This is a genomic window from Isoptericola halotolerans (assembly GCF_003003075.1).
Classification (GTDB): domain Bacteria; phylum Actinomycetota; class Actinomycetes; order Actinomycetales; family Cellulomonadaceae; genus Isoptericola; species Isoptericola halotolerans_A.
In genome coordinates this window covers 1-55,809 of the sequence record NZ_PVTX01000015.1, presented here as the reverse complement: position 1 = coordinate 55,809, position 55,809 = coordinate 1, and the positions used below count along the sequence as shown (strand labels likewise).

Below are 55,809 nucleotides of genomic sequence, written 5' to 3'. Positions count from 1 at the left end.
AACCTCTCCTTGAGCGCCCCACGCCCGTCCCGAAACGACACGGTCCCCGCAACCCCCAGAAAATCAGGGTGTTGCGGGGACCGTTAGAACCTGCCCAACCCGGGAGGCCTTCGTCGTCGCTGTCTCAACGAGTGCCCGGAGGGGGACTTGAAATCCGTCCGGGTGTACGCATGACCATGAGCAATGCCCGATGACTTGCGTACACCCGGTCGCCGACGGCTTTCACTGGGCTCGGGGTGGTTCATCGCTGTTCCCTACGGGAACAGCGCCCACAAGATCAGAGCCCGGACGGCACACACCCTGTCAAAGAACTCTGGACGCTTCAGGCTCCTCACCCCGGTGAAGCGGGACGCACGGCCCGCCACAGCGTCTTCCACGCGACCACCCGTTGCGGAACCTGTTCGACGAAAGTCTCGCGCGGGCACGCCGCCTCCGCGCATCGCAAGACGCGTCGGTGCCATACGACCTGGACCGAGCATCACCGCCGAGACGAACCTGCCCAAGCCCGGGTCGTAGTAGCGCGCCCCGATCGCCTCCAGCCCCGTAAGTTCTGCACGCCTATCCAAGCAACGACGACCGCGCGATCCGCGGCACCGGCTACCAAGTCGACGGATTCGGCAGCGCAACAGAAAGCGCGACCGAGATGATGCCCGCCAGCACAAGGCCGGCAATTGAGGACCCGATCATAAAATTAGGATCGCCTTCGAGATCAACGGATCTAGTCGGAGATCCGCTTGCCGCATGAAGCTTCCTCAACCGATAGTAAATTACCGCTGAAGAGGTGAGTGCGACAACCACTGGGGCAAGCACCACCCAATACTGCAGCGGCTCTAGATACCAAGGGAAGTCGAGAACTCGAACCGCGAAACCGACTACTAGCAGCCCCGACGCCCCAATCATCACCATCCCAAAGGCGGCAAGATCAAGCATTGTTCGGTATGCCTGTTCGGGATCGCGCGCTATCGAGGACCAAGCGAAGGGCGTCTCGCCATCTGCATGGGCGTGGCGCCAAGATGGGACAAGACGTTTAGCGATCAATCTGAGCGTCCATAGACTGATGAGCACTTCCATTCGAAATACGTTGATGAACCGCACCATTACTCCCTCAATGCCGAGGAGGATACCGTTTGGGTAGCCGTCATGTGCGCGGCCGCAAACGCCCCGTGCGGATGGAAGGCTACCTGGTCCACATACCGCCATGCTCGCCTCAGAGAAACCGAAGCGCGCTCGTAACGTCCAGAGGAAGCTGTCGCATCACGCACCCCCAAGTGTGGCCGGCCCGCAGCCTGCGCTGCTTTCCGAGTCGCCCATACGGGCTTACCCGCCGACATCGTCAATCTCGATCCGCGCGTCAACAGTCCTCCTGCTCCGAAAGTCGCGGCGGAAACCAGGTTCAATGCAGCACCCCCACTATCGCCCTGATAGTAGTCGACCGCGGCAAGACTAAGGGATATCCCTGCTCCCGAGATCCCGCAGATCTAGACAGATCGGTGTGAGTAGCGCCAACCCGGTAGCAGCAAGACCTGCATAGCTCTCGATCCTATCCCACGTCAACCATCCCGCGTTGGCATCTTCTTCAGCTTGCTGTCGCCCGCGTCGCTTCTCGTCGCCTCGCGCTTTGGCTGCGGCACGCTCGCCTCAGCCCTTGTATGTCCGGTCGACATTGACGTCGGCGCAAGTATTCTTCGGATTCGAGAAGAACCAGACCGCTCGGTCGGTGTAGTTGTGCCGGACCTTGACCGTCTTGCCCGTCCGTTCCTCACGGACCGTCTTGACGCACGGACTCGCCTTGGCGCATTGGTCGCCGACATCGATCTCGGCCTGCTGGACCCAGCCGCGCAGCGTCTCGGAATTGAACCCGAGCTGCTCACCGACCCGCGCCAACGCGCCCTTGCGGGTCACCGGGTCACCCCGCGGATCGACCGCCATCCGGATCGCCCACTCCCGAAGCTCGTCCGGGTACTTTCTCGGTGCTGCCATGACTCTCATCCTTCCCGGGGAATGAAAGCCTCCAACCGACCCGTCACGAGACAGAGGCTCTCGGCAAGCTCCCACTGGTCAGGGAGTGTTCCCGACGGGAACAGCGGACCGAGGCGCAGAGGACCTCGCACGGCTCGGTGGCTTCGCGGGGCCGAACCCGCTCGTCCGAGGCCATGCACAGGCTGGCCGACTAGGGCTCGGGCCGTGCGCACGCGAGCCCGGGTGGGTACTACTCGTACACCTCGCGTCTGTGGGCGACTCGCACGACGCGGACCAACACGACGTCGTCCTCGATCTCGTAGATGACGCGATGGTCGCCCACCCGGATGCGCCACGCGTCTCGGCCGACGAGCTTCTTGCATCCGCTCGGACGCGGATCGCCGGCAAGCTGGTCGATGGCGGCTGAGATGCGTCGGCGGACCTGCGCGTCAAGCTTGCCGAGCTCCTTCAGAGCACGCCGCTGGATCTCGAGGCGGTACGCGCCGGTCACAGGCCGAGCTCGGCCTTCGCCTGCTCCCACGGCACGTTCTCGCTGTCGTCCTCGGCCTTGGCCTTGGCCTTGGCCTCGTCGTACTGCAAGCGGTCGTTCAGATCCTCCAGGCGTTCGAGCAGCTCAAGATCCTCCATCCCGATAATGGCACCGGCCGGCTTCCCGTTCTTCGTCACGACGATGCGCTCATGCGCATACCGCGCGCGAGCCAGCAGCTCCGCCAGACCTTCGCGCAACTCTCGGGTCGAGACGCTTGCCGTGGCCGACTCGGGGGCCCACTCCGCCGGGCGTTCCATCGTGTCCATGCACATAATGTACCACTTAGACATGATGACTTTTGTGTACACCGCGTACTAGGTTTGGCCCCGCGAGCGGCAACACCTATTCCATGAGGCCGGCCGCAGTGAGCCAGTCGTCGAGTTGCGCGCCGGCGTCAGCGACGGTTTCGCCGCGGACTGCGAGGCCTGTGCCGACGGGCGAGTCCGGCAGGGCGTCGCGGTAGTCCGCGTCGATGCCGGACATGCCGGAGACGGCGTAGGTGACGAACGGCAGCACCACCTTCTGCCGCAGGTCGACGCCCTCGACGAAGGTGGACATGATCATCGGTGCACGCACGTTCCACACCGGGCTGCCGAGCAGTACCACGTCGTATCCTGCGGCGTCCGGGAGCGTGCCCGCGATCGCGGATCCCGCATCGTCGAGCTGCTCCTGCTGGTTGCGCTCGACCGTGGGGTCGTAGGCATGCGGGTACGGGTCATCCTCTCGGATCTCATAGAGGTCGCACTCGATCCGGTCGGCGATCACGCCGACGAGGACTGCGGTGTTCCCGACCTCGAGGTCTCTGCGTCCCCCGTAGTAGTAGTTCTCGCCAGCGCGGGAGAAGTACACCAGCAGCACGTTCGTGGGGGCCCGGGACGTCTCGGGGTTCGCTGCGGTGGGCGATCGAGTGTCGGGCCGGTCGTGCTCGGCGCCGGGTCGGGGGCCGCGGTGCACGCCGCGGCCAGGGCTGCGGCACCGGACAGGCCGGCTCTCAGCAGGGCCCTGCGGGTCGGTTCACGCGTCGTCGTCATGCCTTCAGGCTCGTGCTACCTGGCGCGATGTGGGAGTGGCGGCCGTGCCGGGTACCGGCAGGGCCTCCCAGTCAGCGGGCGCCGTACTCGGCGTCGGTGACGTGCTCCAGCCAGGTCGTGGTGTCGGCGGGGTCGTCGGCGCTCTCGAGCATCGCGAGGTGCTCCATGAAAGCGTCCGGGGCGGCGCCGTGCCAGTAGTTCGCGGGCAACCTGTGCGGACACAGGGTGCGGACACGGGTAGATGCCAGTGACACGAACAGGGCCACCGACCGGCATATGCCCTGGTCGGTGGCCCTGTTCGTCGCTGTCTCAACGAGTGACCGGAGGGGGACTTGAAACCCGCACGGTTTCATGCGTGACCAGTAGCGATGCCCGCTGACCAGCGCACAACCGAGCGCCAATGGCTCTCACCGGGCGCTGGGTGGCCATCCCGTGTTCCCGACGGGAGCGTCGAAACCGACTCAGGGGCGCCCACGATGGCCGCGTCGGTGTACGGATCACGGCACACTCGCGGGACCCGTCGACAATCTGGTACCACTATTGATACCATGGTCTCGTGACGAAGCACGACAAACGGTTGACCCAGATGCGGTACAGCCCGACCAACGTCAGCTTCGACGACCTCGCCAGCGTATGCGAGCACTACTTCGGAGAGCCGAGACAGAGCGGCTCGTCCCACCACGTCTACAAGACACCTGGCCGGGCGACCCCCGGGTCAACATTCAGAACAGCAAGGGCCAGGCCAAGGCGCACCAGGTCCGACAGGTCCTCGAGGCGATCAACAAGCTCGAAGACATGAACTCCACGGAGGAGGAACAGTGAGCGTCGCAGAGCACTACACCTACCGCGTCGCGTGGTCGCCAGAGGACCAGGAGTACGTCGGCACCGTGCTCGAGCTGCCCTCGCTCTCCTGGCTCGAGCCAGAATCGGGCTCAGCCTTCTCCGGCATCCAGCAGCTGGCGCGCGACGTCGTCGCCGACCTTGAAGAGTCGGGCGAGCCCGTCCCCCAGCCGCTGTCCGAGCGCCACTACTCCGGCGAGTTCCGCGTGCGGATCCCACCGCGGACCCACCGCCGCCTGGTCGAGCAGGCAGCCGAGGAGAACATCTCACTCAACCGACTCGTCTCCGACCGTCTCGCCTCAGCCTGAGACACGACAGAGCCCCCGGCCCCGAGACCCCACCTCGGGCCCAAGGCTTCGCGCTGTCTGGGATCGAGCTCGCGCACGGCGGCATCCCTACCGGCCACCCGTGGGCAAGCCAGGTCAGCTGACACCCATCCGTGCAGCAGTCCCTAGGAGTGACGGCCGAGGCCCGCGTGAAGACCGATGAAGTCGCGTGTCGCAATGACAGAAACGGACCTCTGGGGGCACGCTCGGCCAGATGATGGAGCCATCGCCTCAGGCCTCAGCCTCGGAACTGCCAACCTGGATCGAGTACGGCGAGCCGATCGCCGTGATCGTGGCCGCGGTGGCGACCGTAGCGGCGGCCGTGTACGCGTACTTTCAGTACCGCGCGGCCCGCCAAACACGCCGAGACGCGCTGGATGCACAGAAGGATGCCGCCAGAGCCCATGAGGCGACCGAGAAGGCGCGGAAGCAAGCCACGTGGCCCTACGTGGTCGCTAGTCCCGTCCCCGAACTCACTGACGAACAGCACCTTGCGCTGTTGTTCAAGAACTACGGTCAGACGATGGCGCACGACGTCAGGTTTACCGTGGTCAGCGAGTGGGTGCTAGTCCCTCCGAGACGCAACGAGGTCCTCGCGGGGGCAGAGGCCAGAATGAGGTCCCTTTGCCGACCACACTGCTGGCTCCTGGACAGTCGTTTGTCGAAACGGTCCTCCTCACGGGAGGACACGAAACTGGCACACTCAGGTCGCTCGTCGTTCGCGTCGAGTACAAGCGGTCGGACGGCGACGCCCACATCCATGAGTACGAGATGACCTTCGGCGAAGCGGACATCAGCGGACTTCAGCGGCCGATCGTCGACGCGCTCACAGGCATCGAGAAGACGCTCAGTTCGTGGACCGCGTCGGGGCCACGATCCCTGCGGGTCACGCCGACGCCCGACCCCATGGACGAACTGCGCCGCCGGCTGTCCGAGTAGCCCGACGGGTGGCAGCGGACCCTCGGAAGCGTGAGAAGCTCGCCCGGGGTGCGGCGGAGACCCGAAACCGACGCTTCGAACATGGTCGGAGCGGCGTCGTGACGGTAGTAGGAGTCCTCGATAGTGCGTCCCGATCGTCACCCGCAAGGGTGTCCACCAGAGCAGGAGCTTCGGGTATGCCAGGCGGGGACACCGGTCCGCGGTAGACGCCCAAAGCGGTCATATGCCCGTCGTCGAGCTGGTTCTGTTCGATGCGACGGATCAGGTGCGGGCGTCTGCGCCAGACATCCGCACCGGGGCGCTTGTCCCCCTCCGATCACGGCTCCCACCTGGGAGGACGCCGCCGCCTAGGGCACCTGGGAACACCCGTGGGAGCACGGAGCCCATCCCGTGGGAATATTCATGGGAACATCTCGAACAGAGGAAGCACCCGGATACGACAGAAGGCCTCCCGGTTGTGGACCCGGGAGGCCTTCGTCGTCGCTGTCTCAACGAGTGTCCGGAGGGGGACTTGAACCCCCACGCCCGATAAAGGGCACTAGCACCTCAAGCTAGCGCGTCTGCCATTCCGCCACCCGGACAGGTGGACCTCTGCGGGCTGCACGGCCCGTTTCGGTGCGGTGAAAAACATAGCACGGCAGGTGCCCCGACCTGCAAACCGGGCCGCCGTGGCGCAGGTCACGTGGCAGCCTGCGCCCCGGTCGACGGCGGCCTCCGGACGTCGTTGACGTCCCGGCGCCGCAGCGGTCGAACAGCGTCGGCGGGTCCGTGTAGCGTTCCTCCGGACCCGGACCAAACGGTCATGGGGAGCAGACCGGACGAAGGAGCACGCACACCATGATGGGTGGGCACCACGCCGCCTCGGGCGCGGCCGCCTGGGTGGCCGTCACCGCGTCGACGCCGATCGCGTTCGGCTGGTACCCGGTCTCGGACGTCGGGGTCATGACCGGCGCGCTCGTGTGCGCGGGCGCTGCTCTGCTGCCGGACGCCGACCACCACAACGGCACCATCTCGCACTCCCTGCCGCCGGTCTCGGAGGGCGTCACCAAGCTGGTGTCCACCGTTGCGGGCGGGCACCGCAACGCGACGCACTCGATCGTCGGCGTCGCCGTCTTCACGGCGATCGCCTGGGCGATGGGCCAGGTCACCGTGCGGACCGAGCAGTTCGGCGAAGTGCTCGTCGGGCCGGGAATCATGGCCGTGCTGCTCATCGCCTTCGCCGTGCGAGCGCTCAAGCTCACCGGTCAGCGCCGCTGGTGGACCTGGAGCCTGTCCGTCTCCCTGGCGGCGTTCGTGGCCGTCTTCGCCCCCGAGGAGTGGTACTGGATGCCGTTCTGCGTCGGGCTCGGCTGCGCGGTGCACATCCTCGGCGACCTGCTCACGACGCGCGGCGTCCCGCTGCTCTGGCCCGTACGGATCAAGTCACCACGCTGGGTCCGGCGGCACCGGTGGCTGCCGTTCGACGACATGTGGAGCCCTCGGGGCAACATCTCGGTCCCGCTGCTCGGCGACGCAGGCTCCTGGCGCGAGTGGGCGCTCATGACACCCGTCAGCGCCTACGCGGTGCTCGGCGTCGCCTGGGCGATGCTGGACCAGATGGGGTTCGACACGGCGTCGGCCTGGAGCTCGGCGACCGAGCTCGTGGCGTCGGCCGGGGAGTCGCTGCTGCCCTCCTGAGCCGGCGCACCTCGTGAGCCGGCTCGCCTCACGCCGTCAGGCCATGGCGGCGAGGAGCCGGAGGTCCTTCTCCAGCCGGCGCAGCGGCTCGGTCGTGACGGTGCCGTGGCCGGGCACCAGCACCGCCGCCCGGGCCACGTACGGTGCGAGGCGGTCGAGACCGGCACGGTAGCTCGCGACGTCCGTCCGGCCGGTGATCTCGTCGAACGGCAGCGGCGGTTCGACGTCGCTCAGCATGTCGCCGGCGAGCAGCACGCCGGTGTCCGGCAGCCACAGCGCCGCGTGCCCCGGGGCGTGCCCGTCGTGCTCGACGACCCGCACCACCGGCAGCCGACCACCGAGGTCCGGCAGCGTCGTCGGCCGGCCGCCGAACGCCTCGACCCGCCCCCAGCAGGTCGAGCACCTCGGGCGGGTGCGCCATTCCGCCGTAGCGCCGCGCGTCCTGGCGGGCCTCGGCGATCAGCCGCTCACGCTCTCCCAGCGCCGTGCGCGCCGTCGTCGGTGTCGCCCACCTTCGCGCCCCGTCGAGGCCCGGGGGCCACAGCAGGTGGTCGTGGTGGGCGTGCGTCGCGAAGCCCGCCACGACCCGCGCCCCGAGGGCCGAGACCTCCTCGGCGATGGCGGCCAGCTCGTCCGGTTCCCAGGCCGGGTCGACCAGGAGCGCGGCCCGGCCCTCGACCGACCGGCGCCCGAGGACAAGCGTCGAGGTGGTGGCCAGGCGCCGGCTGGTGCGCACCAGGACGTCCTCGGCGACCGGCACGAATCCCATCCGCTCACCGTAGCGGCGGATATTCGCTGGACGGGCGGCACCGGGTGCTGGCAACCTCCCGGTGAACGGCGCAGCGGGTGCGCCCGGACGGACGGAGGGCAGAGGCCATGGACGTCGTCGTCACGCACGCCCTGCCGCAGAACTCGGCCCGGGCGCTCACCACCCCCTGCTGAGGAGCCGCCGTCGGCGCTCCTCCCTCCCCGAGGAGCTTTTCCGTGCACCAGCACACCCCTGAGACTTTCCCGACCCCGTACTCCGTGGTCGAACCGGGCCCGGACCAACGGTGGTCCACCTGGACCTCCGTCACCAAGGGCCAGCGCGGGCCGGAGCCCCGGCCCGACTGGGTCGTCGTGGCCGACGCCGCGCTCGACACCGAGCTCGGCGTCCTCAAGACGGGCAAGGAGGCCGACGTCCACCTCGTCGAGCGCGCCGTGCCGGGAGATCCGGAGCAGTCCGCCCTGCTCGCCGCCAAGCGGTACCGCCGGCGCGAGAACCGGCAGTTCCACCGGGACGCCGCCTACACCGAGGGACGGCGGTCGCGGCGCACCCGGGACCAGCGGGCGGTGGAGGACCGTCGGTCGGCGTGGGGCCGGACGGTCGCGGCCACGCAGTGGGCCGACGCCGAGTTCTCGGCGCTCTGCCAGCTCTGGGACGCCGGCGCCCCGGTGCCCTACCCCGTGCAGGTCGACGGCACCGAGCTGCTCATGGAGTTCGTGGGCGGACGCGCGGACGACGGCAGCTACGAGGCGGCGCCCCGCCTCGCCCGCGAGCGTCCGGGCCCGGAGGCTCTCGCCGACTGGTTCGACCAGCTGCGCCGTGCCATGGGGGTGCTCGCCCGGCTCGGCTGGGCGCACGGGGACCTGTCGCCGTACAACATCCTCGTCGACCCGTCGGACGGCGGGCGGCTGGTGATCATCGACCTGCCCCAGGTCGTGGACGTGGTCGCGAACCCGTTCGGCGCCGATCTGCTGCACCGTGACTGCCGCAACGTCTGCGACTGGTTCGCCGCCCGTGGGCTGCCGGTGGACACCGACGAGCTGTTCGCCGACGTGCTCGCCCAGGCGTGGTGAGGCGACACCGCGAGACCGGCGGCCGACCTGGCCCGGGCACCGGGTGCCCGGGCCAGCCCGGCTCCCGGACTACCGCAGCGGCGTGAAGTCGCGGTTGCCGATGTGCGTCGGGCGCGGTGCCGGCGCGGCGTACGGCTCGGTCAGCGCGTTCTCGACGCTGTTGAACACCAGGAAGATGTTCGAGCGCGGGAACGGCGTGATGTTGTTGCCGGACCCGTGCATGATGTTGCAGTCGAACCACAGCGCCGAGCCGGCCGGACCGGTGAACTGGTCCACCCCGTGCTTCCACGCCAGCTCGGTGATGGCCTCCTCGCTGGGCACGCCGATCTTCTGCTCCTTGAGCGAGTCCTGGTGGTAGTTCTCCGGGGTCTGCCCGACGCACGGCACGTAGCTGCGGTGCGAGCCCGGCATCACCATCAGGCCGCCGTTGTAGGGGTAGTTCGGGGTGAGCGCGATCGAGCAGCTCACCGCCCGCGGGGCGGGCATCCCGTCCTCGGCGTGCCACGTCTCGAAGTCCGAGTGCCAGTAGAACCCGGTGCCCTTGTAGCCCGGCATGTAGTTGACCCGGGTCTGGTGCAGGTACACGTCCGAGCCCAGCAGCTGGCGTGCACGGTCCAGCAGGCGGGGGTCGCGGCTCAGCGCGTCGATCTGCTCGCTGAGCTGCGTCACCTCGAAGATCGAGCGCACCTCCCCCGACGACTTCTCGCGGACGACCCGGTGGTCGCCCTGCAGGGACGTGTCGGCGGCGAGGCGCTCGAGCTCGGCGCTGTACTGCGTGACCTCACCGGGGGTGATGAAGTCCTGCAGGATGGAGAACCCGCGCTCGGAGTGCGCCTCCAGCGCGGCGGCGTCGAACCGGCCGTCGTCGGCCGTCCCCCACACGGTGGGGTGCTGACGCTCGATGACCTCGCCCGGCTCGGCGAGCCTGCTCGGGTAGAGGTCCGTCGTGGTGTCGATCATGGCGGTCATGGGTCATCCCTTCTCCCGGATCGTCCCGGGATCGCGGCGTCTCATGCTCGCGTGCGCTCGGGCTCGTCGGTCGCGAGGACCCGAGCACGCGCACCCTCCAGTCAGTACGTGAACGGGCCGGTGATGTCAAAGCCCGACGCGCCCCGTCCTGGTCATCCGCCCAGACCGACGCTGTTGTCCGGCGCGCCGTCCCCTGGTGGTAGGTCACCTCGCTCGACCGGGCTCGGCGACGGCGACGTCGTCGGTGGCCTCGAAGGCGACCCAGCTTCCCCCGAGGGCGAGGGCGGGGTCATCGGCGGCAGGATCGTGTCGAGCTCGCCCACGGTGGGCACGCGCACCGACTCCAGGGCCGCCCGCAGCACGTCGGGTTCGACGCCGTCGCTCGAGATCCGCACCACGGCTCCGTCGCGCTCGACGGCGTAGTCGTGCCAGGTCCCGGCCGTGCGGGAGAACGTCGCGCCGTCGGCGGAGCACTCGACCGTGCCCTGCGCCGTCGTGCCCGTGGTCGTCAGGACGGGCAGCTCGGGGCACGTCGCGGCGTCGATCGTTCCCGGCACGGCGGAGAGCATCACGACGTCGGTGGACTCCTCCGCGTCCTCGACGAGCACCGCGGCGTAGCCGTCGGCGCCGTACGCTCCACCTCCCCCGGGTGCCGGCACGAATCCGTCCACCATGAGCACGAGCCCCGGCGGCACCCCGTAGTACTCGGCACGCTCGGCCAGCGTGGCAGGGTCGGCGGGTTCGTCCGTGTCGGCGTCGGCGTTCCCGAGCATCTCGGCACAGCCCGCCGTCAGGGCGACCGCCCCCAGCACCGCGCCCCATCGCACCATCTGTCTCATGGTGCGCATCGTGCCAGGTCGACCCGGGCGGGTCAGCGGAAGTCGCGTGACCGTGTCGTCACCGGCAGGCGCAGCGGGGCGAGGTGCTCGGCGAGCAGGTTGACCGCGCCGTCGGACCGCTCCACCTGCCCGCGCACCACCATGGCCGGCGCTCCGCGCGCCACGGTCCGGAACCGCCGCCACAGCCCCGGGGTGCAGATGACGTTGAGCAGCCCGGTCTCGTCCTCCAGGGACAGGAACGTCACGCCGCCCGCGGTGCCGGGCCGCTGCCGGTGCGTGACCACTCCGCCGACGGCGACGCGTCGCCCCGGCTCGGTCGCCATCGCCGCGGCCACCGTGAGCACGCCCTGACGATCCAACCCGGCACGCACGTGCTCCAGCGGCGACGTGGTGTCCGGCGTGATGCCGGTCGCCCAGGTGTCGGCGACGTCGATCTCGAGACGGTCCATGCCCGGCAGCGCCGGGGCCGCCACCCCGACGCTGACGCCGTCCAGGGTGTCCGGCCCCTCCTGGCCGAGAGCGCCCGCGGCCCACAGCCCCTCGCGTCGGGTCACCCCGAGCGAGGCCAGGGCTCCGGCCGTGGCCAGCGCCTCCAGGCGCGCGGTGGACAGCTCGACACGCCGGACCAGGTCGCGCAGGTCGCCGAACGGCCCACGGGCGTCCCGCTCGGCGACCATCCGCTCGGCGACGTCGGTGCCCAGCCCGCGCACGGCCGCCAGGCCGAGCCGGACGGCGAGCGTCGCGTCGACGTCGAGCGGCACACCCGAACCGTCGGCGCTGCGCTCCCCACCCGCCTCGACGCTCTCGACGCCCGCGAGCGCTATCGAGGCGTTGACGTCCGGGCGCAGCACCTGCACCCCGTGGCGACGGGCGTCGGCCACCAGGGAGGCCGGTGAGTAGAACCCCATCGGCTGCGCGGCGAGCAGCCCCGCGAAGAACGCCTCGGGGTGGTGCACCTTGAGCCAGGAGCTGGCGTAGACCAGGAACGCGAACGAGTAGGCGTGCGACTCGGGGAAACCGAAGTCGGCGAACGCCTTGAGCTTGTCGTAGATCTCCTCGCGCACCTCGAGCGGCACACCGCGCTCGGCCATCCCGGCGAACAGCCGGCCGCGCAGCGCCTCCATGCGCTCCACCGACCGCTTGGAACCCATCGCCCGCCGCAGCTGGTCGGACTCGGCCGGGGAGAACCCCGCGACGTCGATCGCCATCTGCATGAGCTGCTCCTGGAACAGCGGCACCCCCAGGGTCCGCTGGAGGGACGGCTCCAGCAGCGGGTGCAGGTAGGTCACCTCCTGGCGGCCCCGGGACCGTTCGATGTACGGGTGCACGGAGTTGCCCTGGATGGGGCCGGGCCGGATGAGGGCGACCTCGACGACGATGTCGTAGAACTCCCGGGGCTGCAGCCGCGGCAGGGTGGCCATCTGGGCGCGGGACTCGACCTGGAACACCCCGACGGTGTCCGCCGCGCAGAGCAGGTCGTAGACCCTCGGGTCGTCCTCCGGCAGGGTGTGCAGCTCCAGGCGCCGGCCCGTGTGCCGCTCGACCGTCTCGAAGGCGTACCGGATCGCCGTGAGCATGCCGAGGCCCAGCAGGTCGAACTTCACCAGGCCCGCGTCCGCGCAGTCCTCCTTGTCCCACTGCAGGACCGTGCGGCCTTCCATCCGCGCCCACTCGACCGGGCACACCTCGATGACGGGCCGGTCGCACATCACCATGCCCCCGGAGTGGATGCCCAGGTGCCGGGGAAGACGCAGGAACCGGTCGGCCAGGTCCAGCACCGGCTCGGGGATGTGCCCCTCCTGCGCGGCCGACGGCGGAGCGTGCGCCGGTACGACGTCGTGCGCGTCGTCGGCCCGCCTCACGTCCTCTGCCAGGGTGTCCACGAACCGGGCGGCGCCCGCACCTCCCCACTGGGCTGCCACCCGGGCCTTCTCCTCGTCCCGCCGGGTGACCGGCGCACCGGTCGCCGCCCGGGCGTCGCGGGCCTTCGCGTCCGCCGCCGGGCTGGTCGGGTCGGGGCCGCGCAGCGACCCCCAGCGTTCGATGGACTTGGACCAGGCGTCCTGCTGCCCGACGTCGTACCCGAGCGCCCGGGCGGCGTCGCGCACCGCCGAGCGCGGCCGGTAGGAGATGACGTTGGCGACCTGGGCGGCGTGCGTGCGCCCGAACCGGGCGTAGACGTGCTGGATGACCTCCTCGCGACGCCCCGACTCGATGTCGATGTCGATGTCCGGCGGCCCGTCGCGCTCGGGGGCGAGGAACCGCTCGAACAGCAGGCCGTGGTGCACGGCGTCGACGGCGGTGATCCCCAGGGCGTAGCAGACCGCGGAGTTGGCGGCGCTCCCCCGCCCCTGGCACAGGATCCCCTCGCGCCGGCAGAACTCCACCAGGTCGTAGACGACGAGGAAGTACCCGGGGAAGCCCAGGTCGGTGATGACCCGCATCTCGTGGTCGATCTGCGCCCACGCCTTCGGTTCCCGTCCGGTGCTGCCCGGCCCGGGCCGCGGGCCGTACCTCTCCGTGGCCCCGCGGTGCACCAGCTCGCGCAGCCAGCTGGCCTCGTCGTGGCCGGCCGGCACCGGGTACGGCGGCAGGTTCGGCGCCACCAGGTGCAGGTCGAACGCGCACTCGGCGGCCAGGGCGGCCGCCGTCGGGACGGCGCGGGCGTGCCGGTGGTGCAGCCGCGCCATCTCGGCGCCCGAGCGCAGGTGCGCCGTCGGGGCGCCGGGCAGCCAGCCGTCCTGGTCGTCGAGGGAGGAGCGGGCCCGCACGGCCGCGAGCGCCCCCGCCAGGTCGGCGTCGCGCGGGCGGGCGTAGTGGGCCGCGGTGGTGGCGACCAGCGGCAGCCCGGCGTCTGCGGCGAGCGCGGCCAACGCGTCGTGCCGGTCGGCGTCGCGCGGGTCGCCGGTGGCGGTGATCTCCACGGCGACGTTGTCGTGGCCGAAGACGTCGGTGAGCCGGTCGAGCTCGCGGCGCGCGGCGCGCAGCGGGTCGGATCCCGTCACGGCGCCGGCGTCGACAACCCCGTCCAGAGCACGCCGTACGGCACCCTTGCGGCAGCCGGTGAGCACCAGCCACTGCCCGTCGGCCTGCGCACCGAGCCGGTCGAGGTCGTAGCGGGCCCTGCCCTTGACGCCGGCCTCGAGATGGGCCGTCGCGATCGCCCGGGAGAGGTTCCGGTAGCCGTCCGCACCACGCGCCAGCACCAGCAGGTGGGTGGCGCGCGGGTCCGGCACACCGGTGGGGTCGTCGAGCACGGGCGCCCCGCCGGGAACGGGAGCGGGCAGGTGCAGCTCGGCGCCGAACACGGTGGGCAGCCCGACGGCCCGGGCCGCCTCGGCGAAGCGCACGACGCCGTACAACCCGTCGTGGTCGGTCAGGGCGAGGGCCTCCAGCCCGAGCCGGTCCGCCTCGGCGACGAGCTCGGCCGGGTGGCTGGCACCGTCGAGGAAGCTGAAGGCGGAATGGGCGTGCAGCTCGGCGTACTCAGTCATAGAGCGCCTCCACCTGCCACGCCCCACCGACCTGGGCCAGCAGCAGCCCGCGCCCGTCGTCGAGCAGCACCTGCAGGTGCACCCGCCGGGTGCCGCCGTCCGGCGCCCACCAGCGTTCGGCGAGCGGCCACGGGCCGGCCCAGCCGACGACGTCGTGCTCGCCGTCGTCCCAACGCACCCGGGCGGGGTCGCCGTGGCGGGCGAGCCGGGCGTCGACGACGACGTCGCCACCGACGGCGTCGAGCAGGCGGGCGGCGGCAGGTTCGGGCAGCAGGGTGGCGGGGGCCGGGCTGGGCAGCGCGCCCGGCCACGGCCGGTCCGCTGGCCGGTCGACCGCGGTGTCCTCGCCGTAGGGCACGAGCCGGACGCGGGTGCGCGGGTCACGCCCGCCGGCGCGCCGGACGGTGAGCACGGCGTCGCCGCCGAGCAGCCCCTGCACACGGTCCAGGGCCTGGCGGGCGCGGGCGTCCTGCCCGGCGTCCGCGCCCCACAGGCTGGGCTGGTGCGTGCCGGCGGGGGCGACGTCCTCCGCGGCGAGCGCGAGGTGCACCAGCGGCGCGACCTCGGGCGATCCCTCGACCCCGGTACGTCGGCGCGCGCCGTCGGTCAGCCAGCCCTCGAGCTGCCAGCGCACCCGGTCGGTGATCCGCGCGGCGGGCAGTCCCCCGGCCGCGGTGTCGGTGCGCCAGAGCCGCTCCAGCTCGCCCTCGGTCGTGCGCGCGGTGATGCGCAGGCGACCGCAGGCCACCCCGTGGGCGACGAGCAGCGCGTGCAGCTCCTCGGCGAGCCGGCGGGCGGCGAACGCGGCGACGTCCACCCGGTCGGCGGGCGGGTCGAGCTCGGTGGCGACGGCCAGGTCGGCCTCGGGGCGACGTCGGGCAGGCGGGCGCTCGTCCTCGCCGCGGGCCAACCGGTGCGCCCAGGCACCGAGATCGCCGAACCGGGCGGTCACGCTCGCCGCGGGCAGGGCCGCCAGGTCCCCGAGCGTGTGCAGCCCGAGCCGCCACCACAGCCCGACGGCGTCCCGCACGGCGGCGACCACGCCCGGGTCGCACACGGCGTGCACGAGCTCGCCCACCGGGCGCCCGGCGAGGGCCGCCGGCGAGCCGCCGGGCGGCACGACGGCGTCGTCCCGGGCCGCGAGCACCGCGGCGAGCAGGCCGTCGGCCACCCCGACCTGGCACTCGTGGCCCGCCTCGGCCGCCGCGGCGACGAGCCGTTCGGCCAGCGCCCGCTCGGTGCCGTGGTAGCGCGCCGCACCCCCGGCCGGCAGGAGCAGCAGGCCGGGGCGGGCGACCTCGAGGCCTGCCACGACGGTCTCGGCAGCGACCGCCACGGGCTCGAAGGTCCGGGCGTCGCGTTCGTCGTCGGCCTCCAGCAGCACCAGGTCGGGGCAGGCCTCCTGCGCCTGGCGGCGGCGCATGCCGCGACGCACCCCGGCGCTGCGCGCGACGGCGGAGGTCGCCACGACGCTGCGTCCCGCCGTCGTCCCGCCCCGCGACGGCGCTCCGAGGACGGCGGCCGGCACGTGCGCGTCCAGCCCGGCCGCAGCCAGCGCCGCCACGACCGGCCAGTCCGGCACCCAGAGCACCGCGGTGCGGGTGCTCATGCGACCCTCAGATCTCGACCAGGGGCACCGCGCCGACCGGCCGGAGCGGCGAACGCCGACGGGACGTCGCCGCCGACCGGCACCTCCACGTCGATCTCCACGGGCCGGGCCGCGGCGCCCCGTCCGGTGCGTAGCACCGACAGGGTGCGCCGACGCAGCCACCCGGCGCCGGCGTCGGCGCCCGACCAGGCCCCGCCGCGGGCGTCGAGCACGACGTGCGCCCCAGGCCACCGCTCGGTGGTGACCAGGACGGCGTCGCGCTGGCGGGTGCGGGCGGCGAGGCGCCGGCGGTCGGCGTCGGCGAGCGCGGCCCGTGGCCCGACGACGAGCACGTCCATGCCGTCGAGCAGCGCGGCGAGCACGGCGGGGGCGTCCGGGCCGGGGTCGGGGACGACGGCCGTGCGCTCGAGCGAGATCCCGACGTCGGCGGCGGCGAGCATCCCGACGGCGGGTGCGCCGACGAAGGCCACCCAGGCGCCGCCGCGGGAGGCGGTGGCGAGCAGGGCGAGCAGCAGGCTGGTGGAGCCCTGCACGGTGAGGACCCCGCCGCTCGGCAGCCCGCCGGGCAGCAGCGGGGCGAGGGCGGGGTGCACCGGGCGGGCCGGGGTGGTCCGGCCGTCCGGGGCCGGCACCGGCACCGACGGCCGGTTCTCGTGCTGCGCGGGACGGACGCTCCCCTGCTCCGCGGCCCGCAGCGCGGCCAGCGCTCGCGAGCGACGGTCGCCGTGAGGGGTCGCGTGGCCCGTGCGGCTCGGGCTCGGCACGGGACGGACCTCGGGGACGACGCTCATGCGGCCTCCCTCCCGGCGGTCGAGCTGTCGGTCTGGACGTCCGGCAGAGGATCGAACGCTTGTTCGAACCTGGCTTCAGTACACGCTCCCGCACGGCGGGTGTCAACCGCACTGCTCAGCGCCCCGGCGAGGTTGCGACGGCGTCCGGTACCGGTCCATACCGCGCGGTCGGTATGCTGGCCGCACGAGTCTCTACCCTGAGGACACACGACGAGGAGGTCGTACCGTGCAGATCACCGGTGCCGTGCTGGAACGCTGCGGAGCACCCGCCCCCTGGGCCGACTCGCGCCCGCTCACCGTGGGGCCGCTCGAGCTCGACCCGCCCGGACCCGGCGAGCTCAGGGTCCGCATCGAAGCCGCCGGGTTGTGCCACTCCGACCTCTCCGTCGTCGACGGCAACCGCGTGCGCCCCACCCCGATGCTGCTCGGCCACGAGGCCGCCGGGATCGTCGAGGCCGTGGGCCCGGGCACCGACGCCCCGGCTGACGCAGGCATCGCCGTCGGCACCCGCGTCGTCATGACCTTCCTGCCGCGCTGCGGGCGGTGCGCGGAGTGCGCCACCGACGGCCGCCTGCCCTGCTCCGTGGGGTCCGCGGCCAACGTCGTCGGCGAGCTCGTCGGCGGTGTGCGCCGCCTGCACCGCGACGGCGCCGACGTGCACCATCACCTGGGCGTGAGCGCCTTCGCCACCCACGCCGTCGTGTCGGCCACGTCCGTGGTCCCCGTGCCCGACGACGTCCCCGCGGACGTCGCGGCGCTGCTCGGCTGCGCGGTGCTCACCGGTGGCGGCGCCGTGCTCAACGCGGGCCGGCCCGCCACGGGTGAGGCCGTCGCCGTCGTCGGGCTCGGGGGTGTCGGCATGGCCGCGCTCCTGGTGGCCGCGGCGCTCGGCCACGAGGTGATCGGCATCGACATGGTCCCCGCCAAGCTCGACCTCGCCCGCGAGCTGGGCGCCCGCGCCCTCACGCCGGCCGAGGCGCTCGACACCGGGGTGAGGGCCCCCGTCGTCGTCGAGGCCGCCGGGAACGCCCGCGCCTTCGAGACCGCCTACGCCCTGACCGCCCCCGGCGGCACCACCGTCACCGTCGGCCTGCCCGGCCCGGACGCCCGGGCGAGCATCTCCCCGCTGAGCCTGACCGCCGAGGCCCGCACCGTCGTCGGCTCCTACCTCGGCTCGGCCGTCCCGAGCCGCGACATCCCCCGCTACGTGGAACTCTGGCGAGCAGGACGACTGCCGCTGGAACGACTCGTCTCCGCCCGCATCGGGCTGGACGAGCTGCCCCGCGCGCTGGACCGCCTCGCCGCCGGCGAGGAGCTGCGCCAGCTGATCACCTTCGACGAGAGGACACCCGCATGACCAGCACCACCCCCCGCGTCGCCGTCGTCACCGGCGGTGCCCGCGGCATCGGCGCCGCGACCGCCGCCCGCCTCGCGGCCGACGGCCACGCCGTCGCCGTGCTCGACCTGCTCGAGGACGTCGCCGCCGAGACCGCCGCGAAGCTCACCGCGGACGGGCACCGCGCGATCGGCGTCGGCGTCGACGTGGCGGACGAGGACGCCGTCACCGCCGCCGTGGAACGCGTGGTCACCGAGCTCGGCGCCCCGACCATCCTGGTCAACAACGCCGGGATCCTGCGCGACAACCTGCTGTTCAAGATGTCCACCGACGACTGGGACGCCGTGCTCGGCGTCCACCTGCGCGGCGCCTTCCTGGTGACCCGCGCCGTGCAGAAGCACATGATCGACGCCGGCTGGGGTCGCATCGTCAACCTGTCCAGCACGTCGGCGCTCGGCAACCGGGGCCAGGCCAACTACGCCGCGGCCAAGGCGGGCATGCAGGGCTTCACCAAGACCCTCGCGATCGAGCTCGGCAAGTTCGGCGTCACCGCCAACGCGGTGGCCCCCGGCGTCATCGCGACGGACATGATCGCCGAGACCGCCGCGCGCGTCGGCGTCCCGCTGGAGGACTTCCTGGCGCACATGGCCAAGGAGGTGCCCGCCGGACGCGTCGGGCAGCCCGAGGACATCGCGGCCGCCGTGTCGTTCTTCTGCTCCGACGAGGCCGGCTTCACCAACGGCCAGGTGCTGTACGTCGCGGGAGGGCCGAAGGCATGACCGCGCAGAGCGTGAACGGCGTCATCCAGGTCGCGAACCCCGCGGCGCTCGCCGACGCCGTCGGGCAGCAGGCCACCGGCGAGTGGTTCACCATCGACCAGGACCGGATCGCCGCGTTCGCCGACGCGACCGAGGACCACCAGTGGATCCACCTGGACGCCGAGCGGGCGGCCGCGGGGCCGTTCGGCACGACGATCGCGCACGGCTTCCTGACGCTGTCGCTGCTCCCCCGCCTCACGGGCGAGCTGATCGAGGTCGGCGACGTCGCGATGGCCGTCAACTACGGGCTGGACAAGGTGCGGTTCCTCACCCCGGTGCCGGCCGGTGCCCGGATCCGTGCGACCACTGAGATCACGGGCGCGGAGCACACCGCCCAGGGCGTCCGGCTCGCCGCGACGGTCACGATCGAGATCGAGGGTGCCGGCAAGCCGGCGCTCGTGGCCGAGTCCCTGGCGCTGTACGTCCCCGAGCACTGAGCAGCGCGTCCTGCCCGGCCCGGAGCGGGTCGGGCAGGATGGCGTCATGACCACCGACGCTCCGCGCACCCGTCAGCAGCGCATCGCCGACACCCTGGCCATGCTCCGGAGCCCGGCCTGCGACGCCTGGGTGGCCTCGGCGTCGTCGGACGACGACGGCGCAGCGCAGCCGTACCTGGTCCCGCTGTCCCTGGTCTGGTGGCGCGAACGGGTGGTGCTCGCGCTGCCGGCATCGTCCCGCACGGCACGCAACGTCGCCGCGTCCCTCAGCACACGGCTCGCGCTCGGCCACACCCGCGACGTGGTGCTGGTCGACGCCGTCGTCGAGCAGACCGTCCCGGTGGCGGACGCGCAGGCCGACCTGGGCGAGAGGTACGCCGCTCAGGCGGACTGGGACCCGCGCACCGACCCGGACGGCTACGTCTACCTCGTCCTGCGGCCTGTGCGGATACAGGCGTGGCGCGAGGTGGACGAGATGCGCGGGCGGAACCTCATGCGCGACGGAGAGTGGGTCGAGTCCGGGCCGGAACTCTGATCGGCAGGAAGCAACCAGCTCGGCACGCATGCGTGCCGAGCTGGTTGCTTCCTGCCGAAGGGACGTGCGCCGTGCTGCCCGGGAGAGGGTCAGAGCCGCTCGAGCACCATGGCCATCCCCTGGCCGCCACCGACGCACATCGTCTCCAGGCCGTAGCGACCGCCGGTCGACTCCAGGCCGTTGAGCAGGGTGGTGGTGATGCGTGCCCCGGTCATGCCGAACGGGTGCCCGACGGCGATCGCCCCGCCGTGCACGTTGAGCCTGTCCTCGTCGATGCCCAGCTCGCGGGCCGACGGGATCACCTGGGCGGCGAACGCCTCGTTGATCTCCACCAGGTCCATGTCGTCGATCGTCAGACCCGCTCGGTCGAGGGCCTGCCGGCTCGCCTCGACGGGCCCGAGCCCCATGATCTCCGGGGACAGCCCGGTGACGCCGGTGGACACGATCCGGGCGATCGGCTGCAGGCCCAGCTCCTCGACCACACGGCCGGAGACGACGACGAGCGCGGCGGCACCGTCGTTGAGCGGGCAGGCGTTGCCCGCGGTCACGGTGCCGTCGGGCCGGAACACCGGGTCCAGCCCCGCGAGCTTCTCGACGGTGGTCCCGGGCCGCGGGCCGTCGTCGGCCGACACGACGGTGCCGTCCGGCAGCGTCACGGGGGTGATCTCGCGCGACCAGAAGCCGTCCGCGATCGCCCGCTCGGCCCGCTGCTGGGAGCGGGCGGCGAACTCGTCCTGCTCGGCGCGGCTGATGCCGTGCACGGAGGCGAGGTTCTCCGCCGTCTGCCCCATGGCGATGTAGGCGTCGGGCAGCTCACCGTCGGCGCGCGGGTCGGACCAGACGGGCGCTCCCCCGACGGCGCGCTTGGCCGTGCGCTCGGTGGCGCCGGCGAAGCGCGGGTTCTCCAGGTCCTGACCCTCGATGTAGTCCGACGAGCCCTTGACCATGCGGCTGACGGACTCGGCGCCCGCGGAGACGAAGACGTCGCCCTCGCCGGCCTTGATGGCGTGGAAGGCCATGCGGGTCGACTGCACACTGGACGAGCAGTAGCGGGTCACGGTGGTCCCGGGGACGGAGTCGAGCCCGAGGAGGACGGCGACGATCCGCCCCATGTTCATCCCCTGCTCGCCGCCGGGCAGGCCGCAGCCGAGGATGAGGTCGTCGATGCGGGCGGGGTCGAGCGCCGGCACCTTGTCCAGGGCGGCGCGCACCATCTGGGCGGCGAGGTCGTCGGCGCGCAGCTCGCGCAGCGACCCCTTGTACGCGCGCCCGATGGGAGAGCGCGCGGTGGCCACGATGTAGGCCTCGGTCATGATCTGGGTCCTCTCTCAGACGAGTTCGTGTCGCGCGAGTCTTCGGTTCACACGAAGGCCGCGTGGCCCGTGATCGAACGCCCGACGATGAGCTGGTTCATGTCCCGGGTGCCCTCGAACGTGTAGACGGCCTCGGCGTCGGCGAAGTAGCGCGCGACCCCGGTGTCGAGGGTGATGCCGTTGCCACCGCAGACCTCGCGGGCCAGGGCGACGGTCTCGCGCATCCGGGTGGTGACGAACGCCTTGGCCAGCGCGGCGTGCTGGTCGCGCTGGGTGCCCTCGTCCTGCATCTGCGCGAGGCGGACGCACATCGCGATGCTGGCGGTGATGTTCCCGAGCCCGGTGGCGAGCTTGTCCTGGACCAGCTGGTAGGACGCGATCGGGTTCCCGAACTGCTCGCGCTCCTTGGTGTACGTCACGGCGGCCTCGTAGGCGCCGATCATGGTGCCGAGCGCCTGCCACGAGACGCCGTCGCGGGTCACGCGCAGCACGTTGGCCAGGTCCTTGAAGCTGTTGATGCCCTGGAGCCGGTCGGACTCGGCGATCTCGACGTTCTCGAGCGTGATGTCTGCGTTCTGCACGATGCGCAGCGACTGCTTGCGCTCGATCTTCGTGGCGGTGAAGCCGGGCGTGCCCTTGCGGACCATGAAGCCCTTGACCTGGTCGTCGGCCGTGTCCTTGGCCCAGATGACGACGACGTCCGCGAACGTCGCGTTGCCGATCCAGCGCTTGGCGCCGTCGAGCACCCAGGTGTCGCCGTGCCGCGTGGCGGTGGTGCGCAGGCCACGGGCCGTGTCGGACCCGGACAGCGGCTCGGTGAGACCGAAGGCACCGATGAGGTCGCCGCGCGCCATGGGCGGGAGCCACGCGGCCCGCTGCTCCGGCGAACCGCCCAGACCGATCGAGCTCATCGCCAGCCCGCTGGAGACGCCGATGAAGGTGCAGAAGGAGGAGTCCACCCGCGCGAGCTCCATGCCGACCCAGCCGCGGAACACCGCGGAGTTCTCGAACTGCCTGGTCTCGGACCAGGCAGCGCCGACCGAGCCGAGCTCGGCGAAGGGCTTGAACAGGTGGACCGGGCACTCGGCGCGGTCCCAGTAGTCGTCGGCGAGGGGGCGCACCTCGCGCTCCATGAAGTCGCGGACGCGGCCGACGGCTTCCTGCTCCACGGGGGTCAGGAGGTCCTGGAAACCGTAGAAGTCGGCGTCCAGCACCTCGGGTACCGCAAGAGCAGCGGCGGCGTGGGTCTGCGGGGTGGTGGCCGGGGTGGTGAGAGTCATGGTGCTCCGATCGTCGTCGATCCGTGGCGTCAGTGTGCATCATTCTGCGAGATGTTGCACCCGTCGCGCAACATCCGGCTAGGCTGCTCCGCATGCTCTCCCCGTCGAGCGACATCGCCACCGTGGGCCTGCGGGCCGCGCCGACCCGGCTGTCCGCACGGCTCGTGCCCGGCGTCCACCCCGACGCCCTGCGCGCCTTCGAGCAGGCACGTGAGACCTTCGTCTCAGGTCACCGCATCGACATGGGCGGCCTCGCGACCGAGCTCGGCGTGGACCGCACGTCCGTCTTCCGCTGGGTCGGCAACCGCGACGCCCTGCTGTCGGAGGTCCTCTGGTCGCTCGCCGTGCCGACGCTCGTGCAGGCCGAGCGGGCGGCGTCGGAGCCCGGGCCCGACGGCGCCGCACCGGCCGGCGCGGCGTACCTGGCCGCCCTGCTCAGCCATTTCGCCACCGACCTCATCGAGGCGGACTACTTCCGCACGTTCCTGAGCCGCGAGCCCGCCCGAGCGCTGCGTCTCCTGACGACGTCGGCGAGCCCCATCCAGCAGCGCTACGTCGCCACCGTCGAGCAGCTCGTGCGCGAGCACCTCGGCGAGCGGCCGTTCGACGGCGCCATCGACCGGCACGCGCTCGCCTACCTGCTGGTCCGCGTCTCGGAGTCCTTCACCTACGCCGACCTCATCGCCGGCGAGCCGCCCAGCACCGACGCCGCGCGCTCCGCCTTCCGCCACCTGCTGCGCGCCTGAGCGCACCCGTTCGAGAGCACCGAGAGGACCGCCATGCCCCGCGCCCGTCATCCGTTCCCGCTGCGCTGGAACGACAACGACCAGTACGGCCACGTCAACAACACCGTGTACTACCAGGCCATGGACACCGCCGTGAACACGTGGATGATCCGCGAGGCAGGGCTCGACCCGGCCGGGGCCGTGCGGGGCTACTGCGTGGCGTCGTCGTGCGAGTTCCGCGCCCCCGTCTCCTACCCGGACGACGACCTCGAGGTCGCCATCGGCGTCGAACGACTCGGCACCACCAGCATCACGTGGGACCTGCCCATCCTGCGTTCCGGCGACGAGAAGCCGGTCGCCGAGGGCCGGTTCACGCACGTGTTCGTCGACGCCGCCACGCAGCGGCCGGTGCCGGTCCCGGCGTCGATCCGTTCCGCCGTCGAGCAGCAGCTGCTCACCCCGGCAGCGTGACCCTCAGGAGCCGTCCCACCACCGCAGCAGCAGCTCGCCGGTCAGGGTGAGCCACCGCGAGGGGCGACCCGCCGCGACGTCCACCTCGAACCACACCTCGCCCGCGTGCCGCCGCTCCCGGACCCACCGGCCGTCGTCGCGCCGCGCTGCCCGGACCACCTCGACCGCCTCGGCGAGGCGCTCGTCCGGCGCGACGCCGTCGTGCAGCGCGGCACGCCGGAAGTAGTCGGCGGCGCGCAGGGCGCTGTAGTGCCCGCGGAACGGGTACTCGAACCGGAGCGTCCACGGGCCGATCGGTTCGCCGGTCGACAACCGGCGGAGCAGCCTCCGCGCCAGCAGGTACTCCTCGCCGGTCCGGCGCGCCTCACGCGCCTCCGCGTCACCGCCCACGATCTGCTCGTAGTCGAGCAGCCCCGTGAGCACGTTCAGCGTGGAGACGAACGACGAGACCGTCGCACCCTCGACCCACTCGCAGTTCCAGCCACCGTCGCGCATCCGGCCGTCGACCAGACGGCCGAGGATCTTGGTCACGTCCACCCCGAGCCAGGCGCCGTTGGCGAGCGTGAAGGCGTTGATGCAGCAGTCGACCTCACCGTCCCAGTAGGGCAGGTCGTCGTACTCCCAGCGACAGTGCCGCGCGAGCAGCCCCGGCGTGCCGTTGGCCTGCAGGACGGCGGCGTCGAGACCCCACTCGCGCAACGCGTTGAGGGACCAGGTCGTGGCCGTCCACGGCTGGGGCGGGTCGACCTCGGCGCGTTGCACCTCGAAGTACGCCTGCCCGCCGGGGAAGAAGGCGCCACCGGCCCACCGGCCGTCGTCGTCCTGGTGGGCCAGCAGCCGCGCACCGAACCCCTCCGTGGCGACCCGCGCCCGCGTCGCCCGCCACGTCTCCGCGGGGAGCCCGAGCAGGTCGCGTTCCACCTGCCACCGCAGCGCGGGGTCGGAGTCCAGCAGCCACTGCGTGGGCACGCTCACCCGGCGATCGTACGGCGCCGTCACACCGTGTGCGCCAGCAGCGCGGGCAGCAGCCGGTCCCACGTCTGCGGCGGCGGCACCTGGTGCCCCGTCCGGTGCAGCACGAGCAACCGGGCGCCGGGGATCTCGGCGGCCAGCCGCGCTCCGTGCCCGGGGAACAGCGGGTCCCGGTCGCCGTGCACCACGAGCGTCGGGACCCGGATCTCGCTCAGGGCGCCCCGGACCGGCGACCCCGACGCCACCACCGCATGGTTCGCGGCCGCCGCGGGGACGGCGCTCCTGCCGACGGCACGGCGCGCGATCGCACGCGTCCGGGCCTCGTCGAAGTGGCCGCCGCCGGTGAGCAGCCGGTCCGCACGGACGGACGCCTCGGTCGCCGCGGCCTCCCCCGGGCCCGTTGCCGACCCGTCCCACAGGCCCGACAGCTCAGGCGCGGGGCCCGGCAGCGCCGTGTCGTCTCGACGGTCGAGCGCCGGCGAGGTGGACATCACGGTGAGCGACGCGACGCGGTCGGGGTGCTCGACCGCCATTTCCTGGGCGATGCCGCCGCCCATCGAGAGCCCGACCAGATGGGCCCGGTCGACGTCCAGGTCGTCCAGGATCACGAGCGGGTCCTCGAGAAGGTCCCGCGCCGTGTACGCGGGCTCGCCGGCCACCCCCGTCGTCGATCGTCCGGTGTCGCGGTGGTCGTACCGGACGACGCGCCGCCCGCCCTCGGACAGCGCGACGCAGAGGTCCGCCGGCCACCAGTCCATCGACGCCCCGAGCCCCCCGACGAGCAGCACCGTCGGCCACGCCGGGTCACCCAGCGCCTGGTAGCACAGGCGCACGCCGTCGCGCTCCGCGAACAGCTCCGGTCCGAGCGCCTCGCCGTCGGCCGCGCGGGTGTCGCCCGGACCGTCATCGGTCTCGGTGGTCATGCGCCTCTCCCCTCCTCGGACGGACGTCGTGTGGACCGCGTCAGTGCCCCGGACTCATCGGATGCCGTCGACGCGACCGCGGGACACCGTCCACGGGCGGCCGGTTCGGCGACATACCGACCACGCGGTATGCTGCGGTCACGCCCGGCGCCGACGCCGGGTCCGATCGAGAGATGGGGTCATCGATGACCGACGTGCCCGGCCTGGACCGAGCGGGCCTGTCAGCCTGGTTGACGCGCGAGCACCCGGAGCTGGCTCCCCAGCCGGACTCCTCCCTGACCGTCGAGGTCATCGCCGGAGGCCGCAGCAACCTGACGTATCGCGTCGACGGCGCGTCCCTGCCGCTCGTGCTGCGCCGCCCCCCGTTGGGTCACGTGCTGTCGAGCGCGCACGACATGCGCCGCGAGCACCGCGTGATCTCCGCCCTGGGAGCCAGCGACGTCCCCGTCCCGGCGACCGTCGACGTCGTGGACGACACCGCCCGCGGCGAGGTCACGGGGACGACCTTCTTCGTCATGGAACGTGTCGAAGGCGCGGTGCTGTCCCGGCCCGAGCAGAACGCCGGCTTCACCGCAGCGGGTCTGCACCGCCTCGGCCTCACCCTCGCCCGGACGCTCGCGGACCTGCACCGTGTGGAACCCGCCGAGGTCGGGCTGGCCGACTTCGGCCGGCCCGACGGATACCTCCACCGCCAGCTCACCACCTGGCGGCGCCAGTACGACGCGTCGCGGTCGCGCGATCTCCCCGCCCTGGACGAGCTGCAGGAACGGCTCACGACCCGCGTCCCCGACTCGGGGCGGACCGGGATCGTGCACGGCGACTACCGCCTGGACAACGCCCTCGTCGGCGGCACACCGGACCGCCCGACGATCGCCGCGGTGCTCGACTGGGAGATGGCCACCCTCGGCGACCCGCTCGTCGACCTGGGGCTGCTCGGCCTCTACTGGGACATCCGCTCGCTCTCCGCCGGAGCCGTGGCCGCGAGCGCCGTCGTCCCCGACGTCGGCTACCCGACCTTCGACGAGCTCGTGGACGCCTACGCGGCCCGCACCGGGACCACGCCACCCGACCTGTGGTGGTACCGGGCGTTCGCCGCCTACAAGCTCGCGGTGATCCTCGAGGGGATCCACTACCGCTACCGCGCCGGCGAGACCGTCGGCGAAGGGTTCGACACCATCGGCGACCTCGTCGCCCCGCTCGCCGCCGACGGCCTGGCCCGTGCGGCGGCCCGACCCAGGAGCACCTGAGATGGACTTCTCTCCCGATCCTCGCACCGCAGCGCTGACCGAGCAGGTGAGGACGTTCGTGCACGACCACGTCCTGCCGGCGGAGCCGGTCCTGGACGCCCAGCTGGCGGCGAGCCCCGACGAGTGGACGTTCCGGCCCGTCGTCGACGAGCTGCGTGCCACGGCCCGCGCCGAGGGGCTGTGGAACCTGTTCCTGCCCTCCGAACGCGGCGCCGGGCTCAGCAACCTCCAGTACGCGCCGCTCGCCGAGCTCACCGGCTGGAGCACCCGGCTCGCACCGGTGGCGTTCAACTGCGCCGCGCCGGACACCGGCAACATGGAGCTGCTGACGGAGTTCGGCACGCCGGCGCAGCAGGAGCGCTGGCTCACCCCGCTGCTCGAGGCCGACATCCGCTCCGCATTCTGCATGACCGAGCCCGACGTCGCGTCCTCGGACGCCTCGCAGATCGGCACCCGGATCCGTCGCGAGGGCGACGAGTACGTGATCAGCGGCCGCAAGTGGTGGTCCACGGGCGCCATGAGCCCCGACTGCCGGCTGCTCATCGTGATGGGCAAGACCGACCCGGAAGCCTCGCGCCACCGGCAGCAGTCCATGATCCTGGTCCCGCGCGACACAGCCGGGGTGCGGATCGTGCGGCCGCTCACGGTCTTCGGCTACGACGACCGCGACCACGGCGGGCACGCCGAGATCGTGTTCGACGACGTCCGCGTGCCCGCGGAGAACCTGCTCGGTGCCGAGGGCGGCGGATTCGCGATGGCCCAGGCGCGCCTCGGTCCGGGACGCATCCACCACTGCATGCGGGCTCTCGGCACGGCCGAGCGAGCGGTGGCACTCGCCGCGGAGCGCGCACGGACCCGGTCCACGTTCGGTGTCCCGCTGTCCGAGCAGGGCGTGGTGCGACAGTGGGTCGCGGAGGCCCGCGTCGAGCTCGAGGCGCTGCGCCTGCTGGTGCTCAAGACCGCGTGGCTGATGGACACCGTCGGGAACCGGGAGGCGATGACGGAGATCCAGTCGATCAAGATCGCGGTGCCGCGGGCGGTCCAGCAGATCCTGGACCGCGTCATCCAGATCTTCGGTGCGGCAGGCCTCTCCGCGGACCAGCCGTTGGCGGAGATGTTCGCCGGTGCCCGCGCGCTGCGCATCGCCGACGGCCCCGACGAGGTCCACCTGGCGTCGCTGGGCAGGGCACAGCTGCGCGCCTGAGTCCCCTGCCCCACGACGGCGGCCCGCCTCCCTCGAGGGAGGCGGGCCGCCGTCGTGCTCGGGCGGGGTCGGGCAGGCTGGTCAGGTCACTCCACCGGGATGCCGTCGCCCTCGAGCGCCACCTGCTCCGGCTCGACCGCCGTCACGGTCTCGCCCTCGAGACGGTAGGTCGACCCGACGAAGTCCTGCACGCCGCCGTCGACCAGGGTGATGCCGGCGGCGTCGTAGCCCGCGTGGTTCTCGGCGGAGTACGTCAGCGGCACGATCCCGTTGCCGACCAGCTCGCCGGACTCGAGCACCTCGACCAGGGCCTCCCGGGTCGGGTCCTCGCCGGCCTTGGCCAGCGCCTCGGTGAAGGCGTACCCGACGCCCATGCCGAACACGGTGTTGCCGTCGAACGACGCGCCGTCGTTGTACTCCTCGTTGATCTGCCGGAAGAGCTCGACCCACTCGCTGTCCGGGCTGAACGGCAGGTAGTTCACCGACACGAAGCCCTGGAGGAGCTGCGGAGCGACGTCCTCGCCGAGGAACCCGACGAGGGTCGGGTAGTCGCCTCCGGCCGAGGACGCCATCCAGGTGGGCATGAATCCCATCTGCGCGGCGGTCCCGACGGCCAGCGCGGAGAACCCGTTCACCGTGGCCAGCATGACCACCTCGCACCCGGCCGCCTGGAGCGCGCCGATCTGGGCGGTGACGTCCTGGTTGGAGGTCTCGTACGTCTCGTAGGCGCCCAGGCCGTCGGCGCCGAGGACGATCTCCGCACCGGCGCGCAGCGTCTCGCCGTAGTCGTCGTCCTGACCCAGCATGCAGACCTTCTCGCCCGGGTGCTCGTCGCTCGCGTACTGGGCGAGCGCCGACCCCTCGACGAGGTAGTCCGCGTTGAAGCCGAAGGTGTACGGGTAGCTCTCCGGGTCGTTCCACGCGGTCGAGCCGGAGGAGACGAACAGGTCCGGCACCTCGTTCTGGTTGAGGAAGTCCAGCACCGACGAGTGCGTCGGGGTGCCCAACCCGTTGAGCACGGCGAAGACGTCGTCCTGCTGGACGAGCTCGCGCACCACCGTCTGGGTGTTCGCCGGGTTGTAGCCGTCGTCCTTGACGAGGTACTCGATGGTGCGGCCGTGGACGCCACCGTTGGCGTTGACGTAGTCGAAGTACGCGCTGGTGGCGGCGGAGATCGAGGAGTACCCGGCGGCTGCCGGTCCGGTCAACGGCTGATGGGTGCCGACGGTGACGGTGTCCTCGGAGACGCCGGGCGTCGCCTCGTCGGCGCCGCCGCAGGCGGACAGACCGAGACCGACGGCGACGGCGCCGGTGGCGGCGACGACGGTACGCACGAGGGTGCGTGGTGTGCTGTGAGTGGTCCGCATGGGAGTCACCTCTCTGTGAGCGATTGCGGGACGTGCTGGTCGGACCGCCGGCGGAGCCGGGCGGACAGGGAACCGAGGCGCCCGGCGAAGGCGTGCGACAACCCGCCGGGCCAGACGACGGTGACGAGGATGAGGAGCGCTCCGAAGACGAGGACCACGAGGTTCCCCGAGAGTCGTTGCTCGACGTCGGCGGGCAGGCCCACCGACGTCGTGAGGGTGTCGATGAGCCACGGCAGCAGGACCACCAGGACCGAACCCACGGCGGCTCCCCCGATGCTGCCCAGCCCGCCGACGACCACGGCCACGAGCAGCAGGAGCGAGAAGGCCAGGTCGTAGCCGCCGGGGCTGACGTTCTGGGTGACGATCGCGAGCACCGCGCCCCCGAGCCCGGCCGAGAGCGCACCGGCGACGAAGGCGTGGGACTTGACCCGGCCGGGCGAGATGCCGGCCAGGCGCGCGGCGACCTCGTCACCGTGGACGGCCCGCATGCGCAGGCCCGCCCTCCCCGAGCGCAGGACGGCCAGCGGGGTGACCGCGACGGCGGCGACGAGGATCGCGATCCACGCGTGCCACTGCTCGGTGCTGAACAGCACGGGGGCGAGCCAGTCCGGGACCGGCTCGAAGGGGACGTTCCGGCCCTGGTCACCACCCAGACCCGGGACCTGCGAGGTGAACGCGGGCAACGCGATGACGAGTGCCAGGGTGAGTCCCGCCAGGTAGGGCCCCCGCAGCCGGGCTCCGGCGAGCCCGAGGAGACCGCCGACTGCTCCGGCGACGACGACGGCTCCGACGATCCCGAGCGCGAAGCGCAGCATCCCGCTGAGGTCTACCTCGACGGCGAACCCTGCGGCCAGCGCATAGCCGTAGCCGCCGCACGCCATCAGCACGGCGTGCCCGAGGGAGAGCTGCCCGGTGAGCCCGACCAGCAGGGTGAGCCCGGCCGTCGCGCAGAACACCGCGGCGACGACGGCGAGCTGGTAGTTCCGGTAGGAGTCGAGCAGGAACGTCGCGGCGAGCGCGAGCACGGTCAGCGCGAGCGCCCGCAGCACGATCCCGCGGGTCCGAGAGCTGATGGTGGCGGTCATGCGGTCCGCGCCTCCTTGGCTGCGAAGATGCCGCCCGGCCGCACGAGCAGGACGACGGTGAGCAGGACGAGCACCGCGATCGGCGCGAGACCTGCGCCGAGGAACCCGGTGACCAGGCTGATGAGGATGCCGACGACCACTCCGCCGACGAGCGCACCGCTGGGCGAGTCCAGCCCGCCGAGCACCGCCACCGTGAAGGCGTGGACGAACAGGATGTCCGCACTGTGCGCGTTCAGGCCGAGCTCGGTGGGCACGAGCAGCAGCACCGCGAGCGCCGCGACGGCGGACGACAGCATCCAGCCGAGGGTGATCATCCGCGGCACCCGGACGCCCAGCAGCCGAGACACCTCGGGGGCCATCGCGGACGCCCGCATCTGCAGCCCGAGCGTGGTCCCGTTGAACAGCACGGCCAGGACGGCCACCACGCCGAGGGCCACGAGCAGGATGAACAGGTCGTAGGGCGAGAGCACGGCCACCCCGCCGACGGAGAACGGCTGCTCGCTGAAGGGCGCGGCCATCGGGCGGTGCTTCGGCCCGAAGGCGATGCTGATGGCCGACTGCAGGACCATCACCAGGCCGATCGCCACGATCATGCCGGGTAGCGGCGTGGTACTGGGCACGAGCCGGATCAGCCAGCGTTCGACGGCGGCCCCGACGGCGGCTCCGGTGACCAGGGCGGCAGCGAGCCCGAGCCAGAACGAGCCGGTGGCCTGCGTCACGGCGAACGCCACGTAGACCGCGACGATCGCCATGGCCGCCTGGGCGAAGTTCACGATGCGGGCGGCGCGCCAGATGATCACCAGCGACAGGGCGAAGAGAGCGATGACCAGGCCGCGGGCGAGGCCCGTGGCGAGGAGGAAGGCGAGACGATCCATCAGAACCCCAGGTAGGCGTGCCGGAGGGCAGGGTCGGCGGCGATCTCGGCGGCCGGAGCGTCGGCGACGATCTCCCCCAGGCCGAGCACGACGCCGCGGTCGGCGATCGAGAGTGCGCTGGTGACGTTCTGCTCGGCGAGCAGCACCGTCAGCCCGGTGCGCTCCGCGGTGTCCCGCAGGATCGCGAACAGCTGGGCGACGACGCGTGGCGCGAGGCCGAGCGACGGTTCGTCGAGGAGCAGCACCCGTGGACGGGCGACGAGCGCCCGCGCCAGGGCGAGCATCTGACGCTCACCACCGGAGAGCTGGTGACCCATGCTGCGCCGTCGGCGCGCGAGCGGCTCGAAGGCCTCGTACACCTCGGCCACGGCGGCGCGGCGCGCGGACCGGCCCGGGATCTTCCAGAGCGCACCGAGGTGCAGGTTCTCCTCGACCGTGAGCTCGGACACGACGCTGCGCCCCTCGGGGACCTGGGCCAGGCCTCGCCGGACCCGGTCCTCGACGCTGAGCCCCGACAGGTCCTGCCCGTCCAGGCTGATCCGCCCGGAGCGAGGCCGCACCAGGCCGGAGACCGTGCGCAGCAGCGTCGTCTTGCCGGCTCCGTTGGCGCCCAGGAGCGCCACCACGGCGCCGTGGGGCACGTCGAGGCGCATGCCGTCGATGACAGGGGCGCCGGCGTAGCCGACGGTGAGGCCCTCGATCGCGAGCATCGTCCGGGTCGTCGTGGTCGCGGGAGTCTCGGTCGGGGTGGTCACGCCGCAGCCTCCAGTCCGAGGTAGGCCGCCTCGACGGCCGGGTCGGCACGGACCTCGTCCGGCGTCCCGCAGGCGACGACGCGGCCGAAGTCGAGCACGACGACCCGGTCGGCGACGTCCATGACGAAGTCCACGTGATGCTCCACGAGCAGCACCGAGCAGCCGTCCGCGGAGAGGCCGCGGACGATCCCGGCGAGGTCGGCGATGTCCTCCGCACCCAGTCCGCCGGCCGGCTCGTCCAGGAGCAGCAGCCGCGGCCCGGTGACGAGGGCCCTCGCGAGCGCGACCCGCTTGCGCTCCGGGTACGGCAGGGCGTCGACCGGGGTCCCCGCCTCGGCAGACAGGCCGAGGCGTTCGAGCACGGCCGGCGCCGCGTCCGGTACGGCGGTCGAAATCGCCGGACCCACCAGCGGGACGAGCACGTTCTCCAGGACCGTCATCCCGGCGAACAGGCCGAGCCCCTGCAGCGTCCGCGAGACCCCGCGGGCCGGCAGCCCGGTCGGCGCTGTGGGTGCGGGCCGGCCGTCGATGCGGACGGTGCCGGCACGGGGCCGGACCAAGGAGCAGACGGCGTTGAACACCGTCGTCTTGCCGGCCCCGTTGGGACCGATGAGCGCCACCGTCTCGGCGTCGCCCACGGTGAAGCTGACGTCGTCGAGCGCGGTGAGACCACCGAACGTGACAGTGAGCCCGTCGACCTGGAGTCGCGGTGTGTTGCTGGACATCGGCACCTCTTCGTGTCGGATGCGTCACACCCTAGCGTATAAACCGACTGGACGGTATGTCATTTTGACGGTTGTTGCACGGCTGTGACACAGATGGTTCAGGAAGGCCTTCGACGCAGGTCACGAGGCCGGACGGTCAGTGGCTCAGAGGTGCCCCACGCCGTTGATCATGCCGCCGTCGACCACGATCTCCGCACCGGTCACGTAGGCGGACCCCTCGCCGGCCAGGTACAGGACCGTGCCGGTCAGGTCTTCGGGGCGGCCCCCGCGGCGCAGCGGGATCGGCAGGCCGGACGGATCGATCTTCGCCGTCATCTCCGTGTCGATGAATCCCGGGTGCACCGAGTTGACGCGGATGCCGTCCGCGCCGAGCTCGACGGCCAACGACTTCGTCAGCCCGCGCACCCCGAACTTCGAGGCCACGTAACCGTGCAAGTGGGTGCTGCCGCGCATGCCCTCGACGGACGAGACGTTGATGATCGAGCCGCGGCCCGCCGTCTTCATCGCCGGCACGACCGCCCGGCAGCCGAGGTAGGTCCCGGTCAGGTTCACCGCGATGACGGCGTCCCACTTGGTGCGCGGGTAGTGCTCGATCGGGCCGGCGTTGGCGATCCCGGCGTTGTTCACCAGCACGTCCACACCACCCCATGCCGCGACCGTGTCGTCGACGACCCGGGTCCAGCCCGCCTCGTCGGTGACGTCGAGGTGGGCGAACCGGGCGCGGTCTCCCAGCTCGTGGGCGAGCGCGGACCCGTCCGCCTCCAGCAGGTCGGCGACGAGCACGCGCGCGCCGGCGTCGTGCAGGGCACGGACGTAGGCGGCGCCGATCCCCCGGGCTCCCCCGGTGACGATCGCGACGCGGTCGGTGAGGTCAGTGGTCACGGTGCTCCTTCGCACGGAGAGGATCCTCGGTCCAGCCAGGGTCGGGCGGGTCAGTCGGCGACGCGCACGACCAGGCGCCCGGTCGTGGTCCCCTCGGCGAGCCGTCGGACCGCGTCCGGGGCCCGGTCGAACGGGACGACGTCGGCCACCACGGGCTCGAGCGCGCCCGCGTCGGCGAGCTGCGTCAGCTCGACGTGCGCCGCGTCGACGAGGGCGGGGTCGCGCTGCTGGTAGAGCGCCCAGTGCAGCCCCAGCACGCCGTAGTTCTTCACCAGCGCATGGTTGGCCCGGACCGGTGCGACCTCACCGCTGGCGAAACCGACGACGACGATCCGGCCCTCGAACGCGATGCACCGGGTCGACGCCTCGAACGAAGGCCCGCCCACGGGGTCGAACACCACGTCGGCCCCGGCACCGCCGGTCAGCTCCTTGACCTGGGCGGCGAGGCCGTCCGAGCGGATCAGCACGTGCTTGGCGCCGGCCGCCCGGGCGACGTCGGCCTTGGCCTCGCTGCCCACGACCCCGATCACCGTGGCACCTGCCGCCGCGCCGAGCTGGCAGGCGGCGGTGCCGACCCCGCCGGCGGCGGCGTGGACGAGCAGCGTCTCGCCCGCGGCGAGCGCCGCACGGCGGTGCAGCCCGAACCAGGCCGTCTGGTAGGCGATGGTCAGCGCCGCGGCCCGGGCGTCGTCGAGCGAGCCCGGCGCCGGGTGGCACGACGCGGCCGGCAGCACGGCGTACTCGGAGAGCACGCCGATCGCCGAACCCACCACGCGCTGGCCGACGGCGACGCGCCCGAGACCGTCGACTCCCTCGCCGAGCGCGACGACGTCGCCGCACAGCTCGATGCCGGGCACGAACGGCAGCTCCGGCCGCACCTGGTAGGTGCCGCGCGCGAGCAGGACGTCCGGGAAGTTCACCGCCACGGCACGGGTGCGCACGAGCACCTCCCCCGGCCCGGGCTCGGGGCGGTCGACCTCGTCGAGGCTCATGACCTCGGTCGGCTCGCCGTTGCGGGTGACGCGCCAGGCGCGCATGGTCTCGGTCATCCGTCCTCCACGGTGATGCTGCGCAGGAAGAGGTCGGTCAGCTGGTTCGCGACCTCTGTCTTGGTCTCGGGCCCCGACGGCGAGTACCAGTACGACAGGTAGTGCACGTCGGAAAAGAAGTGGGCGATGAGCACCGTGCGCGGCACGTCCGTCCGCAGGGCTCCCTCGGCCTGCCCCTGGGCGACGAGCGCGGCGAACTCGTCGTGGTACTCCCGCCGCCGCTGGGTGACCTCCTTGCGCCGGGGCTCCGTGAGCATGTGCATGCTCCGGAAGAACACCGTGCCCTCGGGCAGCAGGTCGATGGACGTCTCGACGACGTCGACGCACACCGCGCGCAGGACGTCCGTCGTGGTGCCCCCTGCCGCGACGATCTCCTCGAGCCGGCGCTTCTGCAGCGACAGCATGCGGTCGTAGATCGCGAAGAGCAGGTCGTCCTTGGACTGGAAGTAGTGGTACATGGCGCCCTTGGTGACGCCGGCGGCCTCGACGATCTGCTGGACGCTCGTGGTCGCGTAGCCCTGGGTGGCGAAGAGGTCGAGGGCTGCCTGCAGGACCGAGTCGGCGACGTGGGTGGTCTTCATGGGTCCATCCTTCACCCGACGGGCACGATGGACGCGCCACCGTCGATCCGGAGTGTCTGGCCGGTGATCCAGCCGGCATCGTCGGACAACAGGAACGCGATCGGGCCGGCGACGTCGTCGGGCACGCCCAGCCGTCCCAGCGGGTAGCCGGCCGCGACGGCGTCCTCCTTGCCCTCGTAGAGGGCTCGGGACAGGTGCGTCTTGACCACCGCCGGCGCGACGGCGTTCACGCGCAGCCGGGGCGCCAGCTCCTGGGCGAGCTGGCCGGTGAGGTTGATCAGCGCGGCCTTCGACACCCCGTAGAAGGCGATGTTCGGGCTCGTGGAGGTGCCGGAGATCGAGGCGGTGTTGACGATCGACGACCGCAGGCCCGCGGCGACGGCGTCACGCGTCCACTCCAGGGCGGCCACCACGTTGACGTCGATGATCTTGCGGACCACCGACGGCTCGACCTCGAGCACCGGTCCCCAGGCGGGGTTGATGCCCGCGTTGTTGACCAGGTGGTCGAGGCGCCCGTACCGCTCAGCCACGTGCGCGAAGACCTCCTCCCGGTGGGCGTTGTCGTCGACCTTGCCGGCGACGGCGGACGCGTTGTCGGGGCCGAGCGCGGCCACGGCTTCGTCGAGCGCCTCCGGCTTGCGGCCGGTGAGCACGACGTGACCGCCCTCGGCCACGAGCCGGTGCGCCACCGCCAGTCCGATGCCGCGGCTCGCGCCCGTGACGAGCGTGACCCTTCCTGCGAACCTGCGCACTGCGCCACCTCTCGAACGTCGTCGTCCACGCCGCCTCGCCACGTCGCGAGCGGTACGCGCCAGCCGTACCGGCCAGTCGGTTTGTGCGCCTGACGCTACCACGCACCACCGCTGCCAGGCACCCACCGCGGAACTCGCTGCCACACCCGGGACGTCGTCTCAGGCGGCGACGTTGCCGTCAGCCGCGGTCCGCACCACAGTGGTGGCATGGACTTCACCCGCCCCGTACCCCCGGACCCGTACTCGCTGCTGCCCGTCCCGGCCACGTTCGACCTGACGAGCCCCGACGTCGCGCCCGGCGAACCGATGTCGGCCGACCTCGCGGTCGACGGCGGCAACACCTCGCCCGAGCTGTCCTGGTCAGGCTTCCCCGCGGCCACGCGGTCGTTCGTGGTGAGCTGCTTCGACCCGGACGCGCCGACACCGTCGGGCTACTGGCACTGGCACGTGCTCGACCTGGCCGCCTCGGTGACCTCCTTGCCTCGCGGAGCGGGCGCGGCCGACGGCTCGGGTCTGCCCGACGGCGCGTTCCAGCTCACGTCCGACGGCGGCGCGCAGGGCTTCGAGGGCGCCGGTCCCCCGCCCGGGGACCACGCGCACCGCTATGTCTTCGCCGTGCACGCCCTCGACGTGGAATCCCTGGGGCTGACGCCCGAGAACACGAACGTCCACGCCGCGTTCAACGTCTACTTCCACACGCTCGCGCGCGCGACCCTCACCGGCACGTACCAGCGGTGAACGCGACGGCACAGCACCTGCCCGCCGTCGGCGACCTCGACTGGGTGCGGGCCCTCGACCACACCGACCTGCTCGCACCCTCCGTCGGCGCCGCCCTGCGCACCTGGTCCGCGACGGAGCCTCGGGTGCGCACCGAGGTCGCGGTGGCCGCGATCGACCCCGACCACGCCGACACCGCGACGCTGAACACGGTGCACGGGCTGCCGCCGGAGATCTCGGCCAACTGCGTCGTGGTCGCCGGTCGCCGTGGCGACGTCGAGCGTGTCGCGGCCTGCGTCGTCCCCGCCACGACCCGCGCCGACGTCAACACCCGGGTCCGCAAGCTCCTCGACGCGCGCAAGGCGTCGTTCCTGTCGGCGGACCGGGCCACCGCAGAGTCCGGCATGGAGTACGGCGGCATCACGCCGCTCGGCCTCCCGGAACCGTGGCGAGTGCTGGTGGACGAGCGGTTCGCCGCCCCGGGGACGCTCGCCCTCATGGGTTCCGGGCTGCGGCGCTCGAAGCTGCTGCTGCCCGGCGACCTGCTCTGCACCGCGCCGCGCGCCGAGGTCGTCGCCGACCTCGGGGTCGTGCCGGCCGTCGGCTGACCGGGCACGTCGAGGAGTCGCCGACGGGCCCCTGATCCGCACATCCGCACACCCGGAGGGAGCAACTCGTGGTGAACCACAGGGCTGGCGACGTGCAAGAGTTCGAGGCGCACGCGCCCGAGACCGAGCTCGACGACCTGCGCACGCGGCTGGCCGCCGCACGGCTGCCGGAAGCCGAGACGATCCGTCGCTCCGGGCCGGGTGCCCGACGGTGGGAGCAGGGCGTCCCGCTCACCGACCTCGTGGACCTCGTGGACTACTGGCTCCACGGGTACGACTGGCGGGCATTCGAGGCCCGCCTCGACCAGATCGGCCAGTTCCGCACCACCATCGACGGCCTGGGGATCCACTTCCTGCACCGCCGATCTGCCCGTGCGGACGCCACGCCTCTGATTCTGACGCACGGCTGGCCCGGCAGCATCGCCGAGTTCATCGACGTGATCGACGAGCTGGCCGACCCGGAGGACTCCCGCACGCCGGCCTTCCATGTCGTGGCACCGTCGTTGCCAGGCTTCGGCTACAGCGACAGGCCGTCCGCCACCGGATGGGGGACCGAGAAGATCGCGGTCGCGTGGGTCGAGCTGATGGACAGGCTCGGCTACACCAGGTTCCTCGCCCACGGCGGCGACTGGGGCGGCAACATCACCACCGTGCTGGGTGGACGGTTCCCGGGGCACGTCCTCGGCATCCACACCACCTTCGCCGACGCCCTGCCCGGGCTGACGACGGACGGGCTGACGACGGACGAGCGCAGGTGGGCCGCGGAGACGAGCGCCTTCTATGCGGGACCACGCGGGGCGTACGCGAAGCAGCAGGCGACCCGACCGCAGACGATCGGCTACGCGCTCGTCGACTCACCGGTCGGGCTCCTCGCCTGGATCCTCGACAAGTTCGCGGAGTGGTCGGACACCGAGGACAGCCCGTTCGAGACGATCTCCCGGGACCGCGTCCTGGACGACGTCACCCTGTACTGGCTGACGCGGACCGGCGCGTCCGCGGCCAGGATCTACCACGAGAGCCACGGCTCGATGGACCCCGAGCTCCGGGTCGACGTTCCCTCGGCCATCACGATGTACCCCCGCGACGTCGAGAAGATCCCGCGCCGCTGGGCGCAGGAGCGGTACCGGCAGATCGTCCGATGGACGTCACCCGAGGCAGGGGGACACTTCCCGTCGCTGGAGGTTCCCGACTACTTCGTCAGGGACCTGCAGGAAGGCCTCGCCGCGGTGCTGGCCGCCGACGGTCGTGGGTGATGCTGCGGCTCAGCACTCGGCGCGGCCGCGGCGCCAGTAGCCCATGAAGGCCACGGACCTGCGGTCCACGCCCTTGGTCCCGACCAGGTAGCGCCGCAGCGTCTTGATGACGCCCGCCTCGCCCGCCAGCCAGGCGTACAGCACGGTGTCCTGGGCCAGCGGCCTGCCGGAGGCGTCCACGGGCACCTCCCAGAGGATCCCGTTGTCGATGTCGACGTCGTCCAGGTCGCGCACCGTGCCGGACCCGGGGCCTGCGACCGGCTCGTCGGCCGTCGCCCGCACGCCCATCGCGAGCATGCGGTCGGCGGCCTCCTGGACGGCGGGCACCAGGTGGTCGCCGTGCTCGGCCTCCTCGCGGGCCAGCCAGGTGATCCGCACGCCGGCGGGCGCGGCGAACGTCCAGCGGTCCTCGCGGTGCGGGACCTCGAGGAACACCTCACCGACGGCGTCGTCGGGCAGCGCCTCGCAGATCGACGCGATGGCCGGGACCGCCGTCTCGTCGCCGGCGAGCAGGAGCGCGTGGCTCGTGGCCGGCGGCGCGAACTCGCGGCCGCCATGGCCGCCGGGGTGCGCGGCGTTGGGCCCGAGGATGACCAGCGGCGTGCCGGGCCGGGCGCCGTTCGCCCAGCGCGAGGCCGGACCGGTGTCCCCGTGCAGCACGATGTCGACGTCCACCTCGCGCAGGTCGGGCCGCACCGCACGCACGGTGTAGGTGCGCAGCGGGTTGCGGCGCTCCTCGGGCAGCGCACGCCACGACGTGAACCAGTCGGGGCTCTGCCGGTCGAGGTACTCCCAGCCCCCGCAGGGTGCGGGCAGCAGGAACTTGATCCGCTGGTCGGCGCCGTTGTCTGCGAACAGGTCGAGGTCGTCGCCGGTGAACGTGATGCGGACGAACGAGGGGCACAGCCGGGTGACCCGCTTGACCTCGACGTCGAACATGCGCCACGGCTGCGGCGCCACCTCGCGGAGGGGCTCGGACTGGGTCGCGGTCACGGAGGAGGTCACGCAGGACAGCCTAACCTCACCTGCCCGGCCCGGGACAACCCCCGTGAGCGGCGTCACACCCCGCCGGTCTCCCTGCTGGCCCGCACCTGGGCCATGCGCCGCAGGGTCAGGAGCACGGGGTCCGTGAGCAGGGTGCCGAGCACGACCTGTCGCAGGGCGGACACCGGATCGGGCCGCACGGTCCCCAGGTCGGCGGTACCGATCTGGTCGGCCGCCGCGGCGAGCTCCCGCAGGTAGTCGTCCGACACCTCCACGCCCGCGGCGTCGGCCGCGTCGAGCTGCTCGGCCAGGCGGTCGACGAGCAGCAGGTCGTCGCACCAGCCGCGCTCGGCCACCAGCTCGCGGGCACGCCGTCGCGACAGGTCCGTCCCGGCGCCGGCAGCCCGGTCACCCTCGGCCGCCACCAGCGCGTGGTGCGCGGCCCCCAGGAGGTCGTGGCGCGACGTCGGCGGGTCGTCCAGCGCCGCGAGGACGTCGCGGACGGCGGCCAGGCTCAGCCCGGCCGACTCGGTGAGCGCCCGCACCAGCCGCACGCGGCCCACGTGCGTGTCGTCGTAGTCGGCCTGCGTGCGCGACGTCGCCGCCCCCGGCGGCACCAGACCTTCGCGCAGGTAGTACTTCAGCGTGGCCACCGGCACTCCGGTCGCTGCCGCGAGCCCTGAGATGCGCATCCCGCTCCTTTCACCTCTTGACATTGGAGAGTAGCACTCCCCAATAATGGAGAGTCTAACTATCCAAGGAGACGTCATGGTGCACCTCACGACCCACGACCACGACGGCGACCTCGCCGTCTTCCTCATCGGCGCGCGGATCAACAAGCTCTGGCGACCCGACGGCTGGTGGCCGGCACTGGCCGCCATGGGACCGATGCTGCGCGAGCTCTACCAGGACCCCGGCTCAGGATTCCTCGGCGCCACCACGCTGATCGGCGCGCGCGGCCCGACGGTGGTGCAGTACTGGCGCAGCGTCGAGGACGTCTACCGCTATGCCAACGCGGACGAGCGCAAGCACCGGCCCGCCTGGGTCGAGTTCTACCGCCGCGCCAAGAGGGTCCCCGGAGCCGTCGGCGTCTGGCACGAGACGTTCTCGGTCCCCGCCGGCGGCCACGAGACGCTCTACGTCGGTGTCCCCGGGGCGATGGGCCTGGCCGCGGCGACCGGCGTCGTGCCCGCGAGCAGCCGCGGGCGCACGGCCCGCGAGCGCCTTCGCCACCGGTCCGAGCGCAGCGGCTGAACCTCGTCAGCCGACCTTCCCTCCGCCACGCTGACGCTCCGCGACGGCGTGGAACGCATCGTACCGCCGGCGGACGCTCTGCCGATCCGCCGCCGCAGGCACGTTCTCCTCGGCCGCCTCGAGAACGAGGCGCGCCTCCCGCTCCAAGGGCTGCAGCCGTTCCACCCGCTCGACGCACGAGGCCACGCGGGCGAGCGACTCGAGCAGGTGGATCAGGACGGGGACGTGGGACCCCGCGCACTGACGCACCTGGTCGAAAGCCTCACCGACGAGCTTGTCCCACGTGACCGGGTCGCGCACCACGATCCGCAGCGCGCCCGACTCGTCGACGAGGTGCGGCGACGGCATCCGCCGCGTCGCCAGCTCGCACAGCGCCGCTCCTGCCTGTTCGACGCAGGTACTGGCCGTGAACGGGTCGTTGATCGACGGCGAGAGGGCACGGATCGCGACCTCTGTCAGCTGCTGGATCGGGAACTCGACGTCCTGCTGGTGGCTGCGCCGGGCACCGACCAGCAGGGCCGCCGCGATCTCAGCGGCCACACCGTCCACGACACGCGCGTCCGGGGAGGCCACGGCGACGGTCGAGCGGCGCCCGACGAAACGCCCGGGCCGGGTGTCGAGACGGATCACGAGGTCGTGCTCTCGGCAGATGCGCAGGAGTCGCTGGAGATCGACGGTCTGCACGTACCCGACCTGCCCGGACTCGACCCGGCGCGCGCGCTCCTCGAAGTCGGCCGGCAGCACTCGCTGCGTCGGTGCCCGCTGCACACCCTCGATCGGCTCCGGGTCCGGGAACAGCGAGTCGGTGGCCCGGCGGAGCTCGTCGGCGATCGCCGCCACGAGGTTCGGCGCCTGGATCACCATGGCCACGTGATGGACGAAGTAGATCAGGACCAGGAGTCCCGCCACGGCGATCATCACCGCCACGGTCACCGACAGGTGCGGCACCGACGAGTCGTCGCTGCGCAGCACCCGGAGGATGAGCAACGAGTAGAGGAACGCGGACACGAACGTGCCCAGGGTCGCCTGCTGACCCCGGTCCCGCATGAAGGTCGACAGGACCCGCGGGCCGAACTGCGCCGAGGCGAGCTGGAGGGTGACGATCGTGATCGAGAACACCACACCGGCGACGGTGATCATGGACGCGGCGATGGTGCCCAGGATCTCCCGGGCGCCCTCGGTGCTCCCGGCGTAGAGGAAGGGACCGACGACGGGCAGGTCCTCGGGGTCCGTCACCTGGTCGAGCGTGATGGTCGACCAGGCCAGCCCGGCCGCGACGACCAGCATGACGGCAGGAAGGAACCAGTAGCTGCTTCGGAGTCGATCCCGGACCAGGTCTACGACGTCGCCCACACCAACCCCCTCGTCGGTCGTCCACGTAGCACGAAATCTACCGGCACAGCCGCTGCCGGCAGGGGCGCGGTCGCCGCACCGGTCAGCGGGTCGCCCAGAACGCCACGGCCGACGCCGATGCCACGTTGAGCGAGTCGACGGCGCCGGCCATCGGGATCGTCACCACCTGGTCAGCGGCCTCGACGGCGCCGCGCGACAACCCGTCCCCCTCCGCACCCAGGACGAGCGCGAGGCGCTCCGGCGGGCTGGCCGCCAGGTCGTCCAGCGAGACGGCGTCGTCGGCGAGCGCCAGCGCCGCGACCGTGAACCCGTCGTCCTGGAGGTCGTGCAGGCCGCCGGGCCAGGTGTCGAGCCGCGTCCACGGCACCTGGAACACCGTGCCCATCGACACCCGCACCGACCGGCGGTACAGCGGGTCGGCGCACCGCGGCGAGACGAGGACGGCGTCGACGCCGAGGCCCGCGGCGGCCCGGAAGATCGCCCCGACGTTGGTGTGGTCGACGATGTCCTCCAGCACCGCGACCCGCCGCGCCCCGGCTCCCCCGCGGGCGCCGGCGACCAGCTCGTGCACGGCCGGCAGCTCGGGACGGTGCATCGCGGCGAGCGCACCGCGGTGCAGGTGGAAGCCGGTGATCTCCCGCAGCACCTGCTCGTCGCCCACGTAGACCGGCGTGCCGGGATGGGCGTCGAGCACGTCGGCCATCGAGTCCAGCCACTTGTCGGCCATGAGGAACGAGCGCGGCCGGTGCCCCGCGGCAAGCGCCCGCCGGATGACGTTCGAGGACTCGGCCATGAACAGCCCCTCGGCGGGCTCTCGCACGGTACGGAGCTTGACGTCGGTGAGGTCGGTGTAGTCGCGCAGCCTCGGGTCGGCGGGATCGGTGACGCGGACGACGGCGGGGCGGGGGTCGGCGGGCGAGGTCACCCGGGGATTCTCTCAGCCCGCGAGCCGCACCTGTGCCGTCTGCTCCCCCGCCCGGTCGAGCCGCAGCGCGGCCGCAGGGCCGCCGTCGGGCAGCGACACCTCGTAGTCGCCGAGGAACCCGTCGACGCGGACGCGCCCGGCGTCGTCGGTGCGCAGCGTCGTCGGCGCGTGCCACCACTCGCCCTTGACCAGGGAGCGCAACCGCTCGTAGGCGGGCTTGGGCGAGCCGTCCCCGCGCAGCAGCCCGCCCGGCGCGCCCAGCCACATCCCGCGGTCGCCGAGGCCCCAGTAGTTGACCACCTCGACGGCCGGGTGGCTGAGCAGCGTGCGGTAGTGCCGCTCCACCTCGTCGGCCTGACGCTCCTCCCCCTCCGGGGTCGACGGCCAGGACTCCACCTGCCAGTCGTTGAGGTCGACGACGTGGTCGGGCATCAGCTCTCCGGACAGCAGCGTGCTCTCGGTGAGATGGATCGGGATGTTGTACCGCGCGAACCGCTCCAGGATGCGCAGCGTCTTCTCCTCGCCCCAGTACCCCTGGTGCATGTGCGACTGCAGTCCCAGCCGGTCGATGCGGATGCCCGCCTCGAGCACCGCCTCGATCAGGCACTCGTACGCCGTCGACATGTCGAAGTCGTTGAGCAGCAAGGTGGCGCCCGGGTTGGTGGCCCGGGCCTCGTCGAACGCCATCCGGATCGTCTCCACGCGGCCCTTGAGCCGGGCGAGCGGCGTGATCGCGTTCTCCTCGGCAGTGAAGACGGGCATGATCACCGCCTCGTTGATCGCGTCCCACGTGTCGATGACCCCGGCGAAGTCGCCGACGTCGCGCCGGATGCGTTCGCGCTGCAGCCGCTCGACCTCGTCCAGCGGACGGTCGAGGAGCCAGCGCGGCTGCACGGTGTGCCACACGAGCGGGTGCCCCTTGACGGTGACGCCCCGGTCGGCGAACCAGCGGGCCGCGGCCAGGGTCTCGGCCGTGCGGGGCGCGCCCTGGGTGGGTTCGAACGTGCCCCAGTAGAACGGCAGCGTGGCGACGTTGAACAGGTCGAGCCAGCGGTCGGCGAAATCGTTGTCGTAGACAGGGTCGGACGACCGGCCGTTCACGTGGTCCATCAGCTCGAAGCCGATGCAGCCGAACCCGACGGCGTGCCGCGTCTGGGCCACGACGACGTCGGTGCCCGCCAGCGGTGTGCCGTCCGGCCCGGCGACGGTCACCTCGGCCATGGCGCGCCGGTGCGCCAGGGACGGGTCGGGCGCGTGGTCCGTGAGTGCGGTGAAGAGCGTCACACGACCATGGTGCCGCACCCCGGCTCAGGACCGCGCGAAGAGCCGCAGCGTGAGATCACGCCACACCTGCGTGCCCACCCCGCCGGGCGCCGTGTCGAACACGTGGTCCGCCGCGGGCAGCAGCACCAGCTCCTGCCGGACCCCCTGACCGGCGAGCACCGCGGCGAGCTCCTGCGACCCGTCCGGCGGGACCAGGTGGTCGGCCTCGCCGGTGACGATCAGCGTCGGCGGGGCGCCGGGCGTCACGTGCTCGGCCGGCGTGATCGCGGCGTACCGCTCCGCGTGCTGCGACGGCGTCCCGCCGGTGTACCGCTCGGTCAGCTCGCGTCCCCGCGGACCCATGACGGGATCGGGGTTGTCGTGGACGCCCACCGGCGACGCCACGGGGTACAGCGTGCTCACGGCGGCGACGGGCGGCAGGTGCCCGTCGCACGCGGGCTCCAGGTCCCCGGCGGCGGTCCGGTAGGCGACCTCCAGGGCGAGGTTGCCACCCGCGGAGTCGCCGGCCAGGAAGAGCTCGGTCGCGTCCCCACCGTGCTCCGCAGCGTGCTCGCCCACCCAGGCCAGGGCGCAGGCCACCTGCGGCTCCACCGTGTCCCACCGGTGGCGGTCGTCGCTCGAGAGCGGGTAGTCGATGCTGACGGCCAGGTAACCCTGCGCGGCGAACCATGCCGCGTGCGACGCCGTGGTCCGCTGCAGCCGGTCGCCGGAGACCCAGCCACCGCCGTGGACGAGGACCACGACGGGCGCCGCCTCGGCCGCACCCCCCTCGGGCAGCCACAACGACAGGTCCTGCGGCTCGCCGTCCACCTCGCCGTACCGGGCGTCGAGGTCCGCCCCCACGTCACCCGGCGTGAGCCGGAAGAGCTCGGCGATCTGCACGCCGACCGCGTGCTCCTGCGCCACCCGCAGCTGTTGGGTCACCACCACCAGCGCCGCGGCGGCCGCGACGAGCCCACCGGCCACGGCCACGACGCGGGCGACCGTGCCGTGCCGCAGGAGCGTTGCCGCCGCGCCCAGGGTCACCACCAGCCCCGCCACGACGATCCACGGAGCCCACGCGGCGGCGTACCCGCCGACGTGCCCGACCCACGGCACCCCCGGCAGGAGCGCTCCCGCCGCGACGACCGCCAGCGTGACCGCGACGACGACCAGGATCCCCACCACGACGCTCGGTCGGCGGCGGCGCTCGTCCCTCCCCGGGCTGCCGCGTCCACCGGTGGACGGTCCCGGGGCGTGGTGGGGGCGGTGGGCGGTCACGGGTCCACCCTGGCACGCCGGCGTTGCCCGGCGCACCTGTGGCGAGCGGGCCTAGGATCTTCGACGTGCTGCGACACGACGTCACGACCCGCGACCGGACGGCCGCCGACCTTCCCCGGCTCGTCGACGCTCTCGGTGCGCAGCAGCCCCTCTCGGGGTATCCGCACCGGTGGCCGCTGCCGTTCCCCGCCGAGGAGTTCATCGTGCGACCGGGCGAGGAGCGTGCCTGGGTCGCCGACGACGGCGGCCGGGCCGTCGGGCACGTCAGCGCCACGACGGTGGGCGACGACGAGCACGGTGCCCTGTGGTCGGCGGGCGCAGGCCGGCCCGTGGCCGAGCTGTCCTGCGTCTCCGTGCTCTTCGTGCACCCGCACGCCCAGGGCCGTGGCGTCGGCGGACTCCTCCTCGACACCGCCGCCGCGTGGATCCGTGACACCGGCCGCACCCCGGTGCTCGACGTCGACGACCGCGACGGCGTGGCTCACGCCGTCTACCTGCGCAAGGGGTGGCGGATCGTCGGCGAGGCCCGGTTCGACTGGCAGCGGGAGGGATCTCCCCCCGCCCGGCTCATGGTGCTGCGGTCGTGACGTCCTCGACCACCTCGGACTCCTCGACGGCCGGCGCCGCGAACTGGCTCGCATAGAGCCGGGCATAGGCGCCACCGGCCGCGAGGAGCTCGTCGTGGCCACCCTGCTCGACGATCCCGCCGTGCTCCATGACCACGATGACGTCGGCGTCGCGGATGGTCGACAACCGGTGGGCGATCACGAAGGCGGTGCGCCCGGACCGCAGCGCGTTCATCGCCTGCTGCACGAGCACCTCGGTCCGCGTGTCGACCGAGCTCGTCGCCTCGTCGAGCACGAGGATCTCCGGGTCGGCGAGGAACGCCCGGGCGATGGTCAACAGCTGCTTCTCCCCCGCCGACAGCGCGGTGCCCTCGTCGTCCAGCACCGTGTCGTACCCGTCCGGCAGCGTCCGCACGAACGGGTCCACCGAGGTGGCCCGGGTCGCCTCGAGGAAGGCCTCCGCCGAGACGTCGGCGTCGTCCGGGACGCCGTAGCGCAGGTTCTCCTCGATCGTGCCCCGGAACAGCCACGTGTCCTGCAGCACCATGCCGATCCGCGAGCGCAGGCCGTGGCGGGTCAGCTCCCGGATGTCGACGCCGTCGAGCGTGATGCGACCGGCGTCGATCTCGTAGAACCGCATGAGCAGGTTCACCAGCGTGGTCTTGCCCGCCCCGGTCGGGCCCACGATCGCGACCGTCTGCCCCGGCTCGGCGACGAGGTCCAGGTCCTCGATGAGCGGCTCGGCGGGGTCGTAGGAGAACGAGACCCCCGAGAACTCGACCCGCCCCCGCACGTGCCCGAGGTCTCGGGCCGGCACGGGATCCGGGTCCTGCTCCGGTGCGTCGAGGAGCGTGTAGACGCGCTCGGCGGAGGCGACGCCGGACTGCAGCAGGTTCATCATCGAGGCGACCTGCGTCAGCGGCTGGGTGAACTGCCGCGAGTACTGGATGAAGGCCTGCACGTCACCGATGGACAGCTGCCCGGACGCCACGCGCAGCCCGCCGATGACGGCGACGAGCACGTAGTTGAGGTTGGCCAGGAATCCCATCGACGGCTGGATGGTGCCCGAGATGAACTGCGCACGACGGGTCGCGTCGTAGACCGCCTCGTTCTCGCGGGCGAACGTCTGCGCGGCCTCCTCCTGCCGGCCGTACACCTTGACCAGGGCGTGGCCGGTGAACATCTCCTCGACGTGGGCGTTGAGCCGACCGGTGGCCGCCCACTGCTCGACGAACTGCGGCTGGGACCGCTTGGCGATCGCCATGGTCAGCACCACGGACAGCGGCACGGTCACCAGCGCCACCAGAGCCAGCACCCACGAGATCCAGAACATCATCGCCAGGACGCCGACGACGGTCAGGACGGAGGTGACGAGCTGGGCGAGGGTCTGCGTGGTCGTCTGCGCCACGTTGTCGATGTCGTTCGTGACACGAGACAGGATGTCGCCCCGAGCCTGCTTGTCGACGTGGCTGAGCGGGATGCGGTGCAGCTTGGCCTCGACGTCGTCGCGCAGCCGCCGCACCGTGTTCTGCACCGCGACGGTCATCAGCCGGGCCTGCAGCCAGCCGAACACGAACGCGCCCAGGTAGATCAGCACGACGACGGCGAGGATCTGCGCGAGCCGGTCGACGTCGACACCCTGGCCGGGGACGACGTCGCCCATCGAGGCGACCATGTCGGCCTGCGCGTCGTCGCCCGCGGCGCGCAGCCGGGCGACCGCCTCCTCGGCCGTGGTGCCCGCCGGCATCGTGCGCCCGAGGAGCTGACCGACGAACCCTTCGAAGATGACGTCCGTCGCGTCGCCCAGGATCTTCGGACCGGTCACGGTCAGCGCGACGGAGACCACGCCGCACAGCGTCAGCAGGACGACCCGGGCCCGCTCCGGACGCATCGTGCCGGCGAACCGTCCCAGCGATCCTCTGAAGTCCAGGGGCTTGGCCGTCGGCACACCGACGCGGGGCCCGTGCGGGCCGCTCATGCCGCCTCCTCCAGGGACATCTGCGACGTGACGATCTCGGCGTACGTCTCGTTGGACTCGAGCAGCTCGGCGTGGGTGCCGCGCCCGACGATCCGCCCGTGGTCCAGGACGAGGATCTGGTCCGCCTCGCGGATCGTCGCGACCCGTTGCGCCACGACGATCACCGCGGCGTCGGCGGTCTGCGGCCGCAACGCCGCCCGCAGACGCGCGTCGGTCGCGTAGTCCAGCGCGGAGAACGAGTCGTCGAAGAGGTAGATCCGCGGACGGCGGATCACGGCCCGGGCGATGGCGAGGCGCTGGCGCTGACCCCCCGAGAACGTCGTCCCGCCCTGGGAGACCGGCGCGTGGAGGCCCTCGTGCAGCGCCTCGACGAAGTCCCGCGCCTGCGCGACCTCGAGCGCCTCCCACATCTCGGCCTCGGTGGCGTCGGCCTTGCCGTAGCGCAGGTTGTCCGCCACCGTGCCGGAGAACAGGAACGCCTTCTGCGGCACCAGCCCCATCAACGACCCGAGATCGCGCAGCGACAGGTCCCGGACATCGGTGCCGTCGATGCTCACCCGACCGCCGGTCACGTCGAAGAGCCGTGGCACGAGGTGGAGGAGCGTCGTCTTGCCCGCTCCGGTCGAGCCGATGATCGCCGTCGTCCGTCCCGGGGCCGCGGTGAACGTGAGGTCGCGGAGCACCGGCTCGTCAGCACCGGGATAGCCGTACTCCACCGCCTCGAAGTCCACCCGTCCCCGTGGGCCCTCGCCGTCGGCGAGCGAGGTCAGCGCGACCGGCCGGGCGGGCTCGGCCACGGACGTCCGGGTGCCGAGCACGTCGCCGATACGTCCCGCGGCGACCGCGGCCCGCGGGATCATCATGACCATCATCGTGGACATCATGACGGCCATGAGGATGAACATGATGTAGGACAGGAAGGCCATCAGCGAGCCCACCTGCAGCTCGCCCGCCGAGACCTCGCCCGCTCCGAACCAGAGCACGGCCACCTGCGAGAGGCTCATGATGAGCATGACCGTCGGGAAGGCGAGGGCCATCAGCTTGCCGGCGCCGAGGGAGACGTCGTAGAGGCGGGCGTTCGCCGCACCGAAGCGCTGCGTCTCGCGCTCCTCGCGGACGAACGCCCGGACCACCCGCATCCCGGTGATCTGCTCGCGCAGCACCGCGTTGATGACGTCGATCCGCGCCTGCATCCCCCGGAAGTACGGGACCATCCGCCACATGATCAGGCCGACGACGACGCCGAGGAGCGGGACGACCACGAGCAGCAGCCGCGAGAGCGTCGGGTCCTCCCGCAGAGCCATCACGACGCCGCCCACCATCATGATCGGCGCCATCACCATGACCGTGAAGGTCATGAGCACGACCATCATGACCTGCTGGACGTCGTTGGTGGTGCGGGTGATGAGCGACGGCGCACCGAACTCGCCCAGCTCCCGGGCGGAGAAGTCCTGGACGGAGTCGAAGAGGTCCCGACGCAGGTCCCGGCCGAACGCGGTGGCGGCCCGGGCACCCAGGTAGACGGCTCCGATCGCGCAGACCACCTGGGCGAGGCTGACGGCGAGCATCCAGCCACCGACCCGCATGATGTAGCCGGTGTCGCCCAAGGTCACGCCCCGGTCGACGATGTCGGCGTTGAGGGCGGGCAGGTACAGCGAGCCCAGCGTCGCGACGAGCTGGAGCAGGAGCAGCAGCGCCACGGCGGCCCGGTACGGGCGGAGGTAGCGGCGCACGAGCGTGACGAGCATCAGGCCTCCGAGCTCTCGGGCGAGGTGACGATGCCGTGGACGAGCGCGTCGGCGATGACCTCGGCCGACGGTGCGGGCATCAGGTGGTCGACCCGGGCGTGCGTCCCGGCGATGCTCGCCTCGACGAGCGCGACCGCCACCTCGACCGGGACGCGCAGGCAGTGGGCGTCGGGCGCCAGGACCGCGGTGAGTCCTTCGAGGGTGGCGGCACGTTGCTCGGCGCGCTGCTCGGCGAGCTGCGCGCGGAAGTCCCGGACGCGCTCGTCGGCGACGACGTCCCGGGACCCTGCGCGGTGGTGCAGCACCCGCAGCACCCCCATCCATCGCACGACCTCGCCCATCCGCCGCCGGCCGAGCTCGATGACCTCGGCCAGGCGCGACGCGAGCGGACGGTCCGGGTCGATGCCGGCGAGCTCGGCGCGGGTCTCCTCGGGCCCTGAGGCACGGTGCAGCCCCTCCACCGCCACGGCGCCGAGCAGCGAGGACTTGTCCCCGAACGCGCGGAAGATCGTCCCCTCGGCGACGCACGCGGCCGTGGCCAGCTCGCGCGAGGTGACGTCGACGCCGCGCTCGGCGACGATCGGGAGCACGGCGTCGATGATCGCCGCACGGCGATCGGCGGGGTCCATCCGGGCGGCGCGGCCGGCCGGGGCGTCCTGTGTCACCACCGGAGCATAAATGAGTGAGCACTCACTCCGCAAGTGGTCCCGGCGGCGTGCAGCACGACGCAGCCCCGCCGCCCGCGAGGGCGACGGGGCTGCGACGGCCGACGTCTCCGGCGGTGCCGGACGACGACTCAGGTCACTGCTGCGGCGGAGGCGGTGTGCCCTCGTCGTCCGTGCCGAGCGTGCGCGGCTGCGTCGGGGCGGGCGGAGCCGGCGGCTGCTCCCCTGCCGGGCGCTGGCCGCGCTCGACACCACGCTCGAACGGCGCACCGGAACGAGTGCCCGAGCTCGTGGCGTCGGCGGTGGCGGCCTGGGCCTGGCGGCGGGCCTCGGCGAGCGCCTCGCCCGGGTCCTGCAGTCCGGACTTGCCCAGCGCAGCGCGCACGGCGGCGCTCACGCCGCTGCCGCTGTCGTCGTCGTCCGACGGCTCCGCGGGGATGCCGGGCGTACCGGGCGTGCCGCCGAAGCCCTTGGCGATCGAGCCGAGCGCCGCCGTGAACTCCGTCGGGACGACCCACAGCTTGGAGGACGAGCCGTTGGCGATCTCCGGGAGCATCTGCAGGTACTGATAGGCGAGCAGCTTGGGGTCCGGGTTGCCCTCGTGGATGGCACCGAACACCTGCAGGATGGCCCGCGCCTCACCCTCGGCCGTGAGGATCGCCGCCTGGGCGTCACCCTCGGCCTTGAGGATCTGCGACTGCTTCTCACCCTCGGCCGTGAGGATCGCCGACTGCTTGACACCCTCGGCGGTGAGGATGGTGGCACGACGGTCACGCTCGGCACGCATCTGCTGCTCCATCGCACCCTGGACGGAGGCCGGCGGGTCGATGGACTTCAGCTCGACGCGGTTGACGCGCACGCCCCACCGGCCGGTCGCCTCGTCCAGCACGCCGCGGAGCTGACCGTTGATCTGGTCACGGCTGGTCAGCGTCTGCTCGAGGTCCATGGAGCCGACGACGTTACGCAGCGTGGTCACCGTGAGCTGCTCGATACCGCTGATGTAGTTGGCGATCTCGTAGACCGCGGACTTGGGCTCGGTCACCTGGAAGTAGATGACCGTGTCGATGCTGACCACGAGGTTGTCCGAGGTGATCACGGGCTGGGGCGGGAACGACACGACCTGCTCGCGCAGGTCGACGCCGGCCCGCACCTTGTCGATGAAGGGGATCAGCCAGTGCAGGCCCGGCTCGAAGGTCTTCTCGTACCGGCCCAGGCGCTCGATGATCAGCGCCGTCGCCTGCGGGACGATCTGCACCATCTTGAACAGCGCCACCACCACGAAGATGACGACGATGACCAGCAAGACGGTGAGGACGATTGTTCCTGGTTCCACGAGTTCTCTTTCCGTTGGGGACGCCGTCGTCAGACGGTGCCGTCGGCGTTCTGGCTCGTCGCCCCGGCCGGTGCGACCACCGCCGTCGCGCCGTCGATCTTCACGACCCGGACCTCGACGCCCTCCGGGACACGACCGGTGCTGTTCGGCAGACCGTCGTCGACCAGCCGAGCCGACCACACCTCGCCGGAGAGCTTGACGCGACCGCCGAGCTCGGTCACCTCGGAGATGACCACGGCCGTCCGGCCCACCTGGGCGGCGGCGTTCGTCTCGACCAGGACCGTCCGGCGGCGCAGGTTCTGCAGCAGCCACGGGCGCAGGGTGACGATCAGCAGGACCGCCACGACGCACGCGACGATGACCTGGAGCCAGAAGGGGCCGCCCGCCGCGGCGGTGATCCCGCCGGCGACCGCACCACCGGCGAGCATGATGAAGACGAGGTCGAGCGAGAGCATCTCCACGACGGCGAGGACGAGGGCCCCGCCGATCCACCACACCCAGCCGTCCATGGCTACCTCCGACCGCAGCGTCTGCTTTGCTCTGAATTTACCAAATTATCGCCGGGATGTGCAGCGCTTCAGCGTCCGGCGGGTCGCGCCGCCCGGGCCAGCCAACGACCGCCCCCGTGGGCGACCAGCAGGTCCATCCCGAAGGCGCGTGAGAGGTTCTCCGACGTCAGGACCTCCTCCAGCGGCCCGGCCGCCTCGACCTTGCCGTCGCCCAGGAGCAGCAGGTGCGTGAAGCCGGGCGGGATCTCCTCGACGTGGTGGGTGACCACGACCAGCACCGGCGAGGCCTCGTCGCCCGCGAGCTCGGCCAGCGCACCGACGAGCTCCTCGCGTCCCGCGACGTCGAGACCGGCGGCCGGCTCGTCGAGGAGCAGCACCTCCGGGTCGGTCATGAGCGCGCGGGCGATCTGCACACGCTTGCGCTCGCCCTCGCTGAGCGTGCCGTAGCGCCGTTCCGCGAGGTCCGCGACGTCGAACGCGCCGAGCAGCGCCAGCGCCTGCTCGGTGTCCAGCTCCTCGTACTCCTCACGCCAGCGTCCGGTCACGCCGTACGCGGCGGTCACCACGACGTCACGCACCGATTCGTGGTGCGGGATCTTGTCGGCGAGCGCCGCGGACGAGAACCCGATCCGGGGGCGGAGCTCGAAGACGTCGACGCGTCCCAGCCGCTCACCCAGCAGGTCGACGGTGCCCGCCGTCGGGTGCGAACGGGCCGCGAGGATCTGCAGCAGCGTCGTCTTGCCGGCCCCGTTGGGGCCGAGGACGATCCAGCGCTCCCCCTCGGAGACGGTCCAGTCGACGGAGTCGACGATCGTGGAGGTGCCGCGTCGGACGGTGACGCCCTGCAGGTCGAGTACCGCGCTCATGAGGCCCGACCCTACCGGAGCGAGGAACGCTCCCCGCCCACCCACGGCGAGGCCGCCGGGACGGTCCACGAAGCGTCGCGACGGGCGCCGGGGCACGTCAGGCGTCTATCGTGCGAGGCGTGAGCGAGACCACCACCCTGCCCCGCAGCGTCGTGCTGGCGCTGTGGCTCCAGGCGCTCGGCGCGTCGCACGGACTGGCGGTGCGGTCGGTGACCGAGGACGACGAGCCGCACGTCGTCCTCGGCCTGCCCGGCGCCGAGGCCGAGCAGGTGACCCTGAAGGAGCTCGTCGCCACCTTCTCCGACGGACCTCGCGAGGTCTGCGCCGTCCTGCCCGCGCCGGGGGACCCGTCAGGGGTCCCGGCGGCCGCCACGGCCGCGGCCACCGAGTCCGGCGAGTGCCTGCTCGTGACGACCTCCGCCGGTTCGTGGGCGGCGGTGCCCCGGGTCACCCCGTTCGGCTCGGCGCTCGAGCCGGGCCACCTGGTGACGTGGCAGGTGGTGGAGGTCCCGCCGTGGTCCACGCTCCTGGCGGGGGCGCTCGGGTCGCTCGCCGACGCCGAACGCGAGCTGCGCAGCAGCCTCGTCGTCGCGACCGAGGCGCTCGACTCGCTCGACGTCGCCCGGTGGCGCGACGACGCCGCGGACGCGATCGAGCGGGTCCGGAGCTCGAGCACCGCGAGCTGGCCCGTGCCCGACCTCGACGGGCGCCGGGCACGGGTCATGCAGCTCGCCACGCGCCTGCTGGCCATCGTGGACCTGGCGACCGACGACGACGGCGCGGCGGTCAACGTCTGGCAGGCCGACCAGCGCTCGACCGCCCTGCGCGAGGTCGAGCGCACGGCGCGACGAGCGCTGAGCGCCGCCACCTACGCTGCGGTGCCCTGAACCGTCAGGGCACCGCAGCACGGGGCTCAGCGGCCCCGCGCCACCGTCTCGACCTCCAGCACCGACCGGTACACGTCCATCGTGCGTTCGGCGATCGACGTCCACGCGAAGTGCTCCTCGGCGCGCCGGCGGCCCGCGGCACCCATCGCGGCGGCCCGGGTCGGGTCGCCGACGACGGCGGTCAGGGCCGCGGCCAGCTCGCTCACCCAGCGCTCAGGGTCCAGCGGCGTCCCCGTGCCGTCGTCCGCCTGCTCGATCGGCACGAGCACGCCGGTGACGCCGTCGTCGACCACCTCGGGGATGCCGCCCGTCGCCGTGGCCACCACGGGCAGGCCCACGGCCATGGCCTCGAGGTTGACGATGCCGAGGGGCTCGTAGACCGAGGGGCACGCGAAGACCGTCGAGGCGGCGAGGACGGCGCACAGGTCCTGGCGCGGCAGCATCTCCTCGATCCACACCACGCCGGCCCCCGCTCCCCCACCGCGTGCGGCGCGCAGGTCGTCCACCAGCGCCCGGACCTCCGCCATGATCTCCGGCGTGTCCGGGGCACCGGCGCAGAGGACCACCTGGACCTCGCGCGGGAGCCGGGCCGCGGCGCGCAGGAAGTCCGGCAGCCCCTTCTGCCGGGTGATGCGCCCGACGAACACCACGGCCGGGCGCCCCACGTCGATGCCGTGCTGCCCCGCGACGCGCGCCACGACGTCGTCGGACGGCCGCACCCAGCCGTCCAGGTCGATGCCGTTGTGGACGACGTGCACCCGGTCCGGGTCGAGCTCGGGGTAGCAGCGCAGGATGTCGTCGCGCATGCCGGCGGAGACCGCGACGATCCCGGCCGCCCCGAGGTAGGCCGTGCGCTCGGCCCAGCTCGACACGGCGTAGCCGCCGCCGAGCTGCTCGGCCTTCCAGGGACGCAACGGCTCGAGCGAGTGCGCTGTGACCACGTGCGGGACCCCGTGCAGCAGGCCTCCGAGGTGCCCGGCCATGTTCGCGTACCAGGTGTGCGAGTGCACCACGTCGGCGCCGGCGACGTCGTCGGCCATCGCCAGGTCCACGCCGAGCGTGCGGAGCGTCGCGTTCGCCCCCGCCAGGGTGGCGGGCTCGTCGTAGCCGGTCACGTGCTCGGCGTCGGCGCGGGGGCCGTCGAAGCAGCGCACGCGGACGTCCGCGTGGGGACGCAGGACGGCGGAGAGCTCGGCGACGTGCACGCCGGCGCCGCCGTAGACGTGCGGCGGGAACTCACGGGTCAGCAGGTCGATCCTCAGCGGGGTGCTCACGCACCTCAACGTAGCGCTCCCGGCCGCGTCGTGCGGCATGCGCCGCCCCGAGGTCCTAGGTGTACTGACTCGGGACGTTGTTGATTCGGTCGATGGGGCGTAGGCCGCCGATGCCGGTGTGGGGTCGTTCCAGGTTGTAGTGGTCGAGCC

General features: G+C 72.4%; 55 protein-coding genes, 1 tRNA gene and 1 pseudogene. 18 read left to right on the top strand and 39 right to left on the bottom strand.

Annotated elements, in window-relative coordinates; all coding sequences use genetic code 11:
• Window positions 1-597 precede the first annotated feature (597 nt).
• The 6 genes and pseudogenes from BCL65_RS17850 to BCL65_RS17145 all read right to left on the bottom strand — a co-directional run.
• Window positions 598-1,071, bottom strand: coding sequence for a hypothetical protein (locus tag BCL65_RS17850; protein WP_165800063.1), 474 nt, complete (start codon window positions 1,069-1,071; stop codon window positions 598-600).
• Window positions 1,072-1,638: 567 nt separating this feature from the next.
• A complete protein-coding gene (locus tag BCL65_RS17165) occupies window positions 1,639-1,980 on the bottom strand; it encodes a hypothetical protein (protein WP_106269729.1) in 342 nt (113 codons plus the stop codon).
• 229 nt (window positions 1,981-2,209) lie between these two features.
• Window positions 2,210-2,470: a type II toxin-antitoxin system RelE family toxin gene (locus BCL65_RS17160; protein ID WP_106269728.1), complete on the bottom strand. Its 261-nt coding sequence runs from the start codon at window positions 2,468-2,470 to the stop codon at window positions 2,210-2,212.
• Window positions 2,467-2,775: a type II toxin-antitoxin system Phd/YefM family antitoxin gene (locus BCL65_RS17155; RefSeq protein ID WP_207767764.1), complete on the bottom strand. Its 309-nt coding sequence runs from the start codon at window positions 2,773-2,775 to the stop codon at window positions 2,467-2,469. The genes BCL65_RS17160 and BCL65_RS17155 overlap by 4 nt, the downstream gene beginning before the upstream one ends.
• 76 nt (window positions 2,776-2,851) lie before the next feature.
• Window positions 2,852-3,367: a flavodoxin gene (locus BCL65_RS17150; protein WP_165800064.1), complete on the bottom strand. Its 516-nt coding sequence runs from the start codon at window positions 3,365-3,367 to the stop codon at window positions 2,852-2,854.
• Window positions 3,368-3,611: 244 nt separating this feature from the next.
• Window positions 3,612-3,737 (bottom strand): annotated as a pseudogene (locus BCL65_RS17145) (cupin domain-containing protein); the annotation flags it as partial.
• A gap of 621 nt (window positions 3,738-4,358) precedes the next feature.
• On the opposite strand from BCL65_RS17145, the gene BCL65_RS17135 reads away from it, so the two are divergent.
• Together BCL65_RS17135 and BCL65_RS17130 are read left to right on the top strand one after the other, a co-directional pair.
• Entirely contained in the window at window positions 4,359-4,688 is a 330-nt protein-coding gene (locus tag BCL65_RS17135) for a type II toxin-antitoxin system HicB family antitoxin (protein WP_106269727.1), read from the top strand.
• 642 nt (window positions 4,689-5,330) lie between these two features.
• Window positions 5,331-5,645 (top strand): hypothetical protein, encoded by a 315-nt coding sequence (locus BCL65_RS17130; protein ID WP_106269726.1) that lies wholly within the window; start codon window positions 5,331-5,333, stop codon window positions 5,643-5,645.
• A 496-nt stretch (window positions 5,646-6,141) separates the two neighbouring features.
• Here BCL65_RS17130 and BCL65_RS17125 read toward each other — a convergent pair.
• Window positions 6,142-6,226, bottom strand: a tRNA-Leu gene (locus BCL65_RS17125).
• Window positions 6,227-6,482: 256 nt separating this feature from the next.
• Here BCL65_RS17125 and BCL65_RS17120 point away from each other — a divergent pair.
• Window positions 6,483-7,322, top strand: coding sequence for a metal-dependent hydrolase (locus BCL65_RS17120; protein ID WP_106269725.1), 840 nt, complete (start codon window positions 6,483-6,485; stop codon window positions 7,320-7,322).
• Window positions 7,323-7,358: 36 nt separating this feature from the next.
• On the opposite strand, the gene BCL65_RS17115 is transcribed toward BCL65_RS17120, so the two are convergent.
• A complete protein-coding gene (locus BCL65_RS17115) occupies window positions 7,359-7,646 on the bottom strand; it encodes an MBL fold metallo-hydrolase (protein WP_106269724.1) in 288 nt (95 codons plus the stop codon).
• A gap of 660 nt (window positions 7,647-8,306) precedes the next feature.
• Between BCL65_RS17115 and BCL65_RS17110 the strand changes: the two genes are divergently transcribed.
• Window positions 8,307-9,161, top strand: coding sequence for a serine protein kinase RIO (locus BCL65_RS17110; protein ID WP_106269723.1), 855 nt, complete (start codon window positions 8,307-8,309; stop codon window positions 9,159-9,161).
• 69 nt (window positions 9,162-9,230) lie between these two features.
• Here the strand turns inward: BCL65_RS17110 and thpD are convergent, their stop codons facing one another.
• From thpD to BCL65_RS17085, 5 genes are all read right to left on the bottom strand, one after another.
• Window positions 9,231-10,130 (bottom strand): ectoine hydroxylase, encoded by a 900-nt coding sequence (thpD, locus tag BCL65_RS17105; protein WP_165800065.1) that lies wholly within the window; start codon window positions 10,128-10,130, stop codon window positions 9,231-9,233.
• 152 nt (window positions 10,131-10,282) lie between these two features.
• The gene (locus tag BCL65_RS17100; protein WP_125206578.1) at window positions 10,283-10,969 is read right to left on the bottom strand and encodes a hypothetical protein; all 687 of its coding nucleotides are present in this window, start codon (window positions 10,967-10,969) and stop codon (window positions 10,283-10,285) included.
• A 32-nt stretch (window positions 10,970-11,001) separates the two neighbouring features.
• A complete protein-coding gene (locus BCL65_RS17095; protein WP_106269721.1) occupies window positions 11,002-14,463 on the bottom strand; it encodes an error-prone DNA polymerase in 3,462 nt (1,153 codons plus the stop codon).
• Complete coding sequence (locus BCL65_RS17090; protein WP_106269720.1) at window positions 14,456-16,072, bottom strand: Y-family DNA polymerase; 1,617 nt, start codon at window positions 16,070-16,072, stop codon at window positions 14,456-14,458. Before BCL65_RS17090 ends, BCL65_RS17095 begins: the two co-directional genes overlap by 8 nt.
• Window positions 16,069-16,863: a hypothetical protein gene (locus BCL65_RS17085; protein WP_243401152.1), complete on the bottom strand. Its 795-nt coding sequence runs from the start codon at window positions 16,861-16,863 to the stop codon at window positions 16,069-16,071. The genes BCL65_RS17090 and BCL65_RS17085 overlap by 4 nt, the downstream gene beginning before the upstream one ends.
• A gap of 226 nt (window positions 16,864-17,089) precedes the next feature.
• Here BCL65_RS17085 and BCL65_RS17080 point away from each other — a divergent pair, with 226 nt between their 5' ends.
• The 4 genes from BCL65_RS17080 to BCL65_RS17065 are packed head-to-tail and all read left to right on the top strand — an operon-like array spanning window position 17,090 to window position 19,989.
• Window positions 17,090-18,220: a zinc-binding dehydrogenase gene (locus BCL65_RS17080; RefSeq protein ID WP_106269719.1), complete on the top strand. Its 1,131-nt coding sequence runs from the start codon at window positions 17,090-17,092 to the stop codon at window positions 18,218-18,220.
• Window positions 18,217-18,978 carry a 3-oxoacyl-ACP reductase FabG gene (gene fabG / locus BCL65_RS17075; RefSeq protein ID WP_106269718.1) on the top strand — a complete coding sequence of 254 codons (762 nt, stop codon included), beginning with the start codon at window positions 18,217-18,219 and terminating at the stop codon, window positions 18,976-18,978. Before BCL65_RS17080 ends, fabG begins: the two co-directional genes overlap by 4 nt.
• Window positions 18,975-19,454 (top strand): MaoC family dehydratase, encoded by a 480-nt coding sequence (locus tag BCL65_RS17070; protein ID WP_106269717.1) that lies wholly within the window; start codon window positions 18,975-18,977, stop codon window positions 19,452-19,454. Before fabG ends, BCL65_RS17070 begins: the two co-directional genes overlap by 4 nt.
• Before the next feature lie 46 nt (window positions 19,455-19,500).
• On the top strand, window positions 19,501-19,989 hold the full coding sequence (locus BCL65_RS17065) for a hypothetical protein (RefSeq protein WP_106269716.1): 489 nt from the start codon (window positions 19,501-19,503) through the stop codon (window positions 19,987-19,989).
• Window positions 19,990-20,078: 89 nt separating this feature from the next.
• Here BCL65_RS17065 and BCL65_RS17060 read toward each other — a convergent pair whose 3' ends face one another.
• Together BCL65_RS17060 and BCL65_RS17055 are read right to left on the bottom strand one after the other, a co-directional pair.
• The gene (locus BCL65_RS17060) at window positions 20,079-21,302 is read right to left on the bottom strand and encodes an acetyl-CoA C-acetyltransferase (protein WP_106269715.1); all 1,224 of its coding nucleotides are present in this window, start codon (window positions 21,300-21,302) and stop codon (window positions 20,079-20,081) included.
• A gap of 47 nt (window positions 21,303-21,349) precedes the next feature.
• Window positions 21,350-22,582: an acyl-CoA dehydrogenase family protein gene (locus BCL65_RS17055; RefSeq protein WP_106269714.1), complete on the bottom strand. Its 1,233-nt coding sequence runs from the start codon at window positions 22,580-22,582 to the stop codon at window positions 21,350-21,352.
• Window positions 22,583-22,674: 92 nt separating this feature from the next.
• Between BCL65_RS17055 and BCL65_RS17050 the strand changes: the two genes are divergently transcribed.
• Both BCL65_RS17050 and BCL65_RS17045 read left to right on the top strand, forming a co-directional pair.
• Window positions 22,675-23,328 carry a QsdR family transcriptional regulator gene (locus tag BCL65_RS17050; RefSeq protein ID WP_106269713.1) on the top strand — a complete coding sequence of 218 codons (654 nt, stop codon included), beginning with the start codon at window positions 22,675-22,677 and terminating at the stop codon, window positions 23,326-23,328.
• Between the two features lie 33 nt (window positions 23,329-23,361).
• Window positions 23,362-23,778, top strand: a complete 417-nt coding sequence (locus tag BCL65_RS17045; RefSeq protein ID WP_106269712.1) for an acyl-CoA thioesterase — start codon at window positions 23,362-23,364, stop codon at window positions 23,776-23,778.
• Window positions 23,779-23,781: 3 nt separating this feature from the next.
• Here BCL65_RS17045 and BCL65_RS17040 read toward each other — a convergent pair whose 3' ends face one another.
• Together BCL65_RS17040 and BCL65_RS17035 are read right to left on the bottom strand one after the other, a co-directional pair.
• The gene (locus tag BCL65_RS17040; RefSeq protein WP_165800066.1) at window positions 23,782-24,753 is read right to left on the bottom strand and encodes a squalene cyclase; all 972 of its coding nucleotides are present in this window, start codon (window positions 24,751-24,753) and stop codon (window positions 23,782-23,784) included.
• Between the two features lie 20 nt (window positions 24,754-24,773).
• Window positions 24,774-25,673, bottom strand: coding sequence for an alpha/beta fold hydrolase (locus tag BCL65_RS17035; protein WP_106269711.1), 900 nt, complete (start codon window positions 25,671-25,673; stop codon window positions 24,774-24,776).
• 185 nt (window positions 25,674-25,858) lie between these two features.
• On the opposite strand from BCL65_RS17035, the gene BCL65_RS17030 reads away from it, so the two are divergent.
• Both BCL65_RS17030 and BCL65_RS17025 read left to right on the top strand, forming a co-directional pair.
• Window positions 25,859-26,920: a phosphotransferase family protein gene (locus BCL65_RS17030; protein ID WP_106269710.1), complete on the top strand. Its 1,062-nt coding sequence runs from the start codon at window positions 25,859-25,861 to the stop codon at window positions 26,918-26,920.
• 1 nt (window position 26,921) lies between these two features.
• Window positions 26,922-28,124 (top strand): acyl-CoA dehydrogenase family protein, encoded by a 1,203-nt coding sequence (locus BCL65_RS17025; RefSeq protein ID WP_106269709.1) that lies wholly within the window; start codon window positions 26,922-26,924, stop codon window positions 28,122-28,124.
• Between the two features lie 86 nt (window positions 28,125-28,210).
• Here BCL65_RS17025 and BCL65_RS17020 read toward each other — a convergent pair whose 3' ends face one another.
• From BCL65_RS17020 to BCL65_RS16980, 9 genes are all read right to left on the bottom strand, one after another.
• Window positions 28,211-29,491, bottom strand: coding sequence for an ABC transporter substrate-binding protein (locus BCL65_RS17020; RefSeq protein ID WP_106269708.1), 1,281 nt, complete (start codon window positions 29,489-29,491; stop codon window positions 28,211-28,213).
• 5 nt (window positions 29,492-29,496) lie between these two features.
• Window positions 29,497-30,576 (bottom strand): branched-chain amino acid ABC transporter permease, encoded by a 1,080-nt coding sequence (locus BCL65_RS17015; RefSeq protein ID WP_106269707.1) that lies wholly within the window; start codon window positions 30,574-30,576, stop codon window positions 29,497-29,499.
• The gene (locus tag BCL65_RS17010) at window positions 30,573-31,451 is read right to left on the bottom strand and encodes a branched-chain amino acid ABC transporter permease (protein WP_106269706.1); all 879 of its coding nucleotides are present in this window, start codon (window positions 31,449-31,451) and stop codon (window positions 30,573-30,575) included. Before BCL65_RS17010 ends, BCL65_RS17015 begins: the two co-directional genes overlap by 4 nt.
• Window positions 31,451-32,206 (bottom strand): ABC transporter ATP-binding protein, encoded by a 756-nt coding sequence (locus BCL65_RS17005; protein WP_243401153.1) that lies wholly within the window; start codon window positions 32,204-32,206, stop codon window positions 31,451-31,453. The genes BCL65_RS17010 and BCL65_RS17005 overlap by 1 nt, the downstream gene beginning before the upstream one ends.
• Window positions 32,203-32,931 carry an ABC transporter ATP-binding protein gene (locus BCL65_RS17000; protein WP_106269705.1) on the bottom strand — a complete coding sequence of 243 codons (729 nt, stop codon included), beginning with the start codon at window positions 32,929-32,931 and terminating at the stop codon, window positions 32,203-32,205. The genes BCL65_RS17005 and BCL65_RS17000 overlap by 4 nt, the downstream gene beginning before the upstream one ends.
• A 144-nt stretch (window positions 32,932-33,075) precedes the next feature.
• Window positions 33,076-33,813, bottom strand: a complete 738-nt coding sequence (locus tag BCL65_RS16995) for a glucose 1-dehydrogenase (RefSeq protein WP_106269704.1) — start codon at window positions 33,811-33,813, stop codon at window positions 33,076-33,078.
• A 50-nt stretch (window positions 33,814-33,863) separates the two neighbouring features.
• Window positions 33,864-34,862, bottom strand: coding sequence for an NADPH:quinone oxidoreductase family protein (locus BCL65_RS16990; RefSeq protein WP_243401154.1), 999 nt, complete (start codon window positions 34,860-34,862; stop codon window positions 33,864-33,866).
• On the bottom strand, window positions 34,859-35,443 hold the full coding sequence (locus tag BCL65_RS16985; RefSeq protein ID WP_106269703.1) for a TetR/AcrR family transcriptional regulator: 585 nt from the start codon (window positions 35,441-35,443) through the stop codon (window positions 34,859-34,861). Before BCL65_RS16985 ends, BCL65_RS16990 begins: the two co-directional genes overlap by 4 nt.
• A gap of 11 nt (window positions 35,444-35,454) precedes the next feature.
• The gene (locus BCL65_RS16980) at window positions 35,455-36,195 is read right to left on the bottom strand and encodes an SDR family oxidoreductase (protein ID WP_106269702.1); all 741 of its coding nucleotides are present in this window, start codon (window positions 36,193-36,195) and stop codon (window positions 35,455-35,457) included.
• A 207-nt stretch (window positions 36,196-36,402) separates the two neighbouring features.
• Between BCL65_RS16980 and BCL65_RS16975 the strand changes: the two genes are divergently transcribed.
• The 3 genes from BCL65_RS16975 (at window position 36,403) to BCL65_RS16965 (ending at window position 38,773) form a co-directional block, all read left to right on the top strand.
• Window positions 36,403-36,933, top strand: coding sequence for a YbhB/YbcL family Raf kinase inhibitor-like protein (locus tag BCL65_RS16975; RefSeq protein WP_106269701.1), 531 nt, complete (start codon window positions 36,403-36,405; stop codon window positions 36,931-36,933).
• Window positions 36,930-37,520: a YbaK/EbsC family protein gene (locus BCL65_RS16970; RefSeq protein WP_243401155.1), complete on the top strand. Its 591-nt coding sequence runs from the start codon at window positions 36,930-36,932 to the stop codon at window positions 37,518-37,520. The genes BCL65_RS16975 and BCL65_RS16970 overlap by 4 nt, the downstream gene beginning before the upstream one ends.
• 71 nt (window positions 37,521-37,591) lie before the next feature.
• Window positions 37,592-38,773 (top strand): epoxide hydrolase family protein, encoded by a 1,182-nt coding sequence (locus tag BCL65_RS16965; protein WP_106269735.1) that lies wholly within the window; start codon window positions 37,592-37,594, stop codon window positions 38,771-38,773.
• Window positions 38,774-38,782: 9 nt separating this feature from the next.
• On the opposite strand, the gene BCL65_RS16960 is transcribed toward BCL65_RS16965, so the two are convergent.
• Window positions 38,783-39,712, bottom strand: a complete 930-nt coding sequence (locus tag BCL65_RS16960) for a siderophore-interacting protein (protein ID WP_106269734.1) — start codon at window positions 39,710-39,712, stop codon at window positions 38,783-38,785.
• 119 nt (window positions 39,713-39,831) lie between these two features.
• Window positions 39,832-40,449 carry a MerR family transcriptional regulator gene (locus BCL65_RS16955; protein ID WP_106269700.1) on the bottom strand — a complete coding sequence of 206 codons (618 nt, stop codon included), beginning with the start codon at window positions 40,447-40,449 and terminating at the stop codon, window positions 39,832-39,834.
• 76 nt (window positions 40,450-40,525) lie between these two features.
• On the opposite strand from BCL65_RS16955, the gene BCL65_RS16950 reads away from it, so the two are divergent.
• The gene (locus tag BCL65_RS16950; protein WP_181340746.1) at window positions 40,526-41,011 is read left to right on the top strand and encodes a DUF4188 domain-containing protein; all 486 of its coding nucleotides are present in this window, start codon (window positions 40,526-40,528) and stop codon (window positions 41,009-41,011) included.
• A 6-nt stretch (window positions 41,012-41,017) separates the two neighbouring features.
• Here BCL65_RS16950 and BCL65_RS16945 read toward each other — a convergent pair whose 3' ends face one another.
• From BCL65_RS16945 to BCL65_RS16930, 4 genes are all read right to left on the bottom strand, one after another.
• Window positions 41,018-42,364 (bottom strand): DUF2254 domain-containing protein, encoded by a 1,347-nt coding sequence (locus BCL65_RS16945; RefSeq protein ID WP_258176974.1) that lies wholly within the window; start codon window positions 42,362-42,364, stop codon window positions 41,018-41,020.
• A gap of 82 nt (window positions 42,365-42,446) precedes the next feature.
• Window positions 42,447-43,289 (bottom strand): TrmH family RNA methyltransferase, encoded by an 843-nt coding sequence (locus BCL65_RS16940; RefSeq protein ID WP_106269698.1) that lies wholly within the window; start codon window positions 43,287-43,289, stop codon window positions 42,447-42,449.
• A 12-nt stretch (window positions 43,290-43,301) separates the two neighbouring features.
• Complete coding sequence (locus BCL65_RS16935) at window positions 43,302-44,510, bottom strand: endo-1,4-beta-xylanase (protein ID WP_106269732.1); 1,209 nt, start codon at window positions 44,508-44,510, stop codon at window positions 43,302-43,304.
• Window positions 44,511-44,597: 87 nt separating this feature from the next.
• Window positions 44,598-45,833 (bottom strand): alpha/beta hydrolase, encoded by a 1,236-nt coding sequence (locus tag BCL65_RS16930; protein ID WP_165800067.1) that lies wholly within the window; start codon window positions 45,831-45,833, stop codon window positions 44,598-44,600.
• A gap of 65 nt (window positions 45,834-45,898) precedes the next feature.
• Between BCL65_RS16930 and BCL65_RS16925 the strand changes: the two genes are divergently transcribed.
• A complete protein-coding gene (locus BCL65_RS16925) occupies window positions 45,899-46,420 on the top strand; it encodes a GNAT family N-acetyltransferase (protein WP_165800068.1) in 522 nt (173 codons plus the stop codon).
• On the opposite strand, the gene BCL65_RS16920 is transcribed toward BCL65_RS16925, so the two are convergent.
• The 6 genes from BCL65_RS16920 to BCL65_RS16895 all read right to left on the bottom strand — a co-directional run bounded on the left by BCL65_RS16920 (window position 46,401) and on the right by BCL65_RS16895 (window position 53,498).
• Window positions 46,401-48,377, bottom strand: coding sequence for an ABC transporter ATP-binding protein (locus BCL65_RS16920; protein ID WP_106269695.1), 1,977 nt, complete (start codon window positions 48,375-48,377; stop codon window positions 46,401-46,403). The genes BCL65_RS16925 and BCL65_RS16920 overlap by 20 nt on opposite strands.
• Window positions 48,374-50,125 carry an ABC transporter ATP-binding protein gene (locus BCL65_RS16915; protein ID WP_165800069.1) on the bottom strand — a complete coding sequence of 584 codons (1,752 nt, stop codon included), beginning with the start codon at window positions 50,123-50,125 and terminating at the stop codon, window positions 48,374-48,376. Before BCL65_RS16915 ends, BCL65_RS16920 begins: the two co-directional genes overlap by 4 nt.
• Window positions 50,125-50,790, bottom strand: coding sequence for a TetR/AcrR family transcriptional regulator (locus tag BCL65_RS16910; RefSeq protein WP_243401156.1), 666 nt, complete (start codon window positions 50,788-50,790; stop codon window positions 50,125-50,127). Before BCL65_RS16910 ends, BCL65_RS16915 begins: the two co-directional genes overlap by 1 nt.
• A 136-nt stretch (window positions 50,791-50,926) precedes the next feature.
• Window positions 50,927-52,048, bottom strand: coding sequence for an SPFH domain-containing protein (locus BCL65_RS16905; protein WP_445614935.1), 1,122 nt, complete (start codon window positions 52,046-52,048; stop codon window positions 50,927-50,929).
• 104 nt (window positions 52,049-52,152) lie between these two features.
• Window positions 52,153-52,632, bottom strand: coding sequence for an NfeD family protein (locus BCL65_RS16900; RefSeq protein ID WP_106269693.1), 480 nt, complete (start codon window positions 52,630-52,632; stop codon window positions 52,153-52,155).
• A 68-nt stretch (window positions 52,633-52,700) separates the two neighbouring features.
• Entirely contained in the window at window positions 52,701-53,498 is a 798-nt protein-coding gene (locus BCL65_RS16895; RefSeq protein ID WP_106269692.1) for an ABC transporter ATP-binding protein, read from the bottom strand.
• A gap of 119 nt (window positions 53,499-53,617) precedes the next feature.
• Here BCL65_RS16895 and BCL65_RS16890 point away from each other — a divergent pair, with 119 nt between their 5' ends.
• Window positions 53,618-54,385, top strand: a complete 768-nt coding sequence (locus BCL65_RS16890; RefSeq protein ID WP_106269691.1) for a hypothetical protein — start codon at window positions 53,618-53,620, stop codon at window positions 54,383-54,385.
• A 26-nt stretch (window positions 54,386-54,411) separates the two neighbouring features.
• Here the strand turns inward: BCL65_RS16890 and glgA are convergent, their stop codons facing one another.
• Window positions 54,412-55,647, bottom strand: coding sequence for a glycogen synthase (gene glgA, locus BCL65_RS16885; protein WP_181340747.1), 1,236 nt, complete (start codon window positions 55,645-55,647; stop codon window positions 54,412-54,414).
• Between the last annotated feature and the right edge of the window lie 162 nt (window positions 55,648-55,809).

Excerpts from the sequence above, each read along its gene's own strand:
- BCL65_RS17850 (WP_165800063.1), bottom strand. The coding sequence starts at position 1,071 with ATGGAAGTGCTCATCAGTCTATGGACGCTCAGATTGATCGCTAAACGT.
- BCL65_RS17165 (WP_106269729.1), bottom strand. The coding sequence starts at position 1,980 with ATGGCAGCACCGAGAAAGTACCCGGACGAGCTTCGGGAGTGGGCGATC.
- BCL65_RS17155 (WP_207767764.1), bottom strand. The coding sequence starts at position 2,775 with ATGGACACGATGGAACGCCCGGCGGAGTGGGCCCCCGAGTCGGCCACG.
- BCL65_RS17120 (WP_106269725.1), top strand. The coding sequence starts at position 6,483 with ATGATGGGTGGGCACCACGCCGCCTCGGGCGCGGCCGCCTGGGTGGCC.
- thpD (WP_165800065.1), bottom strand. The coding sequence starts at position 10,130 with ATGACCGCCATGATCGACACCACGACGGACCTCTACCCGAGCAGGCTC.
- BCL65_RS17100 (WP_125206578.1), bottom strand. The coding sequence starts at position 10,969 with ATGAGACAGATGGTGCGATGGGGCGCGGTGCTGGGGGCGGTCGCCCTG.
- BCL65_RS17095 (WP_106269721.1), bottom strand. The coding sequence starts at position 14,463 with ATGACTGAGTACGCCGAGCTGCACGCCCATTCCGCCTTCAGCTTCCTC.
- BCL65_RS17090 (WP_106269720.1), bottom strand. The coding sequence starts at position 16,072 with ATGAGCACCCGCACCGCGGTGCTCTGGGTGCCGGACTGGCCGGTCGTG.
- BCL65_RS17085 (WP_243401152.1), bottom strand. The coding sequence starts at position 16,863 with ATGAGCGTCGTCCCCGAGGTCCGTCCCGTGCCGAGCCCGAGCCGCACG.
- fabG (WP_106269718.1), top strand. The coding sequence starts at position 18,217 with ATGACCAGCACCACCCCCCGCGTCGCCGTCGTCACCGGCGGTGCCCGC.
- BCL65_RS17070 (WP_106269717.1), top strand. The coding sequence starts at position 18,975 with ATGACCGCGCAGAGCGTGAACGGCGTCATCCAGGTCGCGAACCCCGCG.
- BCL65_RS17065 (WP_106269716.1), top strand. The coding sequence starts at position 19,501 with ATGACCACCGACGCTCCGCGCACCCGTCAGCAGCGCATCGCCGACACC.
- BCL65_RS17060 (WP_106269715.1), bottom strand. The coding sequence starts at position 21,302 with ATGACCGAGGCCTACATCGTGGCCACCGCGCGCTCTCCCATCGGGCGC.
- BCL65_RS17055 (WP_106269714.1), bottom strand. The coding sequence starts at position 22,582 with ATGACTCTCACCACCCCGGCCACCACCCCGCAGACCCACGCCGCCGCT.
- BCL65_RS17050 (WP_106269713.1), top strand. The coding sequence starts at position 22,675 with ATGCTCTCCCCGTCGAGCGACATCGCCACCGTGGGCCTGCGGGCCGCG.
- BCL65_RS17045 (WP_106269712.1), top strand. The coding sequence starts at position 23,362 with ATGCCCCGCGCCCGTCATCCGTTCCCGCTGCGCTGGAACGACAACGAC.
- BCL65_RS17035 (WP_106269711.1), bottom strand. The coding sequence starts at position 25,673 with ATGACCACCGAGACCGATGACGGTCCGGGCGACACCCGCGCGGCCGAC.
- BCL65_RS17030 (WP_106269710.1), top strand. The coding sequence starts at position 25,859 with ATGACCGACGTGCCCGGCCTGGACCGAGCGGGCCTGTCAGCCTGGTTG.
- BCL65_RS17025 (WP_106269709.1), top strand. The coding sequence starts at position 26,922 with ATGGACTTCTCTCCCGATCCTCGCACCGCAGCGCTGACCGAGCAGGTG.
- BCL65_RS17020 (WP_106269708.1), bottom strand. The coding sequence starts at position 29,491 with ATGCGGACCACTCACAGCACACCACGCACCCTCGTGCGTACCGTCGTC.
- BCL65_RS17015 (WP_106269707.1), bottom strand. The coding sequence starts at position 30,576 with ATGACCGCCACCATCAGCTCTCGGACCCGCGGGATCGTGCTGCGGGCG.
- BCL65_RS17010 (WP_106269706.1), bottom strand. The coding sequence starts at position 31,451 with ATGGATCGTCTCGCCTTCCTCCTCGCCACGGGCCTCGCCCGCGGCCTG.
- BCL65_RS17000 (WP_106269705.1), bottom strand. The coding sequence starts at position 32,931 with ATGTCCAGCAACACACCGCGACTCCAGGTCGACGGGCTCACTGTCACG.
- BCL65_RS16990 (WP_243401154.1), bottom strand. The coding sequence starts at position 34,862 with ATGACCGAGACCATGCGCGCCTGGCGCGTCACCCGCAACGGCGAGCCG.
- BCL65_RS16985 (WP_106269703.1), bottom strand. The coding sequence starts at position 35,443 with ATGAAGACCACCCACGTCGCCGACTCGGTCCTGCAGGCAGCCCTCGAC.
- BCL65_RS16975 (WP_106269701.1), top strand. The coding sequence starts at position 36,403 with ATGGACTTCACCCGCCCCGTACCCCCGGACCCGTACTCGCTGCTGCCC.
- BCL65_RS16960 (WP_106269734.1), bottom strand. The coding sequence starts at position 39,712 with ATGTTCGACGTCGAGGTCAAGCGGGTCACCCGGCTGTGCCCCTCGTTC.
- BCL65_RS16955 (WP_106269700.1), bottom strand. The coding sequence starts at position 40,449 with ATGCGCATCTCAGGGCTCGCGGCAGCGACCGGAGTGCCGGTGGCCACG.
- BCL65_RS16950 (WP_181340746.1), top strand. The coding sequence starts at position 40,526 with ATGGTGCACCTCACGACCCACGACCACGACGGCGACCTCGCCGTCTTC.
- BCL65_RS16935 (WP_106269732.1), bottom strand. The coding sequence starts at position 44,510 with ATGGCCGAGGTGACCGTCGCCGGGCCGGACGGCACACCGCTGGCGGGC.
- BCL65_RS16920 (WP_106269695.1), bottom strand. The coding sequence starts at position 48,377 with ATGAGCGGCCCGCACGGGCCCCGCGTCGGTGTGCCGACGGCCAAGCCC.
- BCL65_RS16915 (WP_165800069.1), bottom strand. The coding sequence starts at position 50,125 with ATGCTCGTCACGCTCGTGCGCCGCTACCTCCGCCCGTACCGGGCCGCC.
- BCL65_RS16905 (WP_445614935.1), bottom strand. The coding sequence starts at position 52,048 with ATGGTGCAGATCGTCCCGCAGGCGACGGCGCTGATCATCGAGCGCCTG.
- BCL65_RS16900 (WP_106269693.1), bottom strand. The coding sequence starts at position 52,632 with ATGGACGGCTGGGTGTGGTGGATCGGCGGGGCCCTCGTCCTCGCCGTC.
- BCL65_RS16895 (WP_106269692.1), bottom strand. The coding sequence starts at position 53,498 with ATGAGCGCGGTACTCGACCTGCAGGGCGTCACCGTCCGACGCGGCACC.